At 68.1% G+C, this 54,440-nt stretch carries 55 protein-coding genes and 1 tRNA gene (2 of these 56 cut by a window edge); 24 read left to right on the top strand and 32 right to left on the bottom strand.

Features of this window, described 5'->3' with window-relative positions; translation table 11 throughout:
* Positions 1-1,979, bottom strand: the 5' portion of a protein-coding gene (gene ptsP / locus ACVJ6E_RS18235; protein WP_120270179.1) for a phosphoenolpyruvate--protein phosphotransferase. The gene continues 286 nt to the left of window position 1, outside the view; 1,979 of the gene's 2,265 nt are visible here — the first part of the coding sequence; it begins with the start codon at positions 1,977-1,979; its stop codon lies off the left edge, out of view.
* 85 nt (positions 1,980-2,064) lie between these two features.
* Complete coding sequence (locus ACVJ6E_RS18230) at positions 2,065-3,315, bottom strand: aspartate kinase (RefSeq protein ID WP_120270178.1); 1,251 nt, start codon at positions 3,313-3,315, stop codon at positions 2,065-2,067.
* A gap of 166 nt (positions 3,316-3,481) precedes the next feature.
* Between ACVJ6E_RS18230 and ubiG the strand changes: the two genes are divergently transcribed.
* Both ubiG and ACVJ6E_RS18220 read left to right on the top strand, forming a co-directional pair.
* The gene (ubiG, locus tag ACVJ6E_RS18225; RefSeq protein ID WP_120270177.1) at positions 3,482-4,246 is read left to right on the top strand and encodes a bifunctional 2-polyprenyl-6-hydroxyphenol methylase/3-demethylubiquinol 3-O-methyltransferase UbiG; all 765 of its coding nucleotides are present in this window, start codon (positions 3,482-3,484) and stop codon (positions 4,244-4,246) included.
* 38 nt (positions 4,247-4,284) lie between these two features.
* Entirely contained in the window at positions 4,285-4,980 is a 696-nt protein-coding gene (locus tag ACVJ6E_RS18220; RefSeq protein WP_120270176.1) for an alpha/beta fold hydrolase, read from the top strand.
* Between the two features lie 16 nt (positions 4,981-4,996).
* Here ACVJ6E_RS18220 and ACVJ6E_RS18215 read toward each other — a convergent pair whose 3' ends face one another.
* The 3 genes from ACVJ6E_RS18215 to ACVJ6E_RS18205 form a co-directional block, all read right to left on the bottom strand.
* Complete coding sequence (locus ACVJ6E_RS18215) at positions 4,997-5,473, bottom strand: VOC family protein (RefSeq protein ID WP_120270245.1); 477 nt, start codon at positions 5,471-5,473, stop codon at positions 4,997-4,999.
* Positions 5,474-5,547: 74 nt separating this feature from the next.
* Positions 5,548-5,901 (bottom strand): DUF1428 domain-containing protein, encoded by a 354-nt coding sequence (locus ACVJ6E_RS18210; protein WP_120270175.1) that lies wholly within the window; start codon positions 5,899-5,901, stop codon positions 5,548-5,550.
* Positions 5,902-5,967: 66 nt separating this feature from the next.
* On the bottom strand, positions 5,968-6,378 hold the full coding sequence (locus tag ACVJ6E_RS18205; RefSeq protein WP_120270174.1) for a VOC family protein: 411 nt from the start codon (positions 6,376-6,378) through the stop codon (positions 5,968-5,970).
* Between the two features lie 116 nt (positions 6,379-6,494).
* Between ACVJ6E_RS18205 and ACVJ6E_RS18200 the strand changes: the two genes are divergently transcribed.
* Positions 6,495-6,947 carry a MarR family transcriptional regulator gene (locus ACVJ6E_RS18200; RefSeq protein ID WP_120270173.1) on the top strand — a complete coding sequence of 151 codons (453 nt, stop codon included), beginning with the start codon at positions 6,495-6,497 and terminating at the stop codon, positions 6,945-6,947.
* A 37-nt stretch (positions 6,948-6,984) separates the two neighbouring features.
* Here ACVJ6E_RS18200 and ACVJ6E_RS18195 read toward each other — a convergent pair whose 3' ends face one another.
* The 4 genes from ACVJ6E_RS18195 to ACVJ6E_RS18180 all read right to left on the bottom strand — a co-directional run bounded on the left by ACVJ6E_RS18195 (position 6,985) and on the right by ACVJ6E_RS18180 (position 9,593).
* On the bottom strand, positions 6,985-7,485 hold the full coding sequence (locus ACVJ6E_RS18195) for a DUF1178 family protein (RefSeq protein ID WP_120270172.1): 501 nt from the start codon (positions 7,483-7,485) through the stop codon (positions 6,985-6,987).
* Positions 7,482-8,360 (bottom strand): carbon-nitrogen hydrolase family protein, encoded by an 879-nt coding sequence (locus tag ACVJ6E_RS18190; RefSeq protein WP_120270171.1) that lies wholly within the window; start codon positions 8,358-8,360, stop codon positions 7,482-7,484. The genes ACVJ6E_RS18195 and ACVJ6E_RS18190 overlap by 4 nt, the downstream gene beginning before the upstream one ends.
* 47 nt (positions 8,361-8,407) lie before the next feature.
* Positions 8,408-8,677: a glutaredoxin 3 gene (gene grxC, locus ACVJ6E_RS18185; RefSeq protein WP_067224747.1), complete on the bottom strand. Its 270-nt coding sequence runs from the start codon at positions 8,675-8,677 to the stop codon at positions 8,408-8,410.
* Positions 8,678-8,783: 106 nt separating this feature from the next.
* On the bottom strand, positions 8,784-9,593 hold the full coding sequence (locus ACVJ6E_RS18180) for a ComF family protein (protein WP_491676506.1): 810 nt from the start codon (positions 9,591-9,593) through the stop codon (positions 8,784-8,786).
* A 217-nt stretch (positions 9,594-9,810) separates the two neighbouring features.
* Here ACVJ6E_RS18180 and ACVJ6E_RS18175 point away from each other — a divergent pair, with 217 nt between their 5' ends.
* Positions 9,811-10,737 carry a methyltransferase domain-containing protein gene (locus tag ACVJ6E_RS18175; RefSeq protein ID WP_491676502.1) on the top strand — a complete coding sequence of 309 codons (927 nt, stop codon included), beginning with the start codon at positions 9,811-9,813 and terminating at the stop codon, positions 10,735-10,737.
* Positions 10,738-10,810: 73 nt separating this feature from the next.
* Here the strand turns inward: ACVJ6E_RS18175 and ACVJ6E_RS18170 are convergent, their stop codons facing one another.
* The 5 genes from ACVJ6E_RS18170 to ACVJ6E_RS18150 all read right to left on the bottom strand — a co-directional run bounded on the left by ACVJ6E_RS18170 (position 10,811) and on the right by ACVJ6E_RS18150 (position 13,966).
* On the bottom strand, positions 10,811-11,026 hold the full coding sequence (locus tag ACVJ6E_RS18170; RefSeq protein WP_245165134.1) for a Flp family type IVb pilin: 216 nt from the start codon (positions 11,024-11,026) through the stop codon (positions 10,811-10,813).
* A 55-nt stretch (positions 11,027-11,081) separates the two neighbouring features.
* The gene (mutT, locus tag ACVJ6E_RS18165; RefSeq protein ID WP_120270169.1) at positions 11,082-11,480 is read right to left on the bottom strand and encodes an 8-oxo-dGTP diphosphatase MutT; all 399 of its coding nucleotides are present in this window, start codon (positions 11,478-11,480) and stop codon (positions 11,082-11,084) included.
* Complete coding sequence (locus ACVJ6E_RS18160) at positions 11,477-12,337, bottom strand: GNAT family N-acetyltransferase (RefSeq protein WP_120270168.1); 861 nt, start codon at positions 12,335-12,337, stop codon at positions 11,477-11,479. The genes mutT and ACVJ6E_RS18160 overlap by 4 nt, the downstream gene beginning before the upstream one ends.
* 14 nt (positions 12,338-12,351) lie before the next feature.
* Positions 12,352-13,584 (bottom strand): bifunctional glutamate N-acetyltransferase/amino-acid acetyltransferase ArgJ, encoded by a 1,233-nt coding sequence (gene argJ, locus ACVJ6E_RS18155; RefSeq protein ID WP_120270167.1) that lies wholly within the window; start codon positions 13,582-13,584, stop codon positions 12,352-12,354.
* A gap of 73 nt (positions 13,585-13,657) precedes the next feature.
* Positions 13,658-13,966 carry a hypothetical protein gene (locus ACVJ6E_RS18150; protein ID WP_491676501.1) on the bottom strand — a complete coding sequence of 103 codons (309 nt, stop codon included), beginning with the start codon at positions 13,964-13,966 and terminating at the stop codon, positions 13,658-13,660.
* A 276-nt stretch (positions 13,967-14,242) separates the two neighbouring features.
* Between ACVJ6E_RS18150 and ACVJ6E_RS18145 the strand changes: the two genes are divergently transcribed.
* Positions 14,243-14,908, top strand: coding sequence for a TetR/AcrR family transcriptional regulator (locus ACVJ6E_RS18145; RefSeq protein WP_491676500.1), 666 nt, complete (start codon positions 14,243-14,245; stop codon positions 14,906-14,908).
* A 13-nt stretch (positions 14,909-14,921) separates the two neighbouring features.
* On the opposite strand, the gene ACVJ6E_RS18140 is transcribed toward ACVJ6E_RS18145, so the two are convergent.
* Positions 14,922-15,818, bottom strand: a complete 897-nt coding sequence (locus tag ACVJ6E_RS18140; protein WP_120270166.1) for a peptidylprolyl isomerase — start codon at positions 15,816-15,818, stop codon at positions 14,922-14,924.
* A gap of 299 nt (positions 15,819-16,117) precedes the next feature.
* Here ACVJ6E_RS18140 and secA point away from each other — a divergent pair, with 299 nt between their 5' ends.
* Together secA and ACVJ6E_RS18130 are read left to right on the top strand one after the other, a co-directional pair.
* Positions 16,118-18,895, top strand: coding sequence for a preprotein translocase subunit SecA (secA, locus tag ACVJ6E_RS18135; RefSeq protein ID WP_120270165.1), 2,778 nt, complete (start codon positions 16,118-16,120; stop codon positions 18,893-18,895).
* Between the two features lie 93 nt (positions 18,896-18,988).
* Complete coding sequence (locus ACVJ6E_RS18130) at positions 18,989-20,170, top strand: adenylate/guanylate cyclase domain-containing protein (RefSeq protein ID WP_120270164.1); 1,182 nt, start codon at positions 18,989-18,991, stop codon at positions 20,168-20,170.
* A 79-nt stretch (positions 20,171-20,249) separates the two neighbouring features.
* Here the strand turns inward: ACVJ6E_RS18130 and ACVJ6E_RS18125 are convergent, their stop codons facing one another.
* Both ACVJ6E_RS18125 and ACVJ6E_RS18120 read right to left on the bottom strand, forming a co-directional pair.
* A complete protein-coding gene (locus ACVJ6E_RS18125; protein ID WP_491676499.1) occupies positions 20,250-20,849 on the bottom strand; it encodes a L,D-transpeptidase in 600 nt (199 codons plus the stop codon).
* Positions 20,850-20,951: 102 nt separating this feature from the next.
* Complete coding sequence (locus ACVJ6E_RS18120; protein ID WP_120270163.1) at positions 20,952-21,881, bottom strand: sugar kinase; 930 nt, start codon at positions 21,879-21,881, stop codon at positions 20,952-20,954.
* Between the two features lie 166 nt (positions 21,882-22,047).
* On the opposite strand from ACVJ6E_RS18120, the gene ACVJ6E_RS18115 reads away from it, so the two are divergent.
* Positions 22,048-22,830, top strand: coding sequence for an alpha/beta fold hydrolase (locus ACVJ6E_RS18115; RefSeq protein ID WP_120270162.1), 783 nt, complete (start codon positions 22,048-22,050; stop codon positions 22,828-22,830).
* An 83-nt stretch (positions 22,831-22,913) separates the two neighbouring features.
* Here ACVJ6E_RS18115 and ppa read toward each other — a convergent pair whose 3' ends face one another.
* The 4 genes from ppa to ACVJ6E_RS18095 all read right to left on the bottom strand — a co-directional run bounded on the left by ppa (position 22,914) and on the right by ACVJ6E_RS18095 (position 26,180).
* On the bottom strand, positions 22,914-23,450 hold the full coding sequence (ppa, locus tag ACVJ6E_RS18110) for an inorganic diphosphatase (protein WP_120270161.1): 537 nt from the start codon (positions 23,448-23,450) through the stop codon (positions 22,914-22,916).
* A gap of 129 nt (positions 23,451-23,579) precedes the next feature.
* Positions 23,580-24,173 carry an RNA 2',3'-cyclic phosphodiesterase gene (gene thpR, locus ACVJ6E_RS18105; protein ID WP_120270160.1) on the bottom strand — a complete coding sequence of 198 codons (594 nt, stop codon included), beginning with the start codon at positions 24,171-24,173 and terminating at the stop codon, positions 23,580-23,582.
* 176 nt (positions 24,174-24,349) lie between these two features.
* Complete coding sequence (locus ACVJ6E_RS18100; RefSeq protein ID WP_120270159.1) at positions 24,350-25,402, bottom strand: aldo/keto reductase; 1,053 nt, start codon at positions 25,400-25,402, stop codon at positions 24,350-24,352.
* Positions 25,403-25,544: 142 nt separating this feature from the next.
* Complete coding sequence (locus tag ACVJ6E_RS18095; RefSeq protein ID WP_120270158.1) at positions 25,545-26,180, bottom strand: arylesterase; 636 nt, start codon at positions 26,178-26,180, stop codon at positions 25,545-25,547.
* 101 nt (positions 26,181-26,281) lie between these two features.
* On the opposite strand from ACVJ6E_RS18095, the gene ACVJ6E_RS18090 reads away from it, so the two are divergent.
* From ACVJ6E_RS18090 to ACVJ6E_RS18070, 5 genes are all read left to right on the top strand, one after another.
* On the top strand, positions 26,282-26,995 hold the full coding sequence (locus tag ACVJ6E_RS18090; RefSeq protein ID WP_120270157.1) for an ABC transporter ATP-binding protein: 714 nt from the start codon (positions 26,282-26,284) through the stop codon (positions 26,993-26,995).
* Between the two features lie 2 nt (positions 26,996-26,997).
* Entirely contained in the window at positions 26,998-29,580 is a 2,583-nt protein-coding gene (locus ACVJ6E_RS18085; RefSeq protein WP_120270156.1) for an ABC transporter permease, read from the top strand.
* A gap of 162 nt (positions 29,581-29,742) precedes the next feature.
* On the top strand, positions 29,743-30,498 hold the full coding sequence (locus ACVJ6E_RS18080; protein ID WP_120270155.1) for a hypothetical protein: 756 nt from the start codon (positions 29,743-29,745) through the stop codon (positions 30,496-30,498).
* Positions 30,499-30,736: 238 nt separating this feature from the next.
* The gene (locus ACVJ6E_RS18075; RefSeq protein WP_120270154.1) at positions 30,737-31,522 is read left to right on the top strand and encodes a Bax inhibitor-1/YccA family protein; all 786 of its coding nucleotides are present in this window, start codon (positions 30,737-30,739) and stop codon (positions 31,520-31,522) included.
* 247 nt (positions 31,523-31,769) lie between these two features.
* Positions 31,770-33,827 carry a S8 family peptidase gene (locus ACVJ6E_RS18070; protein WP_120270153.1) on the top strand — a complete coding sequence of 686 codons (2,058 nt, stop codon included), beginning with the start codon at positions 31,770-31,772 and terminating at the stop codon, positions 33,825-33,827.
* Between the two features lie 163 nt (positions 33,828-33,990).
* Here the strand turns inward: ACVJ6E_RS18070 and ACVJ6E_RS18065 are convergent, their stop codons facing one another.
* Positions 33,991-34,389: a DUF2794 domain-containing protein gene (locus ACVJ6E_RS18065; RefSeq protein WP_120270152.1), complete on the bottom strand. Its 399-nt coding sequence runs from the start codon at positions 34,387-34,389 to the stop codon at positions 33,991-33,993.
* 521 nt (positions 34,390-34,910) lie between these two features.
* Between ACVJ6E_RS18065 and ACVJ6E_RS18060 the strand changes: the two genes are divergently transcribed.
* Entirely contained in the window at positions 34,911-35,432 is a 522-nt protein-coding gene (locus ACVJ6E_RS18060; protein WP_120270239.1) for a GNAT family N-acetyltransferase, read from the top strand.
* A 29-nt stretch (positions 35,433-35,461) separates the two neighbouring features.
* Here ACVJ6E_RS18060 and ACVJ6E_RS18055 read toward each other — a convergent pair whose 3' ends face one another.
* Complete coding sequence (locus ACVJ6E_RS18055; RefSeq protein WP_120270151.1) at positions 35,462-36,040, bottom strand: NAD(P)H-dependent oxidoreductase; 579 nt, start codon at positions 36,038-36,040, stop codon at positions 35,462-35,464.
* Positions 36,041-36,140: 100 nt separating this feature from the next.
* On the opposite strand from ACVJ6E_RS18055, the gene ACVJ6E_RS18050 reads away from it, so the two are divergent.
* The 4 genes from ACVJ6E_RS18050 (at position 36,141) to ACVJ6E_RS18035 (ending at position 39,790) form a co-directional block, all read left to right on the top strand.
* The gene (locus ACVJ6E_RS18050; RefSeq protein WP_120270150.1) at positions 36,141-36,764 is read left to right on the top strand and encodes a TetR/AcrR family transcriptional regulator; all 624 of its coding nucleotides are present in this window, start codon (positions 36,141-36,143) and stop codon (positions 36,762-36,764) included.
* A gap of 136 nt (positions 36,765-36,900) precedes the next feature.
* Positions 36,901-37,935: a TRAP transporter substrate-binding protein gene (locus ACVJ6E_RS18045; protein ID WP_120270149.1), complete on the top strand. Its 1,035-nt coding sequence runs from the start codon at positions 36,901-36,903 to the stop codon at positions 37,933-37,935.
* A 20-nt stretch (positions 37,936-37,955) separates the two neighbouring features.
* Positions 37,956-38,474: a TRAP transporter small permease gene (locus tag ACVJ6E_RS18040; protein WP_120270148.1), complete on the top strand. Its 519-nt coding sequence runs from the start codon at positions 37,956-37,958 to the stop codon at positions 38,472-38,474.
* Positions 38,471-39,790, top strand: coding sequence for a TRAP transporter large permease (locus ACVJ6E_RS18035; protein WP_120270147.1), 1,320 nt, complete (start codon positions 38,471-38,473; stop codon positions 39,788-39,790). Before ACVJ6E_RS18040 ends, ACVJ6E_RS18035 begins: the two co-directional genes overlap by 4 nt.
* Before the next feature lie 44 nt (positions 39,791-39,834).
* Here ACVJ6E_RS18035 and ACVJ6E_RS18030 read toward each other — a convergent pair whose 3' ends face one another.
* Positions 39,835-41,520, bottom strand: a complete 1,686-nt coding sequence (locus tag ACVJ6E_RS18030; RefSeq protein WP_120270146.1) for an acyl-CoA dehydrogenase family protein — start codon at positions 41,518-41,520, stop codon at positions 39,835-39,837.
* 204 nt (positions 41,521-41,724) lie between these two features.
* Here ACVJ6E_RS18030 and ACVJ6E_RS18025 point away from each other — a divergent pair, with 204 nt between their 5' ends.
* Positions 41,725-42,582, top strand: coding sequence for a YihY/virulence factor BrkB family protein (locus tag ACVJ6E_RS18025; RefSeq protein ID WP_120270145.1), 858 nt, complete (start codon positions 41,725-41,727; stop codon positions 42,580-42,582).
* A 15-nt stretch (positions 42,583-42,597) separates the two neighbouring features.
* Here the strand turns inward: ACVJ6E_RS18025 and ACVJ6E_RS18020 are convergent, their stop codons facing one another.
* Positions 42,598-43,491 (bottom strand): DMT family transporter, encoded by an 894-nt coding sequence (locus tag ACVJ6E_RS18020; protein WP_208996833.1) that lies wholly within the window; start codon positions 43,489-43,491, stop codon positions 42,598-42,600.
* Positions 43,492-43,732: 241 nt separating this feature from the next.
* Between ACVJ6E_RS18020 and ACVJ6E_RS18015 the strand changes: the two genes are divergently transcribed.
* The gene (locus tag ACVJ6E_RS18015) at positions 43,733-45,694 is read left to right on the top strand and encodes a methyl-accepting chemotaxis protein (RefSeq protein WP_158592738.1); all 1,962 of its coding nucleotides are present in this window, start codon (positions 43,733-43,735) and stop codon (positions 45,692-45,694) included.
* A 218-nt stretch (positions 45,695-45,912) separates the two neighbouring features.
* Positions 45,913-47,097 carry an FAD-dependent oxidoreductase gene (locus tag ACVJ6E_RS18010; protein ID WP_120270143.1) on the top strand — a complete coding sequence of 395 codons (1,185 nt, stop codon included), beginning with the start codon at positions 45,913-45,915 and terminating at the stop codon, positions 47,095-47,097.
* Positions 47,098-47,148: 51 nt separating this feature from the next.
* On the opposite strand, the gene ACVJ6E_RS18005 is transcribed toward ACVJ6E_RS18010, so the two are convergent.
* From ACVJ6E_RS18005 to ACVJ6E_RS17990, 4 genes are read right to left on the bottom strand one after another with little or no spacing between them, the layout of a single operon-like run.
* Positions 47,149-47,586 carry a metallopeptidase family protein gene (locus ACVJ6E_RS18005; RefSeq protein ID WP_120270142.1) on the bottom strand — a complete coding sequence of 146 codons (438 nt, stop codon included), beginning with the start codon at positions 47,584-47,586 and terminating at the stop codon, positions 47,149-47,151.
* Between the two features lie 20 nt (positions 47,587-47,606).
* The gene (locus tag ACVJ6E_RS18000; RefSeq protein WP_120270237.1) at positions 47,607-47,858 is read right to left on the bottom strand and encodes a hypothetical protein; all 252 of its coding nucleotides are present in this window, start codon (positions 47,856-47,858) and stop codon (positions 47,607-47,609) included.
* Positions 47,855-48,379, bottom strand: a complete 525-nt coding sequence (locus ACVJ6E_RS17995) for a disulfide bond formation protein B (RefSeq protein ID WP_120270141.1) — start codon at positions 48,377-48,379, stop codon at positions 47,855-47,857. The genes ACVJ6E_RS18000 and ACVJ6E_RS17995 overlap by 4 nt, the downstream gene beginning before the upstream one ends.
* A 16-nt stretch (positions 48,380-48,395) precedes the next feature.
* Positions 48,396-48,974 carry a YqaA family protein gene (locus tag ACVJ6E_RS17990; protein ID WP_120270140.1) on the bottom strand — a complete coding sequence of 193 codons (579 nt, stop codon included), beginning with the start codon at positions 48,972-48,974 and terminating at the stop codon, positions 48,396-48,398.
* Between the two features lie 139 nt (positions 48,975-49,113).
* On the opposite strand from ACVJ6E_RS17990, the gene ACVJ6E_RS17985 reads away from it, so the two are divergent.
* Together ACVJ6E_RS17985 and ACVJ6E_RS17980 are read left to right on the top strand one after the other, a co-directional pair.
* Positions 49,114-49,200, top strand: a tRNA-Leu gene (locus ACVJ6E_RS17985).
* An 88-nt stretch (positions 49,201-49,288) separates the two neighbouring features.
* The gene (locus tag ACVJ6E_RS17980; RefSeq protein ID WP_120270139.1) at positions 49,289-49,996 is read left to right on the top strand and encodes a class II aldolase/adducin family protein; all 708 of its coding nucleotides are present in this window, start codon (positions 49,289-49,291) and stop codon (positions 49,994-49,996) included.
* A 42-nt stretch (positions 49,997-50,038) separates the two neighbouring features.
* Here the strand turns inward: ACVJ6E_RS17980 and ACVJ6E_RS17975 are convergent, their stop codons facing one another.
* On the bottom strand, positions 50,039-51,094 hold the full coding sequence (locus ACVJ6E_RS17975; protein WP_120270138.1) for a cytochrome-c peroxidase: 1,056 nt from the start codon (positions 51,092-51,094) through the stop codon (positions 50,039-50,041).
* Positions 51,095-51,236: 142 nt separating this feature from the next.
* Entirely contained in the window at positions 51,237-51,776 is a 540-nt protein-coding gene (locus ACVJ6E_RS17970) for a hypothetical protein (protein WP_158592737.1), read from the bottom strand.
* Between the two features lie 190 nt (positions 51,777-51,966).
* On the opposite strand from ACVJ6E_RS17970, the gene ACVJ6E_RS17965 reads away from it, so the two are divergent.
* The gene (locus ACVJ6E_RS17965) at positions 51,967-53,538 is read left to right on the top strand and encodes a CHAD domain-containing protein (RefSeq protein WP_158592736.1); all 1,572 of its coding nucleotides are present in this window, start codon (positions 51,967-51,969) and stop codon (positions 53,536-53,538) included.
* A 51-nt stretch (positions 53,539-53,589) separates the two neighbouring features.
* Here the strand turns inward: ACVJ6E_RS17965 and ACVJ6E_RS17960 are convergent, their stop codons facing one another.
* A protein-coding gene (locus tag ACVJ6E_RS17960) for an AsmA family protein (RefSeq protein ID WP_120270135.1) crosses the window boundary here: on the bottom strand, positions 53,590-54,440 show its 3' portion. The gene runs 2,179 nt beyond the window's last position; the window shows 851 of its 3,030 coding nt (coding positions 2,180-3,030); its start codon lies off the right edge, out of view; its stop codon occupies positions 53,590-53,592.

Below are 54,440 nucleotides of genomic sequence, written 5' to 3'. Positions count from 1 at the left end.
AGGAATGCGGGGCTCATCGTGTCGAAGCGGCCCGCAACCCTGGTGTTGCCCCGGTCGACGGCACTGAAGAACTGGAACAGATCGTTCGAGCCGATCGAGACGAAGTCCACCGCCTGGAACAGCTCGTCGAGCTGGTAGAGGAGCGAGGGCACCTCGATCATCACCCCGAGCATCAGCCGCTCGGGAACCGGATAGCCGTGGCGGCGCAGGTGCTTCATCTCGCGCTCGACCACGCCGCGGGCGCGGTGGAACTCGGCAACCTCGGTCACCATCGGGAACATCAGCTTCAGATCGCGCCCGGCAGCGGCATGCAGCAGGGCCCGGACCTGGGTGCGCAGGATCCCCGGACGGTCGAGGCCGAAGCGGATCGCCCGCCAGCCCATGGCCGGGTTCTCTTCCTGGATCGCCCGCAGGTAAGGCAGTACCTTGTCGCCGCCGATATCCAGCGTGCGGAAGGTGACCGGCCGTCCACCCGCCGCGTCCAGCACCTGGCGGTAATAGTCGCGCTGCTCGCTCATCCGCGGAAAGGCGGAGGCGACCATGAACTGCAGCTCGGTGCGGAACAGCCCGACGCCGCTCGCCCCCGATTCGGCAACCGCCGGCAGGTCGACCAGCAGGCCGGCATTCAGCTGCAGCGAGACATCCACCCCGTCGCGGCTGATCGAGGGCTTGTTGCGCAGCCGCCGGTACTGGGCCTGCCGGCGAGCGCGGAAGCGGACCTTCTCCGCATAGGCATTCTCGATGTCGGTTGCCGGGCGCAGATGCACCTGGCCGCTCTCGCCGTCGACGATGATCGGATCGCCGGCCTCGGCGAGGCTGACGAGATTGTCCGCAAGTCCCACCGCCGCGATGCCCAGGGCCCTCGCAACGATGGTGACATGGCTGGTGGGACCGCCCTCCTCCAGCGCGATGGCGCGCACCCGGTCGCGGCCGTAGTCGAGCAGCTCCGCCGCGCCCATGTTGCGGGCGATGATCACCGCGTCCTGCGGCAGGCTCTCCGACAGCGGCCCGTGCTGGCGGCCCATGAGCTCGCGGATCAGACGATGCGCGAGATCGTCGAGATCGTGCAGACGCTCGCGCAGATAGGGGTCGGTCTGGCGCAGCATGCGCGCGCGCGTGTCCGACTGCACCTTCTCCACCGCCGCCTCTGCGGTCAGGCCGTTGTTGATCGCTTCCTCGATCTTCCGGATCCAGCCCCGGTCATGGGCGAACATCCGGTACGCCTCGAGCACGTCGCGATGCTCGCCGTGCTGGGCGAAGTCGCCGGAATTCAGCAGATCGTCGAGCGAGATCCGCAGCCGGTTGATAGCCCGCTCCAGCCGCTCCAGCTCGGCGCCCGCATCCTCGGCGATCAGATTGGTGACCACGACGCGCGGCTCGTGCAGCACCACATGGCCAAGGCCCACGCCGTCGGACAGGGCAACGCCCTGGAAATGCATGGGACGGGTCAGGTCGAGCTTGGTGCCCTGCTGGACGATGGCTTCCAGCTCGCCGGCGGCGACCATCTCGGCGATCACCATCGCCGTGGTCTGCAGCGCCTCCACCTCGTCCTCGAAATAGGTCCGGTGCGACTGGTTCTGGACGACGAGCACGCCGAGCGTCCGCCCGGCGCGCAGGATCGGCACGCCGAGGAAGGAGTTGTAGGCCTCCTCACCCGTTTCCGGGCGATAGGCAAAGGCGGGATGCGCCTGGGCGTTCGGCAGGTTGAGCGGCCGCGCATCGGCGGCGATGAGGCCGACAAGGCCTTCGCCGACCTTCAGGCTGGTCTTGTGGACGGCATCGCGGTTGAGGCCCTCGGTGGCATAGAGCTCGAGGACGCCATCGGCACGCAGGATATAGACCGAGCAGACCTCGGCCACCACGTTGGCCGCGATCAGGACTACGATCTTGTCGAGCCGCTCCTGTGCGTTGATCGGCTCCGCCATGACCTCGCGGAGGCGCCGCAACAGCACGCGCGGCCCTGCGAGAGTGCTCCGCATCACCCGTCAGATCCTTTCCGCACCACCGTCATGGGCCCGCGGGCCCGAAGGCCCGCGTCGCGAGGCGGCAGGTGCCGCGGATCGCTTACCCGTCCAGATCGTATAGCGAATGGAGAGTCCGCACCGCAAGCTCGGTATAGGCGGAATCGATGAGAACCGAGATCTTGATCTCCGACGTCGTGATGGCGCGGATGTTGATTCCCTTCTCGGCAAGGCCCTGGAAACAGCGCGCGGCGATGCCCGCATGCGAGCGCATGCCGATGCCGATCACCGACACCTTGACCACGTCGCGCGCGCCCTCGACCGCCTGGTAGCCGATCAGGTCCTTCTTGTCGCGCAGCACCGAGAAGGCGCGGTCGTAGTCGCTTTCCGGCACCGTGAAGGTGATGTCGGTGGTGCGCCCGTCCGGCGAGATGTTCTGGACGATCATGTCGACATTGATGTTGGCATCGGCCAGGGAGCCGAACACGGCACTGGCGACGCCGGGCTTGTCGGCCACGTTGCGGATGGAAATCTGCGCCTCGTCCTTCGCGAAGGCGATGCCGGTTACGACTTGCTGTTCCACGATCTCGTCCTCGTCGCAGATGAGTGTTCCCGGGGGCAGGCCGCCCGCGCCGAGCTGCGGCGCATCCGGGTCGTCGAAGCTGGAGCGCACGAAGGTGCGTACTCCGTGTACCATGGCCATCTCGACCGAGCGCACCTGCAGCACCTTTGCGCCGAGCGACGCCATTTCGAGCATTTCCTCGAAGGCGATGCGCTCCAGGCGGCGTGCACGGGGCACGATGCGCGGATCGGTGGTGTAGACGCCGTCGACATCCGTGTAGATGTCGCAGCGGTCGGCACGGATGGCTGCGGCCAGCGCAACCGCGCTGGTGTCGGAGCCGCCGCGCCCGAGCGTGGCGATGCGGTTGTCCGGGGCAACGCCCTGGAAACCGGCGACCACGGCCACCTGGCCCTTTTCCAGCCGCTCGATCAGCTTGCCGCCGTCGATATCCGTGATACGGGCGGCGCCATGCTGGGAATCGGTCTTCAGCGGGATCTGCCAGCCCTGCCAGGACCGGGCCTCGACGCCCATGTCCTGCAGCACGATGGCCAGAAGGCCGCTCGTCACCTGCTCGCCGGACGACACCACCGCATCGTACTCGCGGGCGTCGTGCAGCAAGGAGGCCTCGCGGCACAGGCCGACCAGCTTGTTGGTCTCGCCCGACATGGCGGAGACGACGACCGCCACCTGATGGCCGGCGTCGACCTCCCGTTTCACATGCCGCGCCACATTGCGGATGCGTTCGAGATTTGCGACGGACGTGCCGCCGAACTTGAGAACCAGACGGGCCATGAGCTGTGTTAAGTCGTCTTCGAGAAGGTGAAGGTCGGCCGCCGGGACAGCGGGCCGGATCGGGCGACATCCATACAGACTGCGGCCCGCCGCCGCAACTGCCACGCTTGACAAAGAGCCTGCGACACTTGACCAAACCTTCGGGGAAAACCGAAAGGACAGCAGCATGAGCGCCGCAGAAACCGTCGCCGGCGGATCCGGCACCACGATCGACGATGCCGAGGTCGCCCGTTTCTCGGCCATGGCCGCCGAATGGTGGGATCCGGCAGGCAAGTTCCGCCCGCTGCACAAGTTCAATCCGGTGCGCCTTGCCTATATCAAGCGCCAGGTCTGCGCCCATTTCGGCCGCGACGAAAAGGCGCCGGATGCCTTTGCCGGACTGCGCCTGCTCGATATCGGCTGCGGCGGCGGCCTGCTCAGCGAGCCGATGGCCCGTCTCGGCGCGCAGGTGACCGGGGCCGACGCCTCGGCCACCAATATCGAGGTGGCAAAGATCCACGCCGCGAGCTCCGGCCTTGCCATCGACTACCGTGCGACAACGGCGGAAGCTCTGGCAGCGGCAGGCGAGCAATTCGATGTCGTCCTCAACATGGAAGTGGTCGAGCACGTCGCCGACGTGCAGCTCTACCTCGACGCCTGTGCGCAGCTGGTGAAGCCGGGCGGGCTGATGTTCGTCGCCACGATCAACCGCACGCTGAAGGCCTACGCCCTGGCGATCATCGGCGCGGAAGTCGTCCTGCGCTGGCTGCCGCGCGGCACCCACACCTACGAGAAGCTGGTGCGCCCGCAGGAACTGCTGGAGCCGCTGGCGGCGGCCGGCCTGCAGGAGATGGAGCGTTGCGGCGTCTCCTTCGATCCCCTGCGCGACCGCTGGCAGGAAACATCGGACACCGACGTCAACTACATGATGCTCTTCTCGCGGCCGGCCTGACGCCTCGCCGCTGACCGGCCGACACAAGGACACAGCCGATGGATCCCCTCGTTCTCGTTCCCGGTCTGCTTTGCACCGAGGCGCTGTTTGCACCGCAGATCGGCGAGCTGGCGCGCGACGGGGTCCAGGTGCAGGTCGCCGATCACCGGCAGGACGAGACGATCGCGGCCATCGCCACCCGGCTGTTGGCCGAGGCACCGCCCCGGTTCGCTCTCGCCGGCCTGTCGATGGGCGGATACGTCGCGATGGAGGTGATGCGCCGGGCGCCCGACCGGGTGACGCGGCTGATGCTGCTGGATACCTCGGCGCGGGCCGACACCGCCGAGCAGACGGCGAACCGCCGCCGCCTGATGGCCCTTGCCGAAAGCGGCAAGTTCGACCAGGTGACGCCGTCGCTGTTTCCGCTCTTCGTGCATGAGGACAGACAGGACGATTCCGCGCTGCGCGCGCTCGTCATGCAGATGGCGGCAGCAACCGGTCCCGGCGCCTTCGTACGGCAGGAAAAGGCCATTCTGGCCCGCGAGGATTCGCGTCCCTTCCTCGGCGCCATCACCTGCCCGACCACCATCGTCGTCGGCGCGGGCGACCGGCTGACACCGCCGGAGTTGGCGCGCGAGATACAGAACCTGATCCCGCGCGCCCGTCTCGAGACGGTGGTCGGCGCGGGACATCTTCCCACGCTCGAGGCACCGGACGCCGTCACCGGCCTGATGCGCACCTGGCTGGGCGCCTGACCGGCCGGACCGGGTCCTAGTTGCCGGCCGCGGCCGCCTCGAGCCCGGCGATGTCCATCTTGACCATGGACAGCATGGCTTCCGAAACCCGCTTCACGACCGCCGGATCGGGATCGTCCATCAGTTCTCGGAGCCGTCGCGGCGTGATCTGCCAGCTGAGGCCCCAGCGGTCGCGCAACCAGCCGCACTGTTCGATCTCGCCCCCTTGCGAGAGCCCGTCCCACAGGCGGTCGATCTCGGCCTGATCCTCGCACTCCACCATCACCGAGAACGTGTGGTTGAAGCCCCAGGGCGCGGCCGCCTCGAAAGCCCTGTAGCGCTGGTCGCCGAGCCGGAAGGCGGCGATCTTCACGCTGCCCGGCGGGCCCGACGGCGATTCCGCCTGCAGCGCCGATGTCCATTCGATTGCCGAGCCGGGAATCAGCCGGGCGTAGGTTTCAAGCGCCCCGGCCATGTCCTCCCGGAACCAAAGATGCTGGATGATCGTCGCCATGGCCTCCTCCGAGCCGTTGGATGAAAGCGCCTTGCGCCCGCCGCCGGCCGGCATGCGGGCGCAAGGCCAGGTCGTCACGCGTCGAGGATCGGCGCGAAGCCGCCGAAGATCATCCGCTTGCCGTCGAAGGGCATGGTGTCGCCCATCTCCTTCATGCGCGGATCGCTCATCATCTTCTGGACCGCGGCGTCGCGGATCTCCTTGGACGGATATTCGATCCAGCTGAACACGACGATCTCGTCTTCCGTTGCTTTCACGGCGCCCCGGAAATCCGTGACCTTGCCGTCCGGCACATCGTCGCCCCAGCACTCGACCACGCGGCTGGCGCCGAATTCGCGGAACAGCGGGGCAACCTTCGCCGCCAGCTTCAGATAACTGTCCTTGTTGGCCGCCGGTACCGCGACCACGAAACCATCGACATACCCCATTGCAACCATATCCGTGTCTCCCGTTTGTTTGCTCGTTGGGGGAATTCCCAGGAAACGGTCAGCCGCCTACGACTGCGCCAGCGCCGCCTGGTCCATCCAGTAAAGTTCGAAGATGTGGCCGTCCGGGTCTTCGCAGCTGCGGCCATACATGAACCCGTGATCCTGCACCGGCCCCGGGTCTGCCCGCCCTCCGGCCGCGACCCCGGCGGCCACCAGCGCATCCACCTCGTCGCGGCTACCGACGGACAGTGCGAACAGGCCCTGTACCTGGGTGCGGGCATCGATGATGGCCTTGTCGGTGAAGTCCGAGAACCGCTCATGCGTCAGCAGCATCACCACGAAGCTGTCCGAATGGACCATCGCCGCCGCCCGATCGTCGGAAAACTGCATGTTCTGCGTCGCGCCCAGCGCCTGGTGGAACCCGATGGCGGCGCCCAGATCGGATACCGGCAGGTTGAGAAACATCATCTTGGTCACGCAGAATTCCTTGTTTTGCCGCTTCGCACGGCACCATGCTTGCGAAGCCTGTGAACAAACGCATCCGGAGTGTCGGATTCGCTTGACTAAAAGGTTGATATCAACATATTTAGATCATGTCAAACAGGCTACCCTTCGAAACGACGATAGAGGTGCGCGACACCTGCCTCTGCCTGCACGCACAGCGGGCCGCGCGGGCGCTTGCGCGCCGCTTCGACGAGGCTCTGAAGCCCTTCGGCCTCACCAACGGACAGTTTTCGCTGCTGATGTCGCTGAACAGGCCCGACCCGCCGCCGCTCGGCCCGGTCGCACGCCTTCTGGCGATGGACCGCACGACGCTGACAGCCGCGCTCAAGCCGCTGGAGCGCAACGGCCTCGTCGCCTCCCGTCCCGACCCGAAGGACCGGCGCAGCCGGCTGCTGATCCTCACCGAAAAGGGGCACGAGACCTTGATCGCCGCGGTCCCCGTCTGGCGTTCGGTCCATGCGGAGATCGACGCGTCGCTGCCCGGCGACGGGCCGGATCAGGCGCGCAAGTTGCTGGGGGCTCTGGGAAATATCGGAAGCTAGGAGAAACCGTGCACAAGGCGCGATCCGTGCAGGACCGTCAGTTCCGGTCCTCTGGAAGCACCGGCAGCGGCAATACCGGAATGCCTTCTTCCAGCAACTCGCCGACATCCTCGCGCGAGGCCGCGCCGAAGATGCCGCGCGCTTCCGCCTCGCCATAGTGGATCTTGCGCGCCTCTTCCGGAAAGGCTGCCCCGACATCCTCCGCATTGGCGGTCAGTTCCGCCCGCAGTGCCCGCAGCTTCTCCATCAGCGCCGCCTGCTCCGGCGAGCGCGCGGCGGCGATCGCCGGCACCTGTGCCGGCTCCGCCCCTTCTGCCGCAGCTGCCTGCCGCACGGAGGCCGCCACCTTCTCGGCCCGCGCCTCCTTGCTGCGCGAGGTGGAGACAGCCGGCGCCATCAACGCCTTGTCGACGTCGCCGGACCCGCAGGCCGGGCAGGCAAGAAAGCCGCTTGCCTTCTGCTTCTCGAAGTCCTCAAGCCCGCGAAACCAGCCCTCGAACGCATGACCGGCCTTGCAGCACAGCGCGTAGCGGATCACTCGGCAGCCTCCGTCCTGGCCGTGCCGCCCTGCGGGGCGACAACGGTGAAGGTCCGCTGGTTGGCGATGGCCGGGATCCGCTGGCGCGCCTCATCGGCTTTCTCGAGCTCGAGCGTGGCCAGCGCGTAGCCCGGCTCGTCGCCATCCACCTCGGCGATCACCTCGCCCCAGGGCGCGACGATCAGGCTGTGGCCGTAGGTCTCGCGCCCGTCCTCGTGGCGGCCGCCTTGCGCAGCCGAGACCACGAAGGCGCCGTTCTCGATCGCCCGCGCCCGCTGCAGCACATGCCAATGCGCTTCGCCCGTCTGCCGGGTAAAGGCGGCCGGCGCGGTGAGCACCCGCGCGCCCGCGCCCGCCTGGGCACGGAACAGGGCCGGAAAACGAATGTCGTAGCAGATGCCGAGCCCGACCAGCGTGCCGGCGGCCGGCACCACCAGGGCCTCGCCGCCCGGCTGGTACGTTGCCGATTCGCGCCAGCTCTCGCCGTTGGGCAGATCGACGTCGAACATGTGGATCTTGTCGTAGCGGGCAAGCATTGCCCCGTCGGACCCGAACAGGAACCCGCGATTGGCAGCCTTTTCCGCGCCCGTGCGGATCGCCAGCGAGCCGATATGCAGCACGATGCCGAGCTCGGCGGCCAGCGCCGAGAAGGCGGCAACGGACGGATCCTCGGCCTCAGGCGAAATCTTGGCGAAAAGATCCGCCCGGCTGCGCTCCAGCAGGTTGGTCATTTCCGGCGTCTGGACATAGGTGGCGCCGTCCGCCGCGGCCTGCCGTATCAGCTGCGTTGCCGCGTCGATATTGGCCGCAACATCCCGCCCGCTGCGCATCTGGATCACAGCCGCGACGACTGTGCCGCCCGTTGCCTTGCTCATGACGTCCGTCCCGTTCTCGGTCTTCCGGTTTTCGTGCCCGGCGCGGCTCAGTTCGCCGCGAGCAACGCGTCGAGCCGGCCTTCGCGCTCCAGCGCCATCAGGTCGTCGCAGCCGCCGACATGGGTATCGCCGATGAAGATCTGCGGAAAGGTCGTGCCGCCGCGCCCTGTGCTGGCCCGCTGGATCATCTCCTTGCGCAGCTCCGGGCTGTAGGTGGCGTCGAACTCGCGAAACGCCACCTCCTTCTTCTGCAGGAGCTGCTTGGCCATGGCGCAATAACCGCACAGCTGCCGCGTATAGATCTCCACTGCCATGATATCCGTCCTGCCGTCCCCAAGCTTGCGCGCCGACTGCATCCTTGCGAAGCCGGCACGGGTTTTCCTCCCTTGCATATATTGACCATTTCGCGTTCGCCGCAAGTCGTCAGCCGAGCGGGGTGTCCGCCCCCGCATGCGCGAAGACCATGACATCCACGGCCGCCGCGCCCTCGCGCAGCAAGGCGCGGGTCGCCGCGCCGACCGTCGCGCCCGTCGTGTAGACGTCGTCGACCAGCACCACCCGCCGCCCGGAGATCGCCATCAGCCCTTCCGGCGTGAGCGTAAAGGCGCCGCTGACATTGCGCGCCCGCGCCGCCGCATCCAGCCCGACCTGCTGCCGGGTACGCTTGCTCCGGACCAGCGCCTGCGGCGCGACCTCCAGCCCCACGGCCCGGCCCATCTCGCGCGCCAGCAGTCCGGACTGATTGTAGCGCCGGCCCCACAGCCGCAGGCGGTGCAACGGCACCGGCACGATCACGGGCGGCCCTGCCTCGTCTTCGCGCGGCGCAAGCAGTTCGCTGCCCGCCCGCGCCATCCACTGCCCCATGGCACCGGCCATGGACGGCCGGTCGTAATATTTCAGCCGCGACACCAGCACCCGCGCCGGCCCCTCATAGGCGGCAACGGCCCGCAGCCGGTCGAAGGCCGGCGGGCGGGCGATCGCCTGCGGCGACAGGGCACCAGGCCCAAGATCGTAGGCGAAGGGCAGGCCGAGACGCTCGCACCACGGCGGCGCCAGGAACGGCATCCCGTCCCAGCATGACGGGCAGAGCGTCGCCTCCTGCCCGACGATGGCATCGCAGGCAAGGCATGTCGGCGGCAAAAGAAGATCCAGCACGCGCCGCCCGGCGGCAGCGAAGGCGCCCGCCACAGCCTTGCCGCCGACCCGCCTGCCGATCCGGTCGCCGTCTGCTATCGCTTCGCTGCCCGCCATTCTCCCGCCTGCCTTGCCGCCCGAGCTTTTCCGGCACAAGTGAACGCGCAAGCGGCGCGCAATGCAATCGAAACGCGAACTGGCTTCTGGCCCTTTGGAAGCAAACACGCCGCCCCCTTGATCCCTCGCCCTTCCCGGCGCTACCAGTGGCACGCTGCCGCCGTGGCGGCCGGGCCACCCGCACAGGACTTGAACAGCCGTGTCACACAGCCAGCGACCTGAGATCTTCGACCGGCGCCTGTTCGCCCGCCGCCGCGCCCGCGCGCTGGAGCGCCTTGCCGCCACCTCGGGCGATGCGGATTTCCTGCTGGCCAATGCTGCGACGGACCTCGGCGAACGGCTGGCCGCGGTCAGCCGCGACTTTCCGCTTGCCGTCGATCTCGGCGGCCATCGCGGCCATGTCTCGGCGGCCCTTGCCGCTTCGGGCCGGGTCGGCGCCGTGCTGCGCGCCGATCTTCTGGTCGAGGACCGCTCGGTGCCGGGTGCTGCGCTCGTCGCCGACGACGCCTTCCCGCCCTTTGCCGATGCCTCGCTCGATCTCGTCGCCTCGGCCCTGTCGCTGCATCTCGTCAACGACCTGCCCGGCGCGCTGATCCAGATCCGACGGACCCTGCGCCCGGACGGCCTGTTCCTGGCCAACCTGCTCGGCGGCGACACGCTGTTCGAGCTGAAGGACGCTTTCATGCTGGCGGAGTTGGAAACGCTGGGAGGGGCGACGCCCCATGTCGTTCCCTTCGCCGACACGCGCGCGCTCGGCGCGCTGTTGCAGCGGGCGGGCTTTGCCCTGCCGGTTGCCGATGTCGACCGCCTGACGGTGCGCTACGCCGACATGTTCGCCCTCATGCGCGACCTGAAGGCGATGGGCGCGGCCAACATTCTTGCCGACCGCAGCCGCGCACCGCTGTCGCGTGCCACTCTCGCGCGCGCCGCGGAAATCTATGTCGAGCGCCACGCCGACCCGGACGGGCGGATCCGTGCCACGTTCGATCTCGTCTCCTTGTCGGGATGGGCGCCGCACGAAAGCCAGCAAAAGCCGCTGAAGCCGGGATCGGCCAGGACGAGCCTTGCCGACGCCCTGTCGGTCATCGACGCGGAGCGCAAAAACAACGACCCGCAGCCGGATTGACGGCGCGGGTCTTTCGTTCGTCGAAACGCGGTCGGGGCTTGCGCGGCCGCATCGCGGCGACCGGCGGCCCTGATCAGATGTTGGAGATGGCGGAGGCGACCACCGCGAACACATCGTCTCCCAGCACCCCCTGGATGCTCAGCAACGCACCGATGATCGCAAAGGAGACGAGCCCCATGATGAGACCGTATTCGATTGCGGTGGCGCCCGCCTCGTCGCGGCGCATGGTGCCCGCGAGGTCGGCGAACTGGTCGCTACGATCGCGCAACTTGTCGAACTGTCCGTGCATCTGCCGCGTCCCGTGCTGACTGCGTCAACGGTGGCGGCTGCGGATCTTCCGCTTGTCAGGCCAGATCGATCAGATGCGGGATCAGGGGTTCGTCCGCCGGCGGCATCGGATAGTCCCGAAGCCTCACCGCTCTCACCCACTTGATCGCCTGACCTTCCCGGCCCGCCACCGTGCCCGACCATCGTCGGCATACGAAAAGTGGCATCAGCAGGTGAAATTCCTCATAAGCGAAACTGGCGAATGTGAGAGGTGCGAGGCACTCTTTCTTAACCGTGATGCCGAGCTCTTCCGCCAATTCGCGGATGAGCGCTTCCTCCGGACGCTCGCCCGGCTCGACCTTGCCGCCGGGAAATTCCCACAAGCCGGCCATCGCCTTGCCCTCTGGTCGCTGGGCGATCAGAACGCGGTTGTCGGCATCGAGCAGCGCGCAGGCCGCGACAAGCAAAAGTTTCATCCGTTTCCCCGTTCCGTTTCGGGACGCTGCCGCAAGGTTTTGCTCACCATGCCGGACGCTTCCTGTGGCACGCGGTAGTGATAGCCGTAGCCGTGACGAAAGCCCATCCGCCGATAGAGCGCTCGCGCCGGCTCGTTTTCCGCCGTCACCTGGAGCCAGGACAGCCGGCAACCACGCGCCGCGCCCTCGGCAAGGCAGCGGGCAACGAGCCGGGCGCCAAGCCCCTGGCGGCGGGCTTCCGGCCGCACCGCCAGATCGTAGATGCCGAGCATGCCGCGCTCGGCGACCGCCAGCACCACGCCGAGCGGTGCCCCGGTCTCGTCCTCGGCAAGGAAGGTCAGCCGCGCCACCGCGACCCGGCCCAGCGCATCGGACAGCCGTTGCAGGGCGGCGCCCGTCGCCGCCTCCGCCCGCGTGCCGCCGATCGTGCCGAAGGCGGTGATGAAGGCATCGAGATCGACGGGCCGGATGCCGTCGGCCCCCTCCCCCGCATCGATGTCGGCCGGTAAAGCGTCCGGATCACGCACCCACACATCCGCATCGCCCGCGCGCGTCCAGCCCTCGCTGTCGGCGATCTCCGCAAGTGCCGGCGGCGTCAGGGGCGTATGGCGCAGATGGAACGGCACGCCGTTGCGGGCATAGAGCACCTGCATTTCGGCAAGCCTGTGCCGCGCATTCCTCCCGTCGAGCGGGTCCATCACGTTGAGCGAGTTCACCCGCCGGGCCGGATTGCCGGGAGAAAGCCGTGCCACCCAGGCCCCGTCGACAACGCTGCGCTCGCTCGGGAAGCCGTTGAGATTGGCTTCCTCGAGCGCCTTGAGCCTTGCAAGGTCCAGCGAAGGGGCGTCACCCGGCATGCCAGGCGTCCGCCTCAGGACCGGTAGTCGCCGTTGATCGCGACATATTCCTTGGTGAGATCGCAGGTCCAGACCGTGGCCTTGCCCTCGCCCAGACCCAGATCGACGCGGATCGCGATCTCCTCCTCGCGCATGGCGGCGGAGGCAGCGTCTTCCGAGTAGCCCGGGTCGCGCTCGCCGTCGACGGCCACACGCACATCGCCGAACCAGATCGCCAGCCGGTCGCGGTCGGCCGGCTCGCCGGCCTTGCCCACCGCCATGACGATGCGGCCCCAGTTGGCGTCCTCGCCGGCGATTGCGGTCTTCACCAGCGGCGAATTGGCGATGGAAAAACCGATGCGCTTGGCCGAGGCGTCGCTTTCCGCCCCCGTCACGGTGACGGAGACAAACTTGCGCGCACCCTCGCCGTCCTTGACGATCCAGTGCGCCAGCTCGCGCATCAGCTCGCCGAGCGCCTGGCGGAAACCGGCAAGCCGGGGATCGTCCGCCCGCTCGACCCGCTCGCCGCCGGCCTTTCCGGTCGCGAACAGCAGCACGGTGTCGGAGGTGGAGGTGTCGCCGTCGATGGTGATGGCGTTGAAGGTGCCCCCGACCTGCTCCGACAGGAGCTCCTGCAGGACGGGCGCGGCAATCGGCGCATCGGTGAAGAGGAAGGAGAGCATCGTCGCCATGTCGGGGGCGATCATGCCCGCGCCCTTGGCGATGCCGTTGAGCGTGACGGTCTGGCCGCCCAGATCGACGCTGCGCGAGGCAGCCTTGGGGAACGTGTCCGTCGTCATGATGGCGCGCGCCGCGCCCTGCCAGTCGCCGGCTTCCGCATCGCTGACCAGCGCGTCGACGACGCCGGCGAATTTCTCCGCCGGCAGCGGCTCGCCGATCACGCCGGTGGAGGCGAGGAACACCTCGCCCATGGCGCAGCCGGCGGCTTCCGCCACATAGCGGGCCGAAAGCTCCGTCGCTTCGCGGCCCTTGCGTCCGGTGAAGGCGTTGGCATTGCCGGAATTGACCAGGAGCGCGCGGGCGCGGCCGCCGGCGAGATTGTCGCGGCACCAGTCGACCGCGGCCGACGGGCAGCGCGACTTGGTGAACACGCCGGCGACATCCGCGCCCTCGTCGAGCAGCACCATCAGGACGTCGGTGCGGCCCTTGTACTTGATCCCGGCCTGCGCCGTTGCGAAGCGCACGCCGGCAACAGCGGGCAGCGCCGGATAGGATTTCGGGGCGAGCGGCGAGACGGCCGTGGACATCGGTCACTCCCATGAAAAGCGGGCCGGAAAAACTGTCGCGAGCCTTGCCCCATCGCTACCGCTCGCGCAAGCCCTATCCTGCCGACGGCTTGCGAACCGGGTGGAGGAAGGCGGAAAAGCGCCGGTGCAGGAAGGGGATGAGCCCCCAGACCATGGTCACGACAACGACCGGAACGATCACCAGCGTCTGCTGCCAGAACGTCCAGCCGCGGGTCAGCGGCGCGACCAGATAGAGCAGCGCCGTCACCAGCGGATAGACGCCGGCGAAGACCAGCACGGCGAAGCGGGGGCGCGACAGGATGCGCGGCGCGATGGCCGCAGCGTCTGACGCGCTCGCAACAGGCGACTTGGAAGAAAAGGCGGAAGCAAGCGGTGCGGACATCGGGCAGGTCTCCTGGTTCGCGGGCCCTCGCAATGAGCCGCCCGGCCGGAACGGTCCGGAGAAGGCAGCTCCGTCGCCGGGACAGGCGGGCAGCACCCCGCGATCGGCTAGAATATACGAAACGGCCCGTTTCGTTTCGTATTATCTAAACGGGCCGTTTCGTTTAGTCAAGCCCTGTGCTAAGGCTCAAAGTAACAAGAGAACCGCATGACCCGCGCGCCTTTTCGAGGCGCCGCGAGGACGGCGGGCGAATGACGGGACGCTTGAGGAAACCGGATGGGGGATCACGACATGACGGACGACGAGGCGAAGGGCGCCGCCGGGACCCGCACCGGCGACGCATCGTCCCCTGCCCGCCCCTCGACCGGAGCACGGCGCAATCCGGCGAGCGCCGATGCGATCCGCCAGGCCGCCGCCGACATTCTTGCGGAAGAAGGCTATGCGCGCTTTTCCATCGAGGCGGTCGCCCGCCGGGCGAGAGCGGGCAAGCCGACGATCTATCGCTGGTGGCCGAGCAAGGCAGCCCTGCTGCTCGACGTCTATCACCGCCAGAAGCACGGTGTCGTCGCGCCCGACACGGGCGATCTGGTGGAAGACCTGACCGCCTTTCTCGACTCGCTCTTCCGTCACTGGCGCGACACGCCGACAGGTCCGGTATTTCGCTCGGTCATCGCCGAGGCCCAGAGCGAGGAAAGCGCCGCCGAGGCGCTCGGCGCCTATATGGAGGAGCGCTTCGCCCATTCCGCGCAGATGATCGAGCGCGCCCGCCAGCGCGGCGAGATCGGCGCCCATGTCGACCCGCGCCTCGCCATCGAGCTGGTGGTCAGCTTCGCCTGGTGCCGACTGCTGACCGGGCGGCTGGATATGGAAACGGCCGCCCTGAGGGCGGCCGTCTGCCTGTTCGTGGAAGGTTGGCGCGCGGCACCGGCAAGGCCGGCCTGACGCCAGATCCGGCTTACTCGGCCTTCGGCGCCTCGGCCGGGGTCTCGCCGCCTTCTGCCGGAGCCTCGCCGGCTTCGGCCGGAGCTTCCTCGGCCATCACCTCGATGGTGGTCTTGGCCTTCAGATCCGCCAGCACCTCGGCATAGCGGGCGCGCAGCAGCTGCTGGCGCAGCTGGTCGCGCACATCGGCCAGCGCCGGCGCCGGCTGCTTGCGGGCCTCCTCGACCTTGATCACGTGCCAGCCGAACTGGGTCTCCACCGGCTCCTTGGTATAGGCGCCGACCTCGAGCGCGAAGGCCGCGTCCTCGAATTCCTTGACCATGCGGCCGCGGGTGAAATAGCCGAGGTCGCCGCCATTGGGGCCGGACGGACCGGTCGACTTCGCCTTCGCCACGTCCGCGAAATCGGCGCCGCCGTCGAGCTCGGCGATCACCGCCTCGGCCTCTTCCTTGGTCTTCACCAGGATGTGGCGGGCCTTGCGCTCGTCCTCGCCCTCGAAATTGGCGAATTCCTTGTCATAGGCTTCCTGCACCGCCTCGTCGGTGATCTTGCCCTCGATCTCGCGGGCGAGATAGGCGTTGCGCAGCGCGCGCATGGTCAGGAACTCCACCTGACGCTTGAACGCCTCCTCGTCCTGGATGCCAGCTTCGCGCGCGGCATTGGCCAGGACATTCATGTCGACGACCACATCGGTCAGGATCTTGCGCCACTGGGTCGGCGGCACCTGGGAGAGCTGATCCGCGAAATCCTGCGAGGCAAAGGCGATGTCCGCCTCCGTCACTTCGGTGTCGCCGACCTTGGCGACCACGTCGCCCGGCTCCTGCGCCAGCGCGCCGGAAGTGGCCAGGCCGCCGGCCAGGAGCGCGGCAAGCGCGGTGCGGCGCGCCGTTGCGGCAAAAAAGCGTGTCATGCTCTGTTTCCCTGTCATCTCGTGTTCTGGCGGGCGCCTCTACGGCAGTCCGCCTCTCGCCGGTCGCCCGTGCGCCCGCCAACAGACGGTTTGCGCGACGTTGACAACCTCCGGACCCCCTCTTATCTGTCGAGCGTCCCCCTTGGAAGGGCTGGACGCTCCCAGTCGAGCGTGCGTTCGTCTCGCCGCAATGCGGCGGTTGTGAGGCCTGCGCATGTCCGTACCGTCAATCCGATCTCCGGGTTGCTGCCAGGACAGGATGCCCCGGCGCGGCCTGACCAAACGATAAGGACCGCCACATGGTCGGCCTCGGCGCACTCGCCAAGAAGCTCTTCGGTTCCGCAAACGACCGCCTGGTCAAGCAGCTGCGGAACCGCGTCACGGCAATCAATGCGCTGGAGGACGAACTCCGGGCCCTCAGCGACGACGACCTGCGTGCGCGCACGGAAATGTTCCGCCGCCAGCTCGCCGAAGGAACCAAGCTCGACAGCCTGCTGGAGCCGGCCTTCGCCACGGTCCGCGAGGCGGCCCGCCGCGTTCTCGGCCAGCGCCACTACGATGTGCAGCTGATCGGTGGCATGGTCCTCAATGCCGGCCAGATCTCCGAAATGCGCACCGGCGAGGGCAAGACTCTGGTCGCGACCCTGCCGGTCTATCTCAACGCGCTGACCGGCAAGGGCGTGCACGTCGTCACCGTCAACGACTACCTGGCCAGCCGCGACGCGGAATGGATGGGCCGCGTCTACCGCTTCCTCGGCCTGTCCGTCGGCGTCATCATCCACGGTCTGACCGACGAGGAGCGCAAGGCCGCCTACGCCGCCGACGTGACCTACGGCACCAACAACGAATTCGGCTTCGACTACCTGCGCGACAACATGAAGTACGAGCGCGGGTCGATGGTCCAGCGCGGCCACAACTTCGCGATCGTCGACGAGGTGGACTCGATCCTGATCGACGAAGCGCGCACGCCGCTCATCATTTCCGGTCCGCTGGAGGATCGCAGCGAGTTCTACAACACGGTCGACGCGCTGATCCCGCACCTGACTTCAGATGATTACGAGCTCGACGAGAAGCAGCGCTCGGCGACCTTCACCGAGTCCGGCAACGAGAAGCTGGAAGGCCTCCTGCGCGAGCTGGACCTCCTGAAGGGCGACAGCCTCTACGACGTGGAAAACGTCTCGGTGGTCCACCACCTGCAGCAGGCGCTGAAGGCGCACAAGCTGTTCCAGCGCGACAAGGACTACATCGTCCGCAACCGCGAAGTCGTCATCATCGACGAGTTCACGGGCCGCATGATGCCGGGCCGCCGCTATTCGGAAGGCCTGCACCAGGCGCTCGAGGCCAAGGAGAAGGTGCAGATCCAGCCCGAGAACCAGACGCTGGCCTCGATCACCTTCCAGAACTACTTCCGCCTCTACACCAAGCTTGCCGGCATGACCGGCACCGCCCAGACCGAGGCCGAGGAGTTCGCCAACATCTACGGCCTCGAGGTCGTCGATATCCCGACCAATGTCGGCGTGAAGCGCATCGACGACGACGACGAGGTCTACCGGACCGTCGACGAGAAATACAACGCGATCATCGAGCTGATCGAGGACTGCCGCAAGCGCGCCCAGCCGGTGCTGGTCGGCACCACCTCCATCGAGAAGTCCGAGTTGCTCGCCGCCCGCCTCAAGGCCGCCGGCTACAAGCAGGCCGACGTCTCCTCGCCGGCGGCCTTCGAGCCGCTGTTCGCGGGCACCGGCAACGCCGAGCGCATCTTCACGGTTCTGAACGCCCGCTACCACGAGCAGGAAGCCTCGATCATCGCCCAGGCCGGCCTGCCAGGCGCCGTCACCATCGCCACCAACATGGCCGGCCGCGGCACCGACATCCAGCTCGGCGGCAATGCCGACATGCGCATCGAGGACGAGCTCGCCGACATGCCGGCCGGCCCGGAGCGCGAAGCCCGCGAGGCGGCGATCCGCGCCCAGGTCGAGGAGCGCAAGCAGCAGGCGCTCGCCGCCGGCGGTCTCTACGTCATCGGCACCGAGCGCCATGAGAGCCGGCGCATCGACAACCAGCTGCGCGGCCGTTCCGGCCGCCAGGGCGACCCCGGCCATTCCAAGTTCTTCCTGTCGCTGCAGGACGACCTGATGCGCATCTTCGGGTCCGACCGAATGGACGGCATGATGCAGAAGCTCGGCCTCAAGGAGGGCGAGGCCATCGTCCATCCCTGGATCAACCGGGCACTGGCCAAGGCGCAGCAGAAGGTCGAGGCGCGCAACTTCGACATCCGCAAGAACCTGCTGAAGTTCGACGACGTCATGAACGACCAGCGCAAGGTCGTGTTCGACCAGCGCATCGAGCTGATGGACGGCGAGGCGGTCGCCGAGGCGGTGATCGACATGCGCCACGACGTGATCGAGGATCTCGTCGCCAAGCACATTCCGGAAAAGGCCTATGCCGAGCAGTGGGACACCGAGGGCCTGCAGGCCGAGGTGCGCCGCCTGCTCAACCTCGACCTGCCGGTCGCCGACTGGGCCAAGGAAGAGGGCATCGCCGAGGAGGAGGTGACCGAGCGCCTGAAGAAGGCGGCCGACGAGGCCATGGCACGCAAGGTCGGCCAGTACTCGCCGGACATCATGCGCCAGGTCGAAAAGGCGGTGCTGCTGCAGACGCTCGACCACCTGTGGCGCGAGCACCTGGCCAATCTCGACCACCTGCGCTCGGTGGTCGGCTTCCGCGGCTACGCCCAGCGCGATCCGCTGCAGGAGTACAAGACCGAGGCCTTCACCCTGTTCGAGAGCATGCTGGTCAACCTGCGCCAGGCGACCACCGCGCAGCTGATGCGCGTGGAACTGGTCCAGGAGCAGCCGCCCAGCCTGCCGGGCGACGGCGACCTGCCGCCGATGCATGCCGAGCACCGCGACCCGCTGACCGGGGAGAACGAGTTCGACGAGGCCTACCAGGCCACCGCCCCCGGCACGCCGCGCGACCCGCAGAATCCCTCGACCTGGGGCAAGGTCGGCCGCAACGAGGTCTGCCCCTGCGGCTCGGGCAAGAAATACAAGCATTGCCACGGGGCCCTTGCCTGAGGAACTCTGGCAAGGATCCGGATCGGAACGCTAGGAACGGCGGGCTGCTCGGCCCGCCGTTTTTTTGTCCAAGGCAGGTCCTGGAGGTGAGGCGTGAGAACCAATTCGACGCTTGAGGCAATCGAGGACTGGCTGATCCGCGAGGCGCTCGGCCAGCCGGACATCGGCGAGATGTTCTCCGGTTTCTGCGAACGTCTCGTCGCCGCCGGCATCCCGGTCGAGCGGGCCATGCTCACCTGGGCGACCCTGCATCCGCTCGTCGAGGCCGAATCGGTTCTGTGGCGGACCGGCCTGGAAGCGCAGCTCGCGCAATATCGCCACGACGCGGAAGAGACCGACGACTGGCTGCGCAGTCCCATCCGCGCGGTTCTGGAAGGGCGCGAAACGCGCCTGCGCCGCAATCTGGCCGGCGCCAACGCCGCCGGCGACTTCCCCATCCTGACGACGCTGAAGGCGGAGGGCTTCACCGACTATCTGGTGCTGTCCACCCCGTTCGAGCTGCCGACCTCGAAGGACTTCGGTCCCTCCGGCATGATCGTCACCTGGGCAACGCGCGCGGAAGGCGGCTTTTCCGACGAGGCGGCGGAGGGGCTCGACTACCTGCAGATCCGTCTGGCGCTGGCCTGCCGAGCAACCATCCAGTCGCGGATCGCGCGCACCCTGGCCGAGACCTATCTCGGCGCACGCGCCGGATCCCGGGTTCTGTCCGGGCTGATCCGCCACGGCGACGGCGAACGCCTCGACGCGGTGATCTTCTATTCCGACCTGCGCGGCTCCACCGCCCTTGCCGACCGGCTGGCGCCGGACGTCTACATGACGCATCTCAACGCCTATTTCGACGCAACGGCGCGCACGGTGATGGCGCATGGCGGCGAGGTGCTGGACTTCATCGGCGACGCGGTGCTCGCGGTCTTTCCCATCGAGGCGGGCGGGTTCGACGCCGCCGCGACCCGTGCTCTCCAGGCCGCCGATGCGGTCCTGGCGCGGCTGGAGCAGGCGCAGGCGGCCACCGAACACCCGCTTCTGTGCGGCATCGCCCTTTCCTCCGGCGACGTGATGTTCGGCAATATCGGCATTCCCGAACGGCTGACCTTCTCGGTCATCGGCCGCACGGTGAACGCTGCCGCGCGCATCGAGGCGATGACGAAGACGCTCGGGCGGCCTCTTCTGGTCACCGCCGATATCGCCGCCCGCGCGCCCGGCGCCTTTACCCCGCTCGGCAGCTTTCGGCTTGCCGGCTTCGGCGAGGAAGTGGAGCTGCACGCCCCCGCATAAGAGAAAGGGCGCCGGACCTTACGGTCGCGGCGCCCCATCAAAGACCTGTCGCAAGGTCGGCTTTGGCGGCGAACCCGCCTTACATCACCGTGACCTGCGCTCCAACGGACACCCGCTCGTAGAGATCCTCGACATCCTCGTTGAGCATGCGGATGCAGCCCGACGAGACGGCCCGGCCGATCGACCAGTCCTCATTGGTGCCGTGGATGCGGTACTCGGTCGCCCCGAGATAGAGCGCGCGGGCACCCATCGGGTTCTTCGGGCCGCCGGGCATGAAGGCCGGCAGCTTGCGGCCGTTCTTGCGCTCGCGGACGATCATTTCCGGCGGCGGCGTCCAACCCGGCCACTTGGCCTTGCGCGTCACCTTCTCGGTGCCCGACCAGGAAAAACCCTCGCGCCCGACGCCGATGCCGTACCGCACGGCCTTGCCGCCCGGCAGCACGTAGTAGAGATAGCGGTCGCTCGTATCGACGATCACCGAGCCCGGCTTCTTGTCGGTGCGATAGCGCACCTCGGTGCGCTTGTACTTCTCGCGCACGATCTTGCCGGCGGCCTCCGGTGTGATCCGGTAGGTCTGCCAGCTCCGGCTCACCGGATCGTAATAGCGCTCCGTCTGCGCCTTGGCAGGAGCGCTGCCCGCCATTGCGGCCGCCAGCACCAGCCCCGCCAGCCCAGTCAAGATCCGTCCAGCAAAGATCCGCATATTGCCTCCCCGCGCCGGCAGGAACGCGCCATTCGCGCCGCCGGCTGATTCGAAACCGGAGGCGAATTTACACGCGCCTCAGGCGCCGCGCTTCTGCTCATTGGCCAGCAAGGCAAGGACATCCGCGCGATGTGGCAAGGGGGCAACAGCGCCGAAGCCGCAGACAGCGAGCGCCGCCGCCGCATTGGCGTGGCGCGCCGCCGCCAGCCCGTCGCCGCAGGCAAGGAACTCGGCAAGGAACGCCCCGTCGAAGGCGTCGCCCGCGCCCGTCGCGTCCACCGCCTCGACCCTGTGCGGGGCGATCGTCTCGCTCCCTTCCGGGCCGGCATAGAGCACGCCCTTGTCGCCGAGCGTCAGCGCCACTCGTGTCGCGCCCTTGGCGCGGTAGTGGTCGGCGATCTCCTGCGGGCTCTCCAGCCCCGTAAGCTTGCGCGCATCGTCGAGACCCGGCAACAGGATGTCGGCCATCGCCGCAGTCGCCTCGACCACCGCCCTTGCCCGCGCCAGCGGCCACAGGGCCAGCCGCAAGTTGGTGTCGTAGGAGATCAGCCCGCCGGCCGCCTTCACTTCCTCGATGGCCGCGAACACCGTGTCGCAGGCACTCGCCGAGATCGCCTGGCTGATCGCCGAGATATGCAGGATCCTGGCCTGTCGCAGCAGCTCGAGCGGCAGGTCGCCGGGGCGCATCAGGCTCGCCGCCGAACCGGTGCGGCGATAGGAGAACATGTGCCCGGACGGCCCGTGGGTGACGAAATAGATGCCCGTCGGCGCCTGCTCCATCCGCAGCACGCCGGCGGTGTCGACGCCCTCGCCCGTCCACAGCCCGTCGAACAGGTCGCCGAACACGTCGCGGCCCGTCGCGCTGACATAGCCCACGCTCGCCCCCTGCCGGGCCGCGGCGATCGCCGCATTCGACGTGTCGCCGCCGAACCCTTGCACGTAAGGCCCGCCCGGCGCCGTCTGGTTGAACTCGATCATCGGCTCGCCGAGGCAAAGAAGCTCGCTCACTCTGGTCCGCTCCAGTCATTTCAATCGATTTAAGTCCATGCGACGCGGCCCCGCGCCTGTCAAGTGCGTGGTGCCTGCGAAGGTTCCTCAGGGCACACCTCCCCTCTCGCATCCTCAAGCTGTGCATGCGAAAAGAGGCGAAAGACCATCAGCGGAGCACCGTACCATGTCCGAATTGCCGCCCTCGATCCTCCCCGTCACCGCCAGCGGCCCGGACAGCCCGGAGCCGGTGGTGCTGCTGCACGGGTTCGGCGGCGACGCGCGCGGCTTTGCCACGCTGCAAGGCGAGCTGTCGCGCAGCCGCCGCACGCTGGCCTTCGACCTGCCCGGCCACGGCCGCGCACTCGGCTGGCCGAAGATCGGCGGCGCCGTCGTCGCCTCGCGCGCCGTGCTCGGCTCGCTGGAGGCGCTGGGGCTGACCCGCGTCCATCTCGTCGGCCATTCCATGGGCGGGGCGGCCGCCGCCCTTGTCGCGCTGAAGGCACCGGAGCGGGTGGCAAGCCTGACGTTGCTCGGTCCCGGCGGCTTCGGGCGCGAGATCAACTCGACCCTGCTGCGCCGCTATGCGGCGGCCAGTTCACCGGTCGAACTGGAGCTCCTGCTGGAGCAGTTCTTCGGCCTCGGCTTCGACCTTCCGCGCCTCGTCGTGCGGCAGGCGGTGGAAACGCGCGCCCGTCCCGGCGTCTGCGAGACCTTGATCGAGATCGTCGAGACCCTGCTCGACGGCAAGGATCAGAAGACCCTGCCGATTGCCGAGATCGCGGCGCTCGGCCCCCCGGTGCGGCTGATCTGGGGCGCCCAGGATCGCGTCCTGCCGGCCAGCCATGCCCGCGGCCTGCCCGGCGACATCGCCGTCCAGGTGTTCGACGGCGTCGGCCACATGCCGCATCTGGAGATCCCGCAGCAGGTGGCGCGCGCCATCCGCGCCCAGACCGGCGACAGCGTCTGACACCCGCAAACGCCTGAGGCTAAAAACGCAAAAGGCCGCGTCCTTTCCGGACGCGGCCTTGAATTTTCAAGCCGAAGCGATGCTCAGGCCTTGGCGGCCTTGGCGCGCTCGATCGATTCCTCGATGATACGCTTGGCCTCGTCCGGACCGCCGAAGCCGGTGATCTTCACCCACTTGCCCGGCTCCAGGTCCTTGTAGTGCTCGAAGAAGTGCTTGATCTGCTGGATGGTGATGTCCGGCAGGTCCTCGTAATGGACGATGTTCTCGTAGCGGCGCGTCAGCTTGTTGGACGGAACCGCGATAATCTTCTCGTCCTGCCCCGCCTCGTCTTCCATGAACAGCACGCCGATCGGACGGCAGTTCATGATCGCGCCCGGCACGATCGGGCGCTGGTTGGCGACGATCACGTCGACCGGGTCGCCGTCGCCGCACAGCGTATGCGGCACGAAGCCGTAATTGCCCGGATAGCGCATCGGCGTGTAGAGGAAGCGGTCGACGTACATGGCGCCGGCTTCCTTGTCCATTTCGTACTTGATCGGCTCGCCGCCCACCGAGACCTCGATGATGACATTGATGTCTTCGGGCGGGTTCTTTCCGATCGGAACGGCGTCGATACGCATGGATGGGGCTCCTCTTTGGATGTTGGCGGCTGTATCGCAAGCGCCGTGTCCAAAGGCAAGTCGGAACTTGTTGCACTGCAACTTAAGGCCAAGCGCCGCCTGGCCCCATGCTGCTGCGCCCCGAGTTCCTCAGCGGGAGTGGTCGACGAAATGCGCCGCCCCTTCCGGAAGGCCGTAGCCGCCGCCCTGCCGGTCGAGCGGATAAGCCTCCTCGACCAGGTAAGGGCCGCCGCCGACGCTGGCGCGGGAGGAGAACAGCGCAAAGCGCCTGACCGTGAAGCTCTGGGAGTAGAAATCGCCGTGCTCGGCGAGCCAGCGCGCCACGTCCTGGTTGCTGCAGGTGCGGCAGCGCGCCAGCGTCACATGCGGCACATATTTGCGCCGCTCCGCCGGCAGCCGCAGCCGCTGCAGGATGCGCTCCTGCTCCGCCTGAAGCTCCATCAGCTCCGGCGTCGGCTCCACCCTTGCGAAGACCGCATGCGGCTTGCCGTTGGCGAAGGCGCCGAGCCCGGTCAGCCGGATCTCCACCGGATCGCGGCGGATGCGGTCGAGCGCGTCCGCCACCTCGTCGGCCATGCGGTCGTCGATGTCGCCGATGAAGCGCAAGGTGATGTGATAGTTCTCGGGATCGATCCAGCGGACGCCGCGCAGGCCGCCGCGTATCAGGGAGAGCATGAGGCCGGTCTGGGCCGGAATCTCAAGCCCGGTGAACAGTCGAGGCATGGTCAAACCCTCCGCTGTCGCCGAAGGACTTCATCAGGACGGGTTTTTCGCTGCACCGCAAGCAAAAACGGAACGCGCTGATTTGCCAGCGCATTCCGCCTCATGCCGGCATTTTTGCCGAGGTGGTCGGCCCGCACCGTGGCGGCGCGGGCGACCTGTCGTGATTCGCCCGGTCCTTACGGGCAGGGGCTGCCGTGGTGCTGGAAGAGCGTGTTGATCCGCCCCTCGATCTCCTCGGTGATTTCCAGATCGAGCGCGCCCATATCGTGCTCCAGCTGCGCCAGCGAGGTCGCGCCGAGGATCACCGAGGTGGTGAAGCCGCGCGACAGCACGAAGGCGATGGCCAGCTGCGAGGGCGACACGCCGAGTTCCTCGGCAAGGTCGAGATAGGCGTTGATCGCCGGCTCCGCGCCCGGCTTCTCGTAGCGCTGCAGCCGGTCGAACAGGGTCTTGCGGGCACCGGCCGGCAGCGCGCCGTCGCGGTACTTGCCGGTGAGATACCCCTGGCCCAGCGCCGAATAGGCAAGCAGGCCCACCTGTTCCCGGTGCGTGATCTCGGCAAGGCCGCCCTCGAAGGTGCGGTTGACGAGATTGTAGGCGTTCTGGATCGACACGACCCGCGGCCAGCCGTTGCGCTCGGCCAGCTCGAGAAAGCGCATCGTGCCCCAGGGGCTTTCGTTCGACAGGCCGAGCTGGCGGATCTTGCCGGCCTTCGCCAGCCGGTCCATCGCCTCCAGCGTCACCTCGATCGAGGTTTCGTCGTCGCAGGCCTTGGGCTCCTTCCAGATCGTCGGGTTGGAGCCGAAGCCGGAGACGTTCCGGTCCGGCCAGTGGATCTGGTAGAGGTCGATATAGTCGGTCTGCAGCCGCTTCAGGCTCTTGTCGACAGCTTCCTCGATCTGGGCGCGCGTCAGCCGGCCCTCGCTGCCGTCGTTGCGGAACCAGGTGTTCTCGGTGCGGCCCACCACCTTGGTGGCGATCACCACCTTGTCGCGGTTGCCGCGTGCCTTCAGCCAGGTGCCGATGATTTCCTCGGTGCGCCCCTGGGTCTCGGCCTTGGGCGGGATCGGATAGAGCTCGGCGGCGTCGAAGAGGTTGATGCCCCGGTCGAGCGAGAAGTCGAGCTGGGCATGGCCCTCGGCTTCGGTGTTCTGCTCGCCGAACGTCATCGTGCCGAGCGACAGGCTGGAGACATGAATGTCCGTGCGTCCAAGACGGCGCTTTTCCATAGGCGGATCTTTCTGCTGCGATAACTGTCGAAATTAAGGAGGGTGGCGGGACCTTGACCGCTCGCGCGCGCGACGTCAACCGCCTGCGGCCAGGCGCGGGTCGGGCAGCCGCACAGGGCTCCGGCGGGGGCGGGAGCCCGCCTCAGCCGCGCGCCGCGCCGGCCCGCTCGATCAGCTCTTCGACCTGGGGCAGGATGCGCTCGACGATGATCGCGACACCCTTTTGCGTCGGATGGATGCCGTCGGGCAGCACCGTCTCGGGCGAGATCGGGATCCCTTCGAGGAAGTTCGGATAAAGGATCGCGTCATGCTCGGCCGCGATCTCCGCGTACATGCGCTCGAATTCGGCGACATACTCCTCGCCCATGTTGCGGGGCGCGGCGATACCGGCAAGCAGCACCGGAATGCCGCGCTCGGACAGGCTTGCGACGATCTTGTCGAGGTTCGCCCTGGCCGAGGCCGTCGGCAGCCCGCGCAGCGCGTCATTGGCGCCGAGTTCGACGATCACCGCGTCCGCCCCCTCGCCCAGCGACCAGTCGAGCCGGGCAAGGCCGGCCGCCGTCGTGTCGCCGGAAACGCCGGCATTGATCACGATCACGTCATGACCGCGCGCCTTCAGCGCCGCCTCCAGCTGTACCGGGAACGCCGCCTCGGCAGGCAGCTGATAGCCTGCGGTCAGGCTGTCTCCCAGCGCCAGGATGCGCAGCGGCTCGGCCCTTGCGGGCAGTGCCGCAAAAATGCCGGCGAGGGCGATAAAAACTGTAACGAAACGTATCATGTCGGCTGATCCTCTGGACGCTCCCTGCGTAACCTCCCATATCGCGAGGAAGGCGTGCAGCGCGGCATGCTGCGCATTCGACCCGTTCATATAGGCAGAGCATGACCGACGGAACAGTCCCGCCCCCCATCGTTTCCCTGTCCGGCGTCCATCTCAGCCTTGGCCACGACGCCGGCCGCGTGCACATCCTCAAGGGGGTGGACCTCGACATCGCCGCCGGCCGGCGGGTCGGCATCATCGGGCCGTCCGGCTCCGGCAAGTCGACCCTTCTCATGGTGATGGCCGGGCTGGAGCGCGCCGACAAGGGCTCGGTCACAGTCGGCGGATCGGAGCTGACAGGCATGTCGGAAGACCAGCTCGCCCGCTTTCGCGGCGGCTCGGTCGGCATCGTCTTCCAGTCCTTCCATCTCATCCCCAACATGACGGCACTGGAAAATGTCGCCGTGCCGCTGGAGCTTGCCGGCGTGCCGCGCGCCTTCGAGGCTGCGCGCGAGGAGCTGGCCGCCGTCGGCCTTGCCGAGCGCACCTCCCACTACCCCTCGCAGATGTCGGGCGGCGAGCAGCAGCGCGTTGCCATCGCCCGCGCCCTCGTCACCCGCCCGCCGCTGCTTCTGGCCGACGAACCGACCGGCAATCTCGACGAGACCACCGGCGCCCAGATCGTCGACCTGATGTTTTCCGCCACCCGCGATCGCGGCATGACGCTGGTCATGGTCACCCATGATGCGGCGCTCGCCCGCCGCTGCGACGAGACGATCCGCGTGCGCTCCGGCCGGATCGAGACGCTGGAACCCGTCTCCGCCGGGGAGGCGTGAGCATGCACGGTGTCCTGCCCGCCCCCTCGCAGCGCCGCTCCCGCCCGCCCCTCGGCCTTGCCTTCCGCTTCGCCCTTCGCGAGATGCGGGGCGGGCTGAAGGGGTTCTACGTCTTCATCGCCTGCATCGCGCTTGGCGTTGCCGCGATTGCCGGCGTTGCCTCGGTTTCGCGCGCCCTTGTCGAGGGCATCGCCGCCGAAGGCACCTCGATCCTCGGCGGCGACATGTCGGTGCGCCTGATCCACCGCACCGCAGACGAGCAGGAACTCGCCTGGCTCGACAGCCTCGGCGACCTCTCGCGCATTGCCACCTTGCGCGCCATGGCGCGCGTCCCGGACAGCGGCGAGCAGACCCTCGTCGAGCTGAAGGCCGTAGACAACGCCTACCCGCTTTACGGCGAGATGCAGCTTTCAGGCGGCGAGGCGCTGGATGCGGCCCTTGCCCAGCAGGACGGGCTTTACGGCGCCGTGGTCGAGCCGGAGCTGCTGGTGCGCCTCGGGCTGGAAAAGGGCGACACGCTGGTGCTTGGCCGCGCCAGCCTGCGCATTGCCGACACCATCGCCGCCGAGCCCGACCGTCTCAGCGACGGCATCAATTTCGGCCCCCGGATGATCGTCTCCGATGCGGCGCTGGAGCAGACCGGCCTCGTCCAGCCGGGAAGCCTGGTTCGCTGGCTCTATCGCATCCGCCTTCCCGAAGGCACCTCCACCGCCGCCATCGAGACCCTGGCGGAGGAGGCCAACCAGCGCTTCCCGCTCGCCGGCTGGCGCGTGCAGTCGCGGGCCAATGCCGCGCCCGGCCTGCAGCGCAACATCGACCGCCTCGCGCAGTTCCTCACCCTTGTCGGCCTGACCGCACTGGTGGTCGGCGGCGTCGGCGTCGCCAATGCGGTGCGTTCCTATCTCGACGCCAAGCGTCCGGTGATCGCCACCTTCCGCTGTGTCGGCGCGGACGGCGACTTCGTCTTCCGCGTCTATCTCATCCAGATCCTTTGCCTTGCCGCACTCGGCATTGCCGCCGGTCTTGTCCTCGGCGCACTGATCCCCTTTGTCGCCACCGGCTTCATCACCGCCGTGCTGCCGGTCAAGGCGGTCACCTCGATCTACCCGGCCGAACTCGGCCTCGGCGTGCTCTATGGCGGGCTAACCGCGCTTGCCTTTGCACTCTGGCCGCTGGGCCGCGCCCATGACGTGCCGCCGAGCCTGTTGTTCCGCGACGATGCCTCCGCGACCCGCACCTGGCCACGCAAGCGCTACATCGTCGCCACCGCCGCCGCCGTCCTGCTGCTCGCAGGCCTTGCCGTCGTGCTGGCCGGCGACCTGCGCATCTCGCTCACCTATGTCGGCGCGACGGCGGTCGTCTTCGTGCTCTTGATGCTGATCGCGCGCGGCATCATGGCCGCAGCCCGCCGCATGCCGCATCCGCGCGGCGCGGAGCTGCGCCTGGCGCTGGCCAACATCCACCGCCCAGGCGCGCTGACCCCGTCGGTCGTGCTCTCGCTCGGCCTCGGCCTGTCGCTGCTGGTCGCGCTGGCGCTGATCGACGGCAACCTGCGGCGCGAGCTCGGCACCACCATCACCCAGAACGCGCCGAGCTTCTTCTTCCTCGACGTGCAGCAGTCGGAGCGCGAGGCCTTCGACGCCCTGCTCGCCCGCGAGGCGCCGGGCGGTACCATCGACGGCGCCCCGATGCTGCGCGGCCGCATCGCGGCGGTCAACGGCGTGCCGAGCGACCAGATCGTCGCCCCGGAAGGCGGCGGCTGGGTCCTGCGCGGCGATCGCGGCATCACCTATGCCGCCGAGAAGCCGGCCAATGCCGAGCTGACCCAGGGCAGCTGGTGGGCGCCCGATCACAGCGGCACGCCGCTCGTCTCCTTCGAGGCCGATGCCGGCGCCGATCTCGGCCTGAAGATCGGCGACACGATCACCGTCAACGTGCTCGGCCGCGAACTCACCGCCGAGATCGCCAATTTCCGAAGGGTGGAGTGGGAGTCGCTGGCGATCAACTTCGTCATGGTGTTCTCGCCCAACACCTTCGCCGGCGCGCCGCACACCCATCTGCGGACCCTCGCCTATGCCGATGGCGGCGACGAGGCCCGTGAGCTGGCGCTGCTCAAGACCCTCTCGCAGGAATTCCCGACCGTAACTGCGGTGCGGGTCAAGGACGCCATCCAGCAGGTCAACAACCTGGTGGAGCAGCTCGCCTGGGCGATCCGCGCGGCCGCCTCCATCACGCTGGTCGCCTCGGTCCTGGTGCTGGGCGGCGCGCTCGCCGCCGGCCACCGGCACCGGGTCTATGATGCGGTGATCCTCAAGACCCTGGGCGCCACCCGCGGCCGGCTGATCGCCAGCTTCTCGATGGAATATGCGATCCTCGGCCTCGTCACCGCCGCCTTCGCGGTGATCGCCGGGGCGCTTGCCGCCTCCTTCGTGCTGGTCGAGATCATGGACGCGACCTTCACCTTTCTGCCCGTGACCGCCTTCGGCGCGGCCCTTGCCGCGCTCGTGCTGACGGTCGGATTCGGCCTGATCGGCACCTGGCAGGTGCTGGGACGCAAGCCCGCACCGGTGCTGCGCAACCTTTGATCGGACGTCGGGGAACGGGCGGGGGAGCGCACCCGCCGCCCACCCGTTCTCCCCAGGCGTGCGGCAAAAGGGTTCCAATACACGCATATCGCGATAGTCTCGCCGGGATCCGGCCTGCGTCTTGCGGGCATGGATGACATGAGATCCCCGGGGGACAAGAACATGACGAAGACCCGCCTGCGCGCCGTGCGCGCCGCCTTTCTCTCTGCCGCCATCGCTCTCACCGGCACCGCCGCCCAGGCCGAGTCGCCCTTCCACACCGGCGTGTGGCAGGTCAACGAGCCGACCGGGCCGACCGGCCTCGTGGTCAGCGACTGGCTGGTCTTCGAGGACGGACTGCCCAAGCGCTGGCTCTACCGCCGCGCCGGCACCAACGACCAGAACCAGTTCGACTTCCTCGTCCGCAATATCGGCGAGAGCACCTACGCGCCGGTGCAGATCCGCGTCTATCGGACCGGCGAGCACGAGATGAAGTACACCACCTTCGTCAAGGGCGCCGAGCCGGTGGAGCATCCGGCCAAGCGCCTGTCGATCCCCAACTACAAGAACTCCTGCCTGTCGGTCGAGAACAAGGGCGAGCGCCTGTTCGGCACCTGGTCGGGCACGTCCGCCTCCAGCTTCAAGCGGCTTCGGCTTTCCAAGACCAAGCTGACCATCGACGGCAAGTCCCGCACCGTCGAGGTCGCTCCGGTGCGCGTCGGCCGCCTCGGCATCGTCGAGAACGGCCAGCCCATCGCCTTCCTCACCGATGCAGGCGGCGACTATGCGGTACTCCAGTGGTTCAAGCCCGGCGTCGACACCGCCACCATGGGCGATCCGAAGAAGGAGATCCTCGACTTCGCCCGCGAGGAGGTCGTCCGCTGGCCGGGCGGCACCTGCGATCGGCAGATCCAGTCGCGCCTGAAGGCGATGAAATAGGCGGTTTCGACCGTTAACCCCCGCCGGAAAATGACAGAACGGTAATGTTGGCCGGGCGGATTGCACCTTGTGGGCTGCCCGGCTTGTGCCCATATTCAGGGGGACGTGCGTGCAAGCGGCGCGAAACGCGGCGTTTGCAGGACTGGCACGGGGTTGCGCAAGGGGCACGAAGGCTCTCGGCGCGGCCGGGAGACCGCCCAAAAAGGGCAACCGCATTCAAGGGATAGAGAGGATTTCGATGTCGACCTTCGACCGCAATTCCAACATGAGGTACGCTGCGGCCGGCGCAAACGCACAGGCCGGCGTCTATGATGAGGGCCTGCGCGCCTACATGCTGGGCGTCTACAACTACATGGCCCTCGGCCTCGGCATCACCGGTGTGCTGGCTCTGGCCACTGCCTATTTCGCCACGACGCAGGATCCCGCCCAGGCGGCCGCCACGCTCGGCAACGGCACCCTGCTGACCCAGCTCGGCGTCACGCTCTACGGCAGCCCGCTGAAGTGGGTGGTGATGCTCGCCCCGCTCGCCATGGTGTTCTTCCTCAGCTTCCGCATCCAGTCGATGAGCGCCTCCACCGCCCAGACCACCTTCTGGGTCTATGCGGCGCTGATGGGCGTGTCGCTGTCCTCGATCTTCCTCGTCTATACGGGCGGGTCGATCGCACGGGTGTTCTTCATCACCGCGGCTTCCTTCGGTGCGCTGAGCCTGTACGGCTACACCACCAAGAAGGACCTGTCGGGCTGGGGTTCGTTCCTGTTCATGGGCCTGATCGGCATCATCATCGCCTCGCTGGTCAACCTCTTCCTTGCCTCTTCGGCGCTGCAGTTCGCCATCTCGGTGATCGGCGTGCTGGTCTTCGCGGGCCTGACCGCCTACGACACCCAGCAGATCAAGGAAATGTACCATTCGGGCGACGGCTCCGAGGTTGCACGCAAGAAGTCGATCATGGGTGCCCTGCGCCTGTACCTCGACTTCATCAACCTCTTCCTCATGCTGCTGCAGCTGTTCGGCAACCGCGAGTAATCGCGAGCCGAACACGCTTCGGACAGTTCGACGAGGGCGCGGCGAAAGCCGCGCCCTTTTCGTTTGTCCCGTTGGCAGTGCCCCGCGACCGCCCGGTTTGCACAGCGTCCGCCGCCGCCTTCACTGCGTCCATTTTTGCAGCGCACGGCCGCAAACCCCTGTTTTTCAAGGGGGACCCCGATTGACGGGAGCGGCCCCGGCAAGATTATCTCGCCCCGTTCTGAACTCCCCTCACGGAACGGATCCCATGTCCTGCGTTGCCAGAAGACTTGCCCGCGCTATCCGCGCCTCCACCTGCCTGACCGTCCTTCCCCTTGCCGCAGCCGCCTGGACGCCGGCCGCCGCCGACGAATACTCGGCCCAATGGGGCCTTGGCATGATCGGCGCCCGCATTGCCCACGAGCGCGGCTGGACCGGTCGCGGCGTCACTGTCGGCGTCGTCGACAGCGGCATCATCGCCGGCCACCCCGACCTTGAGCCCAACGTCACCCCGCAGTCCTTCAGCGGCCACACGCTCGGCCCGTCCGACGGCGATGTCGTCGGCCACGGCACCCATGTCGCCGGTACCATCGCCGCGCTCGCCAACGGCGTCGGCATGGTCGGCGTCGCCCCCGGCGCGCAGGTGACCTCGCTGCAGCTGTCCGGCCCGACCGGCGACATCGACGAGACCCGTCTCGACAGCATCGCCGCCTCGGCCATTTCCTACGGCCTCGACCAGGGCATCGAGTTCTTCAACAACTCCTGGGGCTCCGACCCGATGATGCCGGAGGGCGGCAGCGACCTCGAGACGGTCCGCACCTACTTCCTGAACGAACGCCCGCAGATGATGGCGACCTTCCAGCGCGTCGTCGACCAGGGCGCGGTGCTGGTCTGGGCCAACGGCAACGACGGCTTCCCGAGCGTTGCGCTGGAGCCCGGCCTGCCGCACATCTTCCCCGAGCTGCGGGCCAACTGGCTGTCGGTCGCGGCCGTCGGGCGCGACGGCACGCTCGCCGACTATTCCAACCGCTGCGGCCTTGCCATGACCTGGTGCCTGTCGGCGCCGGGCGGCGGCGACGACCAGGATGCGGACGGCATCTACTCGACCTCCAACACCGGCGGCTATGTCAACATGTCGGGCACCTCGATGGCCGCCCCACATGTGACGGCGGCACTCGCCATTGCCCGCGAGATGTTCCCCGATGCGCCCGCCACCGAGCTGGCGCAGCTGGTGCTGGCGACCTCGCGCGATGTCGGCGCGCCGGGCATCGACAGCGAATACGGCTGGGGCCTTCTCGATCTTGCCAACCTGACCGCCACCCGCGAGGGCAGCACCGCCTCGGTGTTCAGCCAGTCGCAGACCGCCCAGGCCTCGACCCTGTCGCAGATCGCCGGCACCATCTCGAACCTGGCCGCCGCACACGGATCGGGCAAGGCCATGCCCGGCACGGTCAGCCTGTCGAGCCATGGCGCCGCCGCCGGCGAAGCCGCCCGCTACCGGTTGTGGGGGTCGATGCTCGGCAGCTTCTCCAGCACCTCGGCCAACGCCGGCTCCCCCGGCAGCATCAGCCGCACCGGCGGCATGCTGACCGGTATCGACGTCACGCTGGCCGACGGCATCGGCGGCGGTGTCGGCATCGGCTTCACCTCGGGCAACAGCCAGGGCGGCGGCAACACCGCGCGTGCCACCGGCCTGCATGCGGTGGCCTATGGCAGCTACTCGGCCGGCGGCTTCTTCGCCGACGCGGCCGGCGGCCTGACCCGCTTCGAGACGAGCCGCACCCGCAACGCCATTGCCGGCGCTGGCGGCGCCGTCGCCTTTACCGGATCGAGCAACGCCGTCAATGTCGGCGCCTGGTCGAATGCCCGCGTCGGCATGACCTTCGAGACGATGGGCGCGACCGTGCAGCCCTATGTGCAGGCCCGCCTCGTGCATCAGTGGCTGGGCAGCTCGACCGAGACCGGCGCCGGCGTCTTCTCGCTTGCCGCTCCGTCCGCAAATGCCAGCCAGTTCGATGCCGGCGCGGGTGTGCGCGTTGCCGCGCCCGCGATGGCGCTCGGCACCGTGGCAACGGTCGCCCCGGTGATGGACGTTGCCTATGCCCGGGCCATCGGCTCGCTCGGCGACCGCCGCAACGCCACCATGCTGGGCGCCTCCGTCACCGCCACCGGCAACGGAATCGGCCGCGACATCGCCCGCCTGTCGGCCGGCGTCGAGGTCAATTCCGCGACCAACGGCCTGTCCGGCACGCTCACCTATGCGGGCGAATACCGGGCACGCGCCCAGTCGCACGCCCTGGCCGCGCGCATGTCCTACAAGTTCTGAAGGTTCGACGGTTCCGTGCTCGCAATCCCTGCGGCACTTCCTTGCGGAGGCCGGCCTGTCTGGCCTCCGCCTTTTTCTCGTCAGTTGGGGCGGCCTGTCCGGCCTCCGCCTTTTCTCGTCAGTTGGGGGCGGCCTGTCCGGCCAGCGCCTTTTGCTCGCCGGTTCACACCAGGCTGAGGTGACGCTTCTTCTCGAAGACCTTGAGCACCTGGGCAAGGTCGCCGCCGCGCTTGAGGATCACACCGCCCGTGCCGACCACGGCATAGGCGCCCTGCCGCTTGGCGTTGCGCGGCACTTTCTCGATGCGGAACAGCGGCATTTCAGAGCTGCGGCGGAAGACAGAGAACACCGCCCGGTCCTTCAGGTGGTCGATGGCGTAATCCCGCCATTCGCCCGAGGCCACCCGATGGCCATAGACCCGCAGGATCAGGTCGAGTTCGCGCCGATGAAAGGAAACAAGCGCGGGGACAGGCGGTGCGCCGGGACTGCGGGCAGTCGCAAGGCCGGAGATCGGCGCCGGCTCCGCCCCGGCCCTGGATGCGTCTTCATCGAACTCGCTCATCGCGCCTTCTGCCTCGCCGCCCTGTCATCCGCCTGTCATGATGGGCCGCCCTCTTCGCCTTTTGCAAGTCCCGGCGGCGGAGCGGGCGCGCGCAGGCGCATGCAGCCCGGCGCAAGAGCACGCCGAGCACTTTGCCAAACCCTTGCAAAAGATGGCGTTTCGGCCTCCCTGGGGCCCCTCGCCCGGCCTTTTTCGGGGCCCATGTCGATTTCATAGTTTCGCCCCATTGCAGCCCAGACGGTGCCATCTTGACCGGCGAAATTCGCATCGTTGCATAAGGAACTGACGACAAGGCTTCGGTACGCAACAGCCCCCCAGCCCCCCGGGGTTTTGTCGCAGATGTTCCCCGGTCCGCAAGGACTGAGACTGCAACCGGAAGGGCCGGCTCCAACGCCGGCCCTTTTCCGTTTCTGCAGCTCCCCTCCCCGCTTCTCCGCGTTTTCCACCTCGTGCACGACTGGCTGTGACCTGGTCATGCGCAACGGCTTTTGTCCGCCGCCGAAGGGCGCTATCATGGTTCCATGAGTATCGGCCTGACAGCCCTGCGCCCAGCGCGCCACGACGATGCCGAAGCGCTCGCCACCATCCACGAGGATGCCTGGCGGTCGACCTATCGGGGCATCATCGACGGCCTGGAACTGGAGCGGATGATCTCCCGCCGCGGGCCGAAATGGTGGCGCACCGCCTTGTCGCGCGGTGTCCAGATCCAGATCCTGCAGGTCGCCGGCATTCCCGCCGGCTATGCCACCTGGGGCCGCAGCCGCATGCGCGAGCTGCCCTTCGAGGGCGAGATCTACGAGCTCTATGTCCGGCCGGACCATCAGGGCCTCGGCTTCGGCAGCGAGCTGTTCACCGCCACCCGCGCCGCCCTGACCCGCGCCCGTCTCGACGGCCTTGCCATCCGGGTGCTCAAGGACAATGACGAGGCGGTCCGCTTCTACCAGCGGCGCGGCGGCCAGATCCTGATGACCAGCCGCGAGCGCATCGCCCAGACGACCCTCGATCTCACGATCTTCGGCTGGTTCCCCGAAGAGCGTTACTGAACGCCTCGGCCCAGGGGCTCCTGCCGCGCTCAGGCCGCCTCCCCGTATTTTCCTGCCTTCTCGATCCAGCCCTTGCGCTTTTTCTCGTCCGAGCCCTGCACCGGCGCGAAGGTGCGGAAGCGCACGGGCGAAAAGCCGCAGAACTCCAGGATCTGCTTGCGCATCGCCCGGAAGCCGGGCGTCCACAGCAGGAAGCGCAGGTACCACGGCGGCGTGTCGGAGGTGACCAGCACTTCGGCCGAACGCCCCTTCAACAGCTTTGCCGGCACCATCTGGCCGGGCTCGTAGCGAAAGGCGTAACCAGGCAGCAGAACCCGGTCGATCAGCCCCTTCAGCTTGGCCGGCATCAATCCCCACCACAGCGGATGCACGATCACCAGATGCTCGCACCAGGTGATCGCCGCCTGCACCTCGGCAAGGCACGGCTCCAGCACCTTGGCCGGCTTGAAACCCGGTCCCATGTCCGGGTCGAACTGCATCTGCGACAGGCGCAGCAGCTTCACCTGATGTCCGGCGCGCGTGGCGCCCTGGACATAGGAGGCGGCCAGCGCCCCGCACAGGCTGTCCGGGCCCGGATGCCCGTCCAGCACGAGAATACGTTTCGCCATTGTCGGCTTTCCTGTTTCGTGACTAAAGTTGACCGCGGTCAAGAATTGATGCCGCATTTTATGACCGCGGTCAATAAATGAATCCACAAGAAGGCACACCATGGTCGGACGGCCCCAGAAGCGCACCCGCGAAACCCGCGACAGGATCCTCGCCGAGGCGGCCCGCCTCTTCTCGGGCCAGGGGTTCGAGGCGACCAGCGTCGATGCGATCGCCGAGGCGGCCGGCGTTGCCAAGGCAACGGTCTTCGCCCATTTCGCCGACAAGACCAGCCTGCTGATCGCCGCGCGCACGGCCGATCTCGAGCAGCTTGAGGTCGCCATGCGCGCCCATGTGGCCCGCACGCCGATCGGCGAGACCCGCGACTACATTGCCGGCATCTTCCGCCCCTGGCTGGCGCTCTACCGCTCCGATCCGGACTTCGCCCGCCTCTATCTCGTCCAGTCGACCCTGCGCGACGGCCCGTGGACGCGGCTGTTTCTCGGCGTCTGTCAGGCGATGGAAGAGTGCGCGCTCGAGGGGTTTCGCCGGCTGTCGCGCGAAGGGCGCCTTGTGCGCGGTGCGGACCCGGATCTTCTGGCCCAGGGCGTGCTCGCGTTCTTCTATCACATGATCGTCGGCCACAGCCTCGGCACCCTTGCCGGCGAGGACGCGCAGCTCGCCCTGTTCGACGGCCTGCTCGCCGCCTGGCTTTCGACCGGCGCGGCAGAGGGACAGGATGTTTGATCCGGCCGACGGTCCCGCATAGCCTGCCCCAGGGTTGCAACTGCCTTGACGCCGCGTCGGTTTCCTGAAAAAGTTGCAATTGAAACTAATATCCGGCGGCAACAGGCTTCGCCCGGCCGGAACATGGGAGGAAAACATGCGCTTCACGGTGAAATCCGCCGGGTTCGGCCTTGCCGCGCTCGCTTGCAGCCTCGTTGCCGGCCTTGCCGGTGCCCGCGCCGACACCACTCTGGTCATGTCGTCCTGGCTGCCGCCCAAGCACCCGCTGGTCGAGAACGCCATGAAGCCCTGGGCCGACGAGGTCGAGAAGGCGACGGAAGGCCGCGTCAAGGTGCGCGTGCTGGCCAAGCCGCTCGGCGCTCCCCCGGCCCATTACGATATGGCCCGCGACGGCGTTGCCGACATCACCTACGGCCTGCATTCCTTCACTCAGGACGACCGGTTCCTGCGCTCGCGCATCGGCCAGTTCTCCTTCCTCGGCAATGATGCGGTCTCGGTCTCCAAGGCCTACTGGAAGGTCTATGCGGGCACGCTGGATGCCGCGGCAGAGCACGAGGGCGTCAAGCTGCTCTCCGTCTTCGCCCATGGCCCCGGCATGGTTCACAACAACCAGCGCAAGATCGAGAAGCCCGAGGACTTCGCCGGCCTCAAGCTGCGCACGCCGGGCGGTTATATCGCCGACCTGATGCAGGATCTCGGCGTCGTCACCCAGTTCATGGGCCCCGGCGAGGTCTACGAGAAGCTTTCGCGCGGCGTCATCGACGGCGTCACCTTCCCGATGGAGGCGCTCAAGGCCTTCCGCCTTGCCGATCATCTCTCTTACACGCTGAAGGTCCCCGGCGGCATCTACAACACCTCCTGGTTCCTGGTCATGAACCAGGCCAAGTGGGACGAGATCTCCGACGCCGACAAGGCCGCCATCGAGAAGCTCTCGGGCGCCGCCTTCGCCGAAAAGGCCGGCGCGGTATGGGATGCGGCCGATGCCGGCGGCATCGCGCTCGTCGCCGAGACCAAGATCGAGGTGCACGAGGCCAACGACGCCGTGCTGGCCGCCATCCGCGAGCACGCGGGCAAGCATGAGGCGGCCTGGGCTGAAGCGGTCAAGGCGCAGGGCTTCGACGGCGCTGCCGCTTTGGCCGAACTGCGCGCCGAGACCGGCATCTCCTTCTGAGCCGGCGGGACGCTGCGCCTATGTCGCCAACAACGGACAAGGGGGGCCGGCCGCCGCGCCGGTCCCTCGCCCATGCTCTGGAGACGCTGCTCTCGGTGGCCTCCGGCGCGCTGCTCCTCGCCCTCACCCTCGTCACCTGCATCGACGTGGTCGCCCGCTACTGGTTCAACGCGCCTTTGGCCGGCGCCTATGAGCTGACCGAGATCTTTCTCGCCTCGCTCGTCTTCCTCGCCCTGCCGGTGACCACCGCGCGCGGCGAACATGTCGAGGTCGACCTCATGGACATGACAGCGGGCGGGCGTATCACCCGTGCCGTGCGCCCGGTTACCGGCCTGCTGGTGGCTCTGGTCCTTGCCGTCTTTTCCTGGCGGCTGTTCCTGCACGGACAGCGGCTTGCCGAAGATGGCGCGGTCAGCGACTCCCTGTCGCTGCCGCTGGCGCCGGTCGCTTTCCTTGCCGCTGCGGGCTGCGCGCTCGCCTGCATTGCCGCCGTCCTGCGGGCGCTTCGCCCGGACGTCTCACGACGGGATCCCACATGACGGAATCGCTGATCGGCTTCGCCGTCCTGCTTGCCCTCATCTTCCTGAAGATGCCTGTGGCCTTCGCCATGGCCCTGGTCGGCATGGCCGGCTTTGCCTGGATGCGCGGGCTCGACGCCAGCCTGGCCATGACCGGCACGCTGGTCTTCGACGCCGGCCTTGCCTACTCGCTCTCGGTGGTGCCGCTGTTCATCTTCATGGGCAACGTGCTGGCCCGCTCCGGCGTCGCCCACGGGCTCTACGCGGTCGCCAACCACGCGACGGCGCGCATGCGCGGGGGCCTTGCCATGGCCTCGGTGATCGCCTGCGGCGGCTTTTCCGCCGTCTGCGGCTCCTCGCTCGCCACCGCCGCCACCATGTCGCGGGTGGCCATGCCTTCCATGCGCCGCTTCGGCTATGCCGACAGCCTCGCCGCCGGCTCCATCGCCGCCGGCGGCACGCTCGGCATTCTCATTCCGCCCTCGGTGATCCTGATCATCTACGGGCTGCTGACCGAGTCCGACATCGGCAAGCTGTTCATCGCCGGCGTGGTGCCGGGCATCGTCGGCCTGCTGTTCTATCTCGCCGCCGTTCAGGTCGCCGTGTGGCGCAATCCCGAGCTCGCCCCGCCGGCGACCGAGGCCGAACCGCTGACCCGGCGCGACGTGCTCGGCGTCGTCGCCCTGATCGTCCTGTTCGCCATCATCATGGTCGGCATCTATGGCGGCTTCTTCACCCCGACCGAGGCCGCCGGCATCGGCGCCGGTGCCGCCCTGCCGCTCTCGGCCCTGTTCGGCCGGCTCGGCTGGCGCGCCCTTGGCGAGGCCATCGGCGAAAGCACACGCGCCACTGCGATGATCTTCGCGTTGATCATCGGCGCCGACATCTTCACCAATTTCGTGAACTTCGCCGGCCTTCCGGACGCGCTGTCCGATGCCGTGTCGGACCTCGACGTCAGCCCCTGGCTGGTGATCCTGGCGATCGTCGCCGTCTACATCCTGCTCGGCTGCGTGCTGGAAAGCCTGTCGATGATCCTGCTCACCGTGCCGGTCTTCTATCCGCTGGTGACGACGCTGGACTTCGGCTCAGGCCTCCTCGCCGATCCCGAGCTGGTGCTGATCTGGTTCGCCATCGTCGTCGTGGTGGTGACCGAGATCAGCCTGATCACCCCACCCGTCGGCCTCAACGTCTTCGTGCTGCGCAGCGTGCTGGAAGACGTCAGCCTGACCACGATCTTCCGGGGCGTCACGCCCTTCTGGATCGCCGACATCTTCCGCCTTGCCCTGCTGATCGGCGTGCCATGGATCTCGCTCTGGCTGGTCGTCGCCATGGGGTGAGGCGCGAACGCCCCACACCTTAAGTTGCCGGCTGAGGCCCCGCCTCAGCCGCGCTCTTCCAGCACCCGCCGGGCGATGACCTGCGCCTGGATTTCCGCCGCGCCCTCGAAGATGTTGAGGATGCGCGCGTCGCACAGCACCCGGCTGATCGCGTATTCCAGCGCGAAGCCGTTGCCGCCGTGGATCTGCAGCGCATTGTCCGCCGCCGCCCAGGCAACGCGCGCGCCGAGCAGCTTGGCCATGCCCGCCTCCAGATCGCAGCGCCGGCCGGAGTCCTTTTCCAGCGCCGAGAAATAGGTCAGCTGCCGCGCCGCCATCAGCTCGGCCGCCATCATCGCCAGCTTGTCGGAGACGCGCGGGAAGGCGATCAGCGGCTTGCCGAACTGCACCCGCTCCTGCGCATAGCGCAGCCCCAGGTCGAGCGCAGCCTGCGCAACGCCCAAGGCCCGCGCCGCCGTCTGGATGCGCGCGCCCTCGAAGGTCTGCATCAGTTGCTTGAAGCCCTGCCCCGGCACGCCGCCCAGCAGGTTCTCATGCGCCACCTCGAACCCGTCGAAGGCGATCTCGTATTCCTTCATGCCCCGATAGCCGAGCACCTCGATCTCGCCGCCGGACATGCCCGGCGCCGGGAACGGATCGGCATCCGTGCCGCGCGGCTTTTGCGCGATGAACATCGACAGGCCCTTGTAGCCCGGCTCCGACGGATCGGTGCGGGCGAGCAGCGTCATGATGTCGGCGCGCACCGGATGGGTGATCCAGGTCTTGTTGCCGTAGATCTTCCACACATCGCCCTGGCGCACGGCGCGGGTCTTCAGCGAAGCAAGGTCGGAGCCGGTGTTCGGCTCGGTGAAGACCGCCGTCGGCAGCACCTCGCCGGAGGCGATCCTCGGCAGCCAGGTCTGCTTCTGCACCTCGGTGCCCCCGCACAGGATCAGCTCGGCGGCGATCTCCGAGCGGGTGCCGAGCGAGCCGACGCCGATATAGGCCCGGCTCAGCTCCTCCGAGACGACGCACATGCTCTCCTTGCCGAGGCCAAGGCCGCCGTACTCTTCCGGGATCGTCAGGCCGAAGACGCCGAGCTCGGCCATCTCGCCGATCACCTCCAGCGGGATATAGGCGTTCTTCAGATGCCACTCATGCGCATGCGGCACCACCTTGTCGGCGGCGAAGCGGCGCATTTCCTCGCGCACCTGCTCATAGGTCTCCTCTAACCCGGAGGTGCCGAAGATCGAATTGCCCTCCTGCTGGCGGATCAGCCCGGCCAGCCGCGCCCGCACCGCCGGCGTGTTGCCGGTGGCGATCAGCTCCTCCACCGCCGCGCTGCGGAAGGAAGCGGCCGCCTCCGTCCCGAGCCCCAGATCGGCGAGGCGCACCATCTCGCCCTGGTTCATCGGGATGCCGCCGAAGACCTGCGCCAGGTATTCGGCAAAGGCGAGGCGCACCAGGAGCTCTTCCGTCTCGCCAAAGCTGCCTGCATCCTCCAGCCGCCCGGCATAGGCGGCGAGCTGGCGCAGCGCCTCCACATAGGTCGCAAGCCATGCCAGCCCGTGGGTCGCCCGCTGCTCGGCCTCCAGCCTGTCCGCCGACAACCGGCCGTCCACCGACACGCGGGCCCGCACGCTTCCCGCCGCCGCATCGAGCAGCGCGCCCAGCGTCTCCACCGCCTCGCCCGTCAGCGCCGTCAGCCGCGTTTCCCGTGCCTCGTGACCGAATTCGCTCGCCAGGGACATGCCTTCCTCTCCATTGCCGTTTCCCGCCGCACCCTCGCCCTCCCGACAAGCGATGCTGCAGCGCAAACAATATCGCGCCGCCTTCGCGAAGCAATGCTTCTTTTGAAGGAGGCGAAAAGCAATAATATTTCATGGATTTCGCGTCGCAGCATGAAACGCCGGCCGCGTCTTGACCCGCGGCGATGCCTCCCGCAAAAGCGGCGGATGAACCCGTTCCGCCTGCTGCGCTCCGCGATCGCGACCATCTACGACGCCGTCATGCACATGACGAACGACGACGGCTTCGCCCTGGCGAGCCATGTCGCCCTGTCCTCGCTGCTGGCCCTGTTCCCCTTCCTGATCTTCGTAGCCGCGCTCACCGGCTTTCTCGGCATGTCGGACATGGCCGACCGGATCGCCACGCTGCTCTTCGATGTCTGGCCGGAAGAGGTCGCCCGGCCCATCTCCAGCGAGATCCACGTGGTGCTGACCCAGCCGCGCGGCGACATCCTCACCTTCGGCATCATCGCCGCGCTGTGGTTCGCCTCCAACGGCGTGGAGGCCCTGCGCGTTGCGCTCAACCGCGCCTATGGCGTCGGCGAGACCCGCAATTACTTCTACCTGCGCGCCCAGGCCCTGCTCCTGGTGCTGTTCGGCACCTTCGTGCTGATCAGCTTCGCGCTGCTGATCGTCTTCGCGCCGCTGGTCTGGCGTGCCGTCGTCGCCCATGCGCCGCTGCTGGAGCCCTTCACCGCCCGGCTCAACATCTCGCGCTATGTCATCGCCACGCTGCTGACGCTCGGCGGCCTGTTCATCGCCCATGCGGTGCTGCCGGACGGCCGCCGCCGGCTGCTCGACACGCTTCCCGGCGTTGCCGCCACCTTGCTTCTATGGCTGGCCTCGGGCATGGCCTTCGGTGCCTGGCTTGCCGGCTTTGCCGACTATGTGTCGACCTATGCCGGCCTTGCCGGTGCCATGACCGCGCTGATCTTCCTGTATCTGATATCGATCTGCTTCGTCTTCGGCGGCGAGCTCAACGCGGCGATCCTGCGCCGCCGCGCCCGCAAGCTCGCTAGCGCCTGACGGGACGGGCGTTGGTCAGGCGGGCGTGCGCCGCGTGCCGATCCGTCTTTCGCGGATGATCAGCAACGCGCCGACCACCAGCGCCGCGCCCACGACCTGCACCAGCGACAGCGTCTCGCCGAACAGCAGGTAGCCCTCCACGGCGGTTGCCACCGGCGCGAGGTAGAACAGGCTCGACACCCGCGAGGCGCTGCCCCGCTTGATCAGCACCATCAGCAGCAGCACCGCACCGATCGACAGCACCAGCACCAGCCAGGTCATGGCGATGATCAGCTCGCCGGTCCAGGCGATCTGCCAGTCCTCCAACGTCGACAGCGGCATGACCAGCGCCAGCGCACCGAAATACTGCAGCAATGTCCCCGGGATCAGGTCGATGCCGACGACGAAGCGCTTCTGGTAGATCGTGCCGACCGCGATGCCGGCCGCCGCCGCCAGGCAGGCCAGCACGTTGACCATCGACAATCCCGACGTGTCCCCGCCGATGCGCGGACCCACCACCAGCAGCAGGCCGATCGCGCCGACGGCCAGCCCCAGCCAGTGGCGCGGCGTCACCTTCTCGCCCAGCACCGGCCCGGCCAGCAGCGCCGTCAGCAGCGGCTGCAGCCCGAGGAACAGCGCCGAAATGCCTGCCGGCATGCCGTTGTCGATGGCATAGAAGATCCCGCCCAGATAGACGCCGTGGATCAGCACGCCGGCGGCGAAGCAATGCGCCCATTCCGCCCCCCGCCGCGGCCAGTGGGCGCGCAGCACGATGGCCAGCGCCAGCATCACCGGCAGCACCAGCGCGAAGCGGATCGTCAGGAAGACGAAGGGCTCGATGTGAGGAGCCCCCAGCTTGGAGCCGATGAAGCCGGTCGACCACAACAGGACGAAAATGCCGGGGACGGCCTTGTCGAAAAACGCACGCACGAACGATCCAGTTCAAACGGTTGCAAGGGCCGGCGCGCCTCGCGCCAGGCCTGTACGGCCCCTGCCGCGACGGCCGGGGTAAGGTTCCCTTGACTAAGGGGAAGGCAACATAGGCCAGGTCAGGGGAATATTAACTTCGCTGGTGGACTTTTGCACAAGGAAGGGACTGACCAGTCGAGGTATGCCCGTGCTGCATTTTCGAGGTTTCGCGTCGGTATCGACCTTAGTCGGCCGACTATCCGTGCGCACCAGGATTTTTCTTCTGATCGCCGTCACCATGACAGGCCTTGCCGCCATCGGCAGCGTCTTCTGGTGGAGTCAGGCCAGCGTCGAAAGCGCCTTCGCACGATCCGAGGGCTTTTCCGACCTTGCCGGCACGGTCGCCGATCTCTCTTCCACGGCCGGGACCCTGCGGATCGCCGAGAAAACCTATCTCGCCGCCCCCTCCGCCGCCGCCTACCAGGCCCTTACCTCGCAGATCGCCGTGGCACGCAGCCAGCTCGGCACGGTCCGCACCCTTGACGTCGCCGCGCCCTACGGCGCCGAGATCGACCAGGTCGACCGCGCCCTTTCCGACATCGAGGCGACGTTCCAGGACCTCCACGCCACCCAGCAGCGCCTCGGCCTTGCCGATACCGAAGGCGGGGCTCGCGGGGCGCTCGCCGCCAACGGCGATGCGCTCGTCGGCAGCGTCCAGAAGCTTGCCCGTTTCAAGCGCGGTCCCGAGACCGAGCGCCTGGCCTTTGCCGGCGTCGACCTGCAGCGCAGCGAAAAGGCCTATCTCCTTGACCGCAGCGACGTGAACCTCGGCAGTTTCGAGGTCGCCGCCGCGCGGCTCGAGCGCGCGCTTTCCCGGGCCAAGCTCGAGGAAGCGACAAGCGCCGAACTCACCGGCTTCCTCACCTCCTATCGCGAGGCCTTCGACACCTTCACCCGCGCCGGCGGCGAACGCACCGCCCATGTGGAGAAGCTCGAGGCCTTCTTCGACGTGCTGCCGCCCTATCTCGCCCAGCTTCAGGCCGCGGCCAAAAGCGGCCAGGCCGAGGCGGCAGGCACCCTCGCCGACAACCGGGCCATCGCCGCCATGACCATGCTGGCGATCATGGCCGTCACGGTTGCCGTGCTGCTTCTGGCCGGCCTCCTCATCGGTGCGTCGATTTCCAGGCCGCTGGCCGTGCTGCGCCTCGCCATGGATCGGCTCGCCGCCGGCGAGACCGATATCGACCTGCCGGAGGCGCGCGGCCGCACCGAGCTCGATGCGATGGCCGCCAGCGTCGCCGTCTTCCGCGACAACGCGCTAGAGCGCGAGGAACTTGCGGCAACGCAGGAAGCTGAAAACGCCGCCCGCGACAGCCGAATGCGCCATCTCGACCAGCTGATCGCCGGGTTCGAGGCAACCGTGGGCGATGCCCTCTCGCGCCTCGACGGTGCTGCCGAGGAGCTGGCCGGCGCCTCCGGTGCCCTGGACCAGGCGGCCGGACACGCGGCCGAGGAAGCAGGCACCGCCGGCAATGCGGTGCGGGTCGCCGCCGAAAGCGTCACCTCGGCGGCCTCCGCCTCCGAGGAGCTCAATGTCTCCATCGCCGAGATCGCCGACCAGGCCAACCGCTCGACCCAGGTTGCCGAAAAGGCCGTCACCAGCGCCCGCGACACCGGCGCCAGCATGAGCGCGCTGTCGCGCACCGCCGACCGGATCGGCGAGGTCATGGGCCTCATCCGCGACATCGCCGAACAGACCAACCTTCTGGCGCTCAACGCCACCATCGAGGCGGCGCGCGCCGGCGAGCACGGACGCGGCTTTGCCGTCGTCGCCGCCGAGGTCAAGGAGCTTGCCAGCCAGACCGCAAAGGCGACCCAGGACATTGCCCAGCAGGTCGAGGCGATCCAGCAGGCCTCCGCCAGCGCGGTCATGGCCATCGGCGATGTCGAGCAGATCATCGTCCAGATGAACGAGATCGCCGGCTCGGTCGCCGCCGCCGTCGGCCAGCAGAGCATCGCCCTGCGCGAGATCACCGAGAATGTCGCCCGCGCCTCGGAGCGCTCCGGCACCGGTGCCGAGGCGATGGACCGGGTTTCCGGCGCCACCGACCGTGCCCGCGGCACCGGCACCATGGTCGGCGAGCTCTCCGGCACGCTCGGCGAGCAGGCCCGCCTGCTGCGCAAGGAGATCGCCTGCTTCCTGGAAGGCGTGCGCGCCGCCTGACGGTGCGCCGCCCCGCCTCTCGCCTTACGGGCATTCCCCCTATTGCCACTGCCGGCAATCTCGCCACATAACGCGTGCAGATCTCACGACGGCAGGGGCGGTGCGAAAACCGCCCTCGCCTCCCGCCAGCCACGCGCAAGGGCTGCCGGCTCCCAGCCGGTCTCGTCGAACAGCCCCGCCGTCGGCCAGCCGCACGCCAGTTTGCCGAAGGAATTCCCATGCAGGACAGCATCGTCATCGTCGGAGCGGGCCAGGCCGGCGCCCAGGCCGTTCAGTCGCTGCGAACAGGCGGCTTCGGCGGCCGCATCGCCCTTGTCGGCGAGGAGCCGCATCCGCCCTACCAGCGCCCGCCCCTGTCCAAGAAGCATCTTTCCGGCGAGATCGACGACGAGGCGCTGCACCTGCGCCCGCTCGGCTTCTACGAACAGAACGCCATCGACTGCCATTTCGGCAAGGTGGTCGAGGCCATCGACCGCGAGTCCCGCGCCGTGCTGCTCGCCGGCGGTGAGCAGCTTCCCTACGAGCGGCTGATCATCGCCACCGGCACCCGGCCGCGCGCCCTGCCGATCGCCGGCGCCGAGCTGCCGGGCGTTGTGACCCTGCGCAAGATTTCCGATGTCGAGGCGATGCGCCCCCTGCTGCGCACGCCGGGCCGCGTTGCCATCGTCGGCGGCGGCTATATCGGGCTGGAGGTCGCCGCCGTCGCCCGCACCATGGGCCACGAGGTCACCGTCATCGAGGCACAGGACCGGGTGATGAAGCGGGTGGTTTCGCCCACCGTCTCCGCCTGGTTCCAGGAGCTGCATGCGGACAAGGGTGTGCGGCTGATGCTCGACACCGGCATCACCGGCTTTTCGGGAAGCGACCGCGTCACGGGCGTGCAGCTGGCCGGCGGCGGCGAGGTTCCCTGCGACATCGCGCTGGTTGCCGTCGGCGCGGTGCCCAACGACGAGCTGGCAGCCGCCTGCGGCCTTGCCACCGGCGACGGCATCCTGGTCGACGATAGCGCGCTCACCTCCGATCCGCTGGTCCATGCGGCCGGCGACTGCACCCGCTTCCATTCTGCGCTTTACGGCCGCTCGATCCGGCTGGAAAGCGTGCAGAACGCCATCGACCAGGCCAAGGCCGTCGCCGCTTCGATCCTCGGCAACGAGGTGCATTACGACCCGGTGCCGTGGTTCTGGTCCGACCAGTATGCGGTCAAGCTGCAGATCGCCGGCCTGTCGCAGGACCACGACGAGGCGCGCACCTTCGGCGATCCCGCCTCCGGCTCCTTCTATGTCGCCTATCTCGGCGGCGGGCGCCTGCTTGCCGTCGACAGCATCAACCACCCGCGCTCGCACATGATGGCACGCCGGGCGATCGGCAAGGCGTTCGAGGACGGGCTCCTGCCGCCCGCGTGAACTGGATGGGTGTCTGAAACGGATATCGGGGCCGTAGATAGGGCCGGCGACTCAGTCGTCGGCCGCCGCCTCGATCGTCTCCATGTCGTCGTCCGACAGGCCGAAATGGTGGCCGATCTCGTGGATCAGCACATGCGCGATGACGCCGCCCAGCGGCTCGTCATAGGCGCACCAGTAATCGAGGATGGCACGGCGGTAGAGCCAGACGCGGTTCGGCATGCGGCCGCTGAAGGCCTCCGCCCCGCCCTGCGCCAGTCCGATCCCCTCGAACAGGCCCATCAGCTCGAACGGGTCCTCCACGCCGACCGAATCGAGCGCATCGTCGTCGGCGAAATCCGCCACGCGGATCTCGATGTCGCCGCACAGCTTGCGGAATTCAGCGGGGAGTTCGTCGAAGGCCGCAACGGCGATCCGCTCGAATTCGGCAAGATCCGGCGCCACCGCGCCCGTCCAGCTGCTGCGTTCCCCACCGGCCGCGCGTGACCCCATCTTCCGCCTCTCCCTTGTCGTTATGCCGGGGAGATCAGGTAGGTCCAGATCAGATAGACCACAAGGCCCAGCGCGAAGACCGCGCCGGCGCTGCGGCCGATCTTGCGGCCGAGTTGCTCGATGGGATCGTCTTCGTCGGCAGGCGGACCAGAGCGTTTGTGCGCGCCCTCGAAGGTGGTGCGCAGCACGGTCTCGCTTTCGCGTTCGGCCCGGTCGAGCACCGATTGCGCCTCGCGGCGCCGCTCTTCCTCGCGCGGATCCTTGCCGCTCACGCCGCGCTCCCGCGCCGCCACGCCCAGGCACCGGCAAGCGCCAGCACGGCGACCCCGGCCGAGATCACCGCATTCCAGCCCGCAAACGACAGGCCGAACATCCGCCAGCTCGCCTCGGTGCAGCTCACCACGCGGGTGGAGCGCAGCGCGTTCAGCATGTTGGCGGCCGAATCGGGCATTCCCCCGCCGCCGCCGCAATCCGCGGGCCCGGCCCAGAAGCCCCACTCGGCGCCGGCCTGATAGGCCCCGATGCCCGCGCCCCAGGCAAAGACCGCCGCAACCGCGAGCAGCAGCACGGTCACCACCAGCCGCCCCTGCGCGGGCGTTCCGCGCAGCATGACAAGCAGCGCCAGGAGGGCCAAAGGCAGGCCGACATAGTAGGGAATGCGCTGTTCGAGACACAGCTTGCAGGGCACATAGCCGCCGATCAGCTGAAAGCCCCAGGCCGTCAGGATCGAAGCCAGGCCTCCGGCGATCAGCAGCATCACCAGCTGCCGGGACGTTCTTGCGGGGTCGCTCATGGTCGCCGCCTCGGTTTCACAGGAAGCGGATTAGCGCGAAGCCGCCGACAAGGCCAATCACGAAGATCGTGAACATCAGGCCAAGGCGCTTCTCGATGAAGGTGCGGATCGGCGGACCGAACAGGTAGAGCAGGCCCGCGACCGCGAAAAAGCGCAGCCCCCGCGCCAGGACGCTCGCCACCATGAACACCGGCAGGCTCAACCCCGTCGCGCCGCTGGCGATGGTGATGACCTTGTAGGGAAAGGGCGTCACGCCGGCGATGAAGACGATCCAGGCGCCGTAGTCGTTGAAATTGCCGCGAAAGGTCTCGAACTTGTCGAGATAACCGTAGAAGGCGAGGATCGGCTCGGCCACCTGCAGGAACAGGAAGGCGCCGATGGCGTATCCCGCCGCCCCGCCCAGCACCGAGGTCACCGTGCAAAGGGTCGCATAGGCGAACGCCTTCGCCCGCTGCGCGATCACCATCGGGATCAGCAGGATGTCCGGCGGGATCGGAAAGAACGAGCTTTCGGCAAAGGACACTGCTCCCAGTGCCACCGGTGCATGGCGGCCCGAGGCGAGCGACATTGTCCAATCGTAGAGGCGGCGCAACATGCCGCCTCATTAGCCGGAAGCGCGGCCCTTGTCATCCGACTTCCGCTGCGGCGCGGTGACCGCAATCCGGCACGGGACAGGCGTCATGTTTCAATTGACGGGCCAAGCGCTGCGGCTATGATCGCGCCGTTTCCCGCGGGCCCCCGTGGCGGAATTGGTAGACGCGACGGATTCAAAATCCGTTTCCCTAACCGGAGTGTCCGTTCGAGTCGGACCGGGGGCACCATTTTCCTGTCTCGCGCCCTTGCGGGCCCCGTTTGCGAAGCCCTTTTTCGGCACTGTCGTGCTGTGGCGACACGGACGAGGAGGATGCCATGCTTTCCCCCGAGGATATTGCCGCCCGCCGCGCCGTCATCGACGCCTGCCTGACGATGAACGCCTCGGGCCTCAACCAGGGCACCTCCGGCAATGTCAGCCTGCGCCATGGCGAGGGGTTCCTGATCACCCCGTCCGGCATCCCCTACGAGGCGATGCGGCCCGAGCAGGTGGTCCAGGTCCACATGGACGAAAGCTATTCGGGCGACTGGCTGCCCTCGTCCGAGTGGAGGATGCATTTCGACATCTACGCCACCCGCCCGGAGGCCGGCGCCGTCGTGCACACCCACTCGCCCCATGCCACGGCCATGTCGTGCCTGCGCCGCGAGATCCCGCCCTTCCATTACATGATCGCGGTTGCGGGCGGGCGCACCCTGCGCACCGCCGACTATGCCACCTTCGGCACGCGCGAGCTGTCGGGCGCCATGCTGACCGCGCTGGAGGGGCGCAGCGCCTGCCTTCTCGCCAATCACGGGATGATCTGCTTCGGCCCCGGCCTCACCAAGGCGCTATGGCTTGCCGGCGAGATCGAGACCCTGTGCCGGCAATATGCCATCGCCCTCACGGCCGGCGACCCGGTGATCCTCACCGACACGGAGATGGACGAGGTCATCGCCCGCTTCGCCAGCTACGGCCGCCAGACGGGCGAGCTGGCCGAAGGCGAGGTGCCCGCCGTCGCGGCCCCGCGCCGCCGGGCGGAGAGCTGAACCCGCCCCCGCCCGACCGCCCGGTCAGTGCCTCGGTCTTGCTTACTTGGTAATCACCTCGCCCGAGGGGCGCGGCGTCCTTGCGGTTTCCGCAGGCAGCACCGGATAGGTGATCTCGGGCATCCGGCCCGTCAGCGATTCCAGGAACGCGGTGATGGCCACCGCCTCCTCCTCGTTGAGCTCCTCGCCGAGCTGCGAGGATCCCATGATCTCGACCGCCTCCTTCAGGTCCCACACCTTGCCGGAATGGAAATAGGGCGCGGTCAGCGCGATGTTGCGCAGCGGCCCAGCACGGAAGACATAGGAATCGTCGGCGGTCTTGGTCACCTGGAAGCGGCCCTTGTCGCCCTCGGGCAGCACCTCGGCACCCGGGTTCTGCACCACGCCGAAGGGGTAGTAGCCGGTGCCGCCGACATTGACGCCGTTGTGGCAAGCCGCGCAGCCCTTGTCCATGAACAGCTGCAGGCCCGCCTGCTGCACCTCGGTCAGCGCCGCGTCGTCGCCGTTGAGGAAGGCGTCGAACGGCGCGGGGGTGATCAGCGTCGCCTCGAAGGCCTCGATCGCCTTGGCCATGTTGTCGAAGGTGACCGGCTCCCCCTCATCCGGGAAGGCGTTCTTGAACCACGCCACATAGTCCGGCATCGAGACCAGCGTCGCCACCACCTGCTCGGGCGTGTTGGCCATCTCGACGCCCGCCTGCACCGGCCCCTTCGCCTGCTCCTTCAGGTCCTCGGCACGGCCGTCCCAGAACTGGGCCTCGTTGAACACCGCGTTCAGCACGGTCGGGGCATTGCGTGGCCCCTTCTGCCAGCCGTGGCCGATGGAGGTTTCCAGGTTATCGTCGCCGCCGGTCGCCAGGTTGTGGCAGGAATTGCAGGAGAAGACGCCCGATGCCGACAGGCGCGGGTCGAAGAACAGCGCCTTTCCCAGGACGATCTTTTCCGGCGTGATCGGATTGTCCCTCACCGCCGGCACGGTCGAGGGCAAGGGCTTGAACATCTCGAGCGCGGCATCGCGCAGCTCGTTCGCCATGACCGGCCCGCTCAGGGCGGCAAGGGCGGTGGAACATGCCAACAGGACGGAAGTGTAGCGGGACATGGCTGGCCTTTCTCGTGGTCGGTTAGCTGGCGGCACCCGTCCTGCGCCACCACAACCCTAGGCCACGGTCGCCGGGCTCCCGTTTGACATGAATCAAGCGGAAACTGCGACACTTCGTACATCCCCTTACGGAAAGTCACGATCAGCGGGGCGCGTCCCCCGACAGGCCCTCCGGCGGCCCCTGAACCGGGCGGTGATAGCCGGGCCCCACCGTCAGCGGCCCGGTCGGCGAGACGTCCTGATCCAGTTCGCTGGTGATGGTCGTGTGCTGCACTTCCATCGGCTCGCGCCCGCCATAATCGTAGAGCCGCAGCTCAACCGCATAGGGCCTGCCCTTGACGACGCCGGTCAGCGGCGGCGTCTCCAGCCCGTAGCGCTGCTCGCCATGGCGCAGGCGCGTCTCCACCTCCACCGGTACACCGCCCGCCGGGTTCTCGAACCGCGCCACCAGCCGCGATTGCGAGGGCGTCGGCTTCTGCAAGATGACCGTGATGCCGGCGCGGACCTCGCCGAGCCGGTAATAGAACAGGAAGCCGCCGCCGGCGATCCGCACGTGGGTCAAGGCTGCCTGCCGGCGCTGGTTGTCGATGACCAGCGCCGTCGCGATTGCCGCCAGCACCACTGCCGTCGCCACCGCCGTGATGCGAAACCAGCGCGTCTTTTCGAACTCGAGCACCGCCATCGCCGCCTCCTTTCGGGCCAGCCGGTCCTGCCCCCAACCAGACACCAGAACCCGGCTCGCCTCAAGCTTGCATGAAGGACTGAGCCGGCAAACCAAGACGCACTCAGCGCGCCTTTCTGGACAGATCCCGGGAAACCGGCTAGGGCTGTCGCACACCGGCAGCCGCCGGAACACTGCAGCGGGCAAGACGATGGGCGCGAAACGGGAAGTCGAGCTGAAGCTCGAGCTGGCGAAAGCCGGCCAGCAGAAGCTGAAAGGGGCACCGGCGCCGGACGGCTTCGCTGTGGAGCCCGCCGTGACGCGCGCCTTGCGCTCGATCTATTTCGACACGCCGGACCGGGCCCTGCGCAAGGCGAAATGGTCGCTGCGGGTTCGCCGCATCGGGCGCAAATGGGTGCAGACGGTCAAGGCCGGCACCGGCGTCACCGGCGGCATGTCGCGCCCTCGCGAGGCGGAGGTGGAGGTTGCCGGCCCCGCGCCGGACCTTACCCTGATCCTCGAGCCGTTGATGCGCGAAGGTCTGTGGCAGCTGATCGACGGCCAGCCGCTGGAGCCGATCTTCGAGACCGCGATGCGCCGCACCATCCGCATCTTCACCCGCGAAAGCGACGGCAGCACCATCGAGATGGCGCTCGATGCCGGCGAGATCGTCGCCGGCGAGCGGCGGCAGCCGCTGTTCGAGGCAGAGCTCGAGCTGAAGTCCGGCGACCCCGCCGCCCTCTTCGTGCTGGCCGGCCGTCTTCCCGCCCTGGCCTGCGCCCGCTTCTCGCGCCTCAGCAAGGCCGGCCGCGGCTACGCGCTCGCCGCCGACGAGAGGCACGAGGCCGGACCGGTCAATGCCACCGAGGCCAGCCTTGCAGCCGACATGGCCATGGGCCCGGCCTTTCGCGCCATTCTCCTCTCCTGCATGGACCAGATCGCCGGCAACCGCGATGCCGTGCTCGACAGCGACGATCCCGAAGGCCCGCACCAGCTGCGGGTCGGCCTGCGCCGGCTGCGCAGCGCACTGAAGGTGCACCACCCGCTGCTCGATCCCGACACGCGCAGGGATCTGGATGCCGCAGCCCGCGATCTTGCGCTGGCCGCCGGCGAACTGCGCGACCTCGATGTGCTGGTGGAGGAGATCGTCGAGCCGGCGATGGCGGTCGCCAGGCTCGGGCCGGACACGGCCCTGCTAGACGACGACGGGCTTGCCCGCAACGTCGAGACCGCGCGCCTTGCCGCGCGCCGCGCGCTGCGCGAGCAGCTTTCGGGCCCCGCCGTCAACGAACTGCTGTTCCGCCTGGGCGCGCTCGCCTATGGCACCGGCTGGCGCAACGACGGCGACGGACCCTCGGCGGCGGCCACGACCGTCGGCGCCTTCGCGGTCGAGGCGCTGGAGAAACGATGGAAGTCCGCCGCCCGGCTGGCCGTGCGCATGGACGAACTGACGCTTGAGGAGCGCCACGACCTGCGCAAGGAGCTGAAGAAGCTGCGCTATGCGGTGGAGTTCTTCCGCTCGGCCTTTTCCGCGCGCAAGGCCAAGCCGTTCCTGGCCCGCCTCAAGGCGCTGCAGGACGTCTTCGGCTATCTCAATGATGTGGTGATGGCCGGCAAGCTTGCCGGCATGATCGCCGCCGTCGACGCCAAGCCACCGGTGGAGACTACCCTTGCCGCCGGCTTCGTGCTCGGCTGGCACGAGGCGCGCGCCGCCCATGCCTTCGAAAACGCCCGCACCCTGTGGGACGAGACGAAACGCGCCCGCCGCTTCTGGCGCGGCTGATCCCGCCCGAACGGATTACCCGCGGCGCCAGGCGCCGCGAGAAACCGGGATTTACTGGATCGGCGCGCCCTGCTGCGGCGTCTCTCCCTGCGGGGCCTCGTCCAGCGGCAACTGCTCTTCCTGCTCCTGCTGGGGAGCTGCGTCCTGCTGCTGGCGGCGGCCGATGCCGAACGAGCCAAGGAAGCCGGACGGCAGGCCGAAGCCCTGCTCCACCGCCTCAAGCACTTCCTTGTCGTCGACCTCGCCGTCGAGCACCTTCTGCACGTCGATATTGGTGTTGCCGCCGGTCGCCCGGTTGATCGCCTCGTTGGCGACGCCCGTCAGCGTCTCCTGCGGGTTGCGCGCCTGCTGCAGCGACTTGAACAGTCCGCCGCCGAGATTTTCCAGCTGCTTCAGCGCTGCCTGCGGGTTCTCCAGGATGCCCTTGATGTCAGGATAGATCTGCGGCCGGTCCCAGGACCCGCGCACGATCACCGGCACGCCGAGCCCTTCCAGCTCGCGCGCCTCGCCCTTGGCCAGCGGCACCGGCGCGCTGCCCTCCAGGCTCGCCACCACCCGGGGCTCCAGCCGCCAGTCGAGCATCCGTTCCGGCATGTCGATCCGGCCGGTGCCGCTCATGCGCACCAACGGGCCGATCAGGGCCAGGTCCTCGGTCGCGGCGATGCCGCGCGTGATGGTGAAGCTCGCGCCCAGCGCCGAAAAGTCCGTCTTCTGCGCCTCGTTCGAGGCCCAGCCCAGCAGCGTGTCGACTGTCAGCCCGCGTACCATGCGCGGAATGTTGAGGCCGCGGATCGCGCCGTCGGCGAAGTCGAAGCGGGCCGTGCCGTCGAGACCGGAGATCAGTTCGTACTGGCTCACGCCATGCGCCTTGACGTCCAGCGCCGTCGTCACCCGGCCCTCGA

The organism is Stappia sp. G46H5W (assembly GCF_058448995.1).
Note: the sequence above shows the minus strand (reverse complement) of the source record. Positions and strands in the feature narration are given on the sequence as shown.

Excerpts from the sequence above, each read along its gene's own strand:
- ACVJ6E_RS18230 (WP_120270178.1), bottom strand. The coding sequence starts at position 3,315 with ATGGCCCGTCTGGTTCTCAAGTTCGGCGGCACGTCCGTCGCAAATCTC.
- ubiG (WP_120270177.1), top strand. The coding sequence starts at position 3,482 with ATGAGCGCCGCAGAAACCGTCGCCGGCGGATCCGGCACCACGATCGAC.
- ACVJ6E_RS18220 (WP_120270176.1), top strand. The coding sequence starts at position 4,285 with ATGGATCCCCTCGTTCTCGTTCCCGGTCTGCTTTGCACCGAGGCGCTG.
- ACVJ6E_RS18215 (WP_120270245.1), bottom strand. The coding sequence starts at position 5,473 with ATGGCGACGATCATCCAGCATCTTTGGTTCCGGGAGGACATGGCCGGG.
- ACVJ6E_RS18210 (WP_120270175.1), bottom strand. The coding sequence starts at position 5,901 with ATGGGGTATGTCGATGGTTTCGTGGTCGCGGTACCGGCGGCCAACAAG.
- ACVJ6E_RS18200 (WP_120270173.1), top strand. The coding sequence starts at position 6,495 with ATGTCAAACAGGCTACCCTTCGAAACGACGATAGAGGTGCGCGACACC.
- ACVJ6E_RS18190 (WP_120270171.1), bottom strand. The coding sequence starts at position 8,360 with ATGAGCAAGGCAACGGGCGGCACAGTCGTCGCGGCTGTGATCCAGATG.
- ACVJ6E_RS18170 (WP_245165134.1), bottom strand. The coding sequence starts at position 11,026 with ATGCACGGACAGTTCGACAAGTTGCGCGATCGTAGCGACCAGTTCGCC.
- mutT (WP_120270169.1), bottom strand. The coding sequence starts at position 11,480 with ATGAAACTTTTGCTTGTCGCGGCCTGCGCGCTGCTCGATGCCGACAAC.
- ACVJ6E_RS18160 (WP_120270168.1), bottom strand. The coding sequence starts at position 12,337 with ATGCCGGGTGACGCCCCTTCGCTGGACCTTGCAAGGCTCAAGGCGCTC.
- argJ (WP_120270167.1), bottom strand. The coding sequence starts at position 13,584 with ATGTCCACGGCCGTCTCGCCGCTCGCCCCGAAATCCTATCCGGCGCTG.
- ACVJ6E_RS18150 (WP_491676501.1), bottom strand. The coding sequence starts at position 13,966 with ATGTCCGCACCGCTTGCTTCCGCCTTTTCTTCCAAGTCGCCTGTTGCG.
- ACVJ6E_RS18145 (WP_491676500.1), top strand. The coding sequence starts at position 14,243 with ATGGGGGATCACGACATGACGGACGACGAGGCGAAGGGCGCCGCCGGG.
- ACVJ6E_RS18140 (WP_120270166.1), bottom strand. The coding sequence starts at position 15,818 with ATGACACGCTTTTTTGCCGCAACGGCGCGCCGCACCGCGCTTGCCGCG.
- secA (WP_120270165.1), top strand. The coding sequence starts at position 16,118 with ATGGTCGGCCTCGGCGCACTCGCCAAGAAGCTCTTCGGTTCCGCAAAC.
- ACVJ6E_RS18115 (WP_120270162.1), top strand. The coding sequence starts at position 22,048 with ATGTCCGAATTGCCGCCCTCGATCCTCCCCGTCACCGCCAGCGGCCCG.
- ppa (WP_120270161.1), bottom strand. The coding sequence starts at position 23,450 with ATGCGTATCGACGCCGTTCCGATCGGAAAGAACCCGCCCGAAGACATC.
- thpR (WP_120270160.1), bottom strand. The coding sequence starts at position 24,173 with ATGCCTCGACTGTTCACCGGGCTTGAGATTCCGGCCCAGACCGGCCTC.
- ACVJ6E_RS18100 (WP_120270159.1), bottom strand. The coding sequence starts at position 25,402 with ATGGAAAAGCGCCGTCTTGGACGCACGGACATTCATGTCTCCAGCCTG.
- ACVJ6E_RS18095 (WP_120270158.1), bottom strand. The coding sequence starts at position 26,180 with ATGATACGTTTCGTTACAGTTTTTATCGCCCTCGCCGGCATTTTTGCG.
- ACVJ6E_RS18090 (WP_120270157.1), top strand. The coding sequence starts at position 26,282 with ATGACCGACGGAACAGTCCCGCCCCCCATCGTTTCCCTGTCCGGCGTC.
- ACVJ6E_RS18085 (WP_120270156.1), top strand. The coding sequence starts at position 26,998 with ATGCACGGTGTCCTGCCCGCCCCCTCGCAGCGCCGCTCCCGCCCGCCC.
- ACVJ6E_RS18080 (WP_120270155.1), top strand. The coding sequence starts at position 29,743 with ATGACGAAGACCCGCCTGCGCGCCGTGCGCGCCGCCTTTCTCTCTGCC.
- ACVJ6E_RS18075 (WP_120270154.1), top strand. The coding sequence starts at position 30,737 with ATGTCGACCTTCGACCGCAATTCCAACATGAGGTACGCTGCGGCCGGC.
- ACVJ6E_RS18070 (WP_120270153.1), top strand. The coding sequence starts at position 31,770 with ATGTCCTGCGTTGCCAGAAGACTTGCCCGCGCTATCCGCGCCTCCACC.
- ACVJ6E_RS18065 (WP_120270152.1), bottom strand. The coding sequence starts at position 34,389 with ATGAGCGAGTTCGATGAAGACGCATCCAGGGCCGGGGCGGAGCCGGCG.
- ACVJ6E_RS18060 (WP_120270239.1), top strand. The coding sequence starts at position 34,911 with ATGAGTATCGGCCTGACAGCCCTGCGCCCAGCGCGCCACGACGATGCC.
- ACVJ6E_RS18055 (WP_120270151.1), bottom strand. The coding sequence starts at position 36,040 with ATGGCGAAACGTATTCTCGTGCTGGACGGGCATCCGGGCCCGGACAGC.
- ACVJ6E_RS18050 (WP_120270150.1), top strand. The coding sequence starts at position 36,141 with ATGGTCGGACGGCCCCAGAAGCGCACCCGCGAAACCCGCGACAGGATC.
- ACVJ6E_RS18045 (WP_120270149.1), top strand. The coding sequence starts at position 36,901 with ATGCGCTTCACGGTGAAATCCGCCGGGTTCGGCCTTGCCGCGCTCGCT.
- ACVJ6E_RS18040 (WP_120270148.1), top strand. The coding sequence starts at position 37,956 with ATGTCGCCAACAACGGACAAGGGGGGCCGGCCGCCGCGCCGGTCCCTC.
- ACVJ6E_RS18035 (WP_120270147.1), top strand. The coding sequence starts at position 38,471 with ATGACGGAATCGCTGATCGGCTTCGCCGTCCTGCTTGCCCTCATCTTC.
- ACVJ6E_RS18030 (WP_120270146.1), bottom strand. The coding sequence starts at position 41,520 with ATGTCCCTGGCGAGCGAATTCGGTCACGAGGCACGGGAAACGCGGCTG.
- ACVJ6E_RS18025 (WP_120270145.1), top strand. The coding sequence starts at position 41,725 with ATGAACCCGTTCCGCCTGCTGCGCTCCGCGATCGCGACCATCTACGAC.
- ACVJ6E_RS18010 (WP_120270143.1), top strand. The coding sequence starts at position 45,913 with ATGCAGGACAGCATCGTCATCGTCGGAGCGGGCCAGGCCGGCGCCCAG.
- ACVJ6E_RS18005 (WP_120270142.1), bottom strand. The coding sequence starts at position 47,586 with ATGGGGTCACGCGCGGCCGGTGGGGAACGCAGCAGCTGGACGGGCGCG.
- ACVJ6E_RS17995 (WP_120270141.1), bottom strand. The coding sequence starts at position 48,379 with ATGAGCGACCCCGCAAGAACGTCCCGGCAGCTGGTGATGCTGCTGATC.
- ACVJ6E_RS17990 (WP_120270140.1), bottom strand. The coding sequence starts at position 48,974 with ATGTTGCGCCGCCTCTACGATTGGACAATGTCGCTCGCCTCGGGCCGC.
- ACVJ6E_RS17980 (WP_120270139.1), top strand. The coding sequence starts at position 49,289 with ATGCTTTCCCCCGAGGATATTGCCGCCCGCCGCGCCGTCATCGACGCC.
- ACVJ6E_RS17975 (WP_120270138.1), bottom strand. The coding sequence starts at position 51,094 with ATGTCCCGCTACACTTCCGTCCTGTTGGCATGTTCCACCGCCCTTGCC.
- ACVJ6E_RS17970 (WP_158592737.1), bottom strand. The coding sequence starts at position 51,776 with ATGGCGGTGCTCGAGTTCGAAAAGACGCGCTGGTTTCGCATCACGGCG.
- ACVJ6E_RS17965 (WP_158592736.1), top strand. The coding sequence starts at position 51,967 with ATGGGCGCGAAACGGGAAGTCGAGCTGAAGCTCGAGCTGGCGAAAGCC.